Origin of the sequence: Mesorhizobium sp. M6A.T.Cr.TU.014.01.1.1, assembly GCF_004022765.1 — a bacterium.
Taxonomy (GTDB): Bacteria; Pseudomonadota; Alphaproteobacteria; order Rhizobiales; family Rhizobiaceae; genus Mesorhizobium; species Mesorhizobium mediterraneum.
Genome location: NZ_RZPG01000011.1, coordinates 56,849 through 114,519 on the forward strand (window position 1 = coordinate 56,849; position 57,671 = coordinate 114,519).

52 protein-coding genes (2 of these 52 running past the window's edge) are annotated in these 57,671 nt (G+C 63.2%); 29 read left to right on the top strand and 23 right to left on the bottom strand.

The genetic code is table 11. From position 1 onward, the window contains the following. The 3 genes from xdhA to xdhC form a co-directional block, all read left to right on the top strand. Positions 1-311, top strand: partial view of a xanthine dehydrogenase small subunit gene (gene xdhA, locus EN885_RS14490; protein ID WP_128242305.1) — the 3' portion only. It extends 1,171 nt beyond the left edge of the window; the window shows 311 of its 1,482 coding nt (coding positions 1,172-1,482); the start codon falls outside the window, past its left edge; the stop codon is at positions 309-311. Next, positions 311-2,659 carry a xanthine dehydrogenase molybdopterin binding subunit gene (gene xdhB, locus EN885_RS14495; RefSeq protein WP_128242306.1) on the top strand — a complete coding sequence of 783 codons (2,349 nt, stop codon included), beginning with the start codon at positions 311-313 and terminating at the stop codon, positions 2,657-2,659. The genes xdhA and xdhB overlap by 1 nt, the downstream gene beginning before the upstream one ends. 74 nt (positions 2,660-2,733) lie before the next feature. Continuing rightward, positions 2,734-3,729, top strand: coding sequence for a xanthine dehydrogenase accessory protein XdhC (gene xdhC, locus EN885_RS14500; protein ID WP_128335192.1), 996 nt, complete (start codon positions 2,734-2,736; stop codon positions 3,727-3,729). Between the two features lie 57 nt (positions 3,730-3,786). Here xdhC and EN885_RS14505 read toward each other — a convergent pair whose 3' ends face one another. The 3 genes from EN885_RS14505 to EN885_RS14515 all read right to left on the bottom strand — a co-directional run bounded on the left by EN885_RS14505 (position 3,787) and on the right by EN885_RS14515 (position 7,074). Then, on the bottom strand, positions 3,787-5,058 hold the full coding sequence (locus EN885_RS14505) for an LLM class flavin-dependent oxidoreductase (RefSeq protein ID WP_128242307.1): 1,272 nt from the start codon (positions 5,056-5,058) through the stop codon (positions 3,787-3,789). Then, on the bottom strand, positions 5,055-6,077 hold the full coding sequence (locus EN885_RS14510) for an LLM class flavin-dependent oxidoreductase (protein WP_128242308.1): 1,023 nt from the start codon (positions 6,075-6,077) through the stop codon (positions 5,055-5,057). The genes EN885_RS14505 and EN885_RS14510 overlap by 4 nt, the downstream gene beginning before the upstream one ends. A 76-nt stretch (positions 6,078-6,153) precedes the next feature. Further along, the gene (locus tag EN885_RS14515) at positions 6,154-7,074 is read right to left on the bottom strand and encodes a LysR family transcriptional regulator (protein ID WP_095484394.1); all 921 of its coding nucleotides are present in this window, start codon (positions 7,072-7,074) and stop codon (positions 6,154-6,156) included. 140 nt (positions 7,075-7,214) lie between these two features. Here EN885_RS14515 and EN885_RS14520 point away from each other — a divergent pair, with 140 nt between their 5' ends. The 4 genes from EN885_RS14520 (at position 7,215) to EN885_RS14535 (ending at position 11,589) form a co-directional block, all read left to right on the top strand. Further along, on the top strand, positions 7,215-8,432 hold the full coding sequence (locus tag EN885_RS14520) for a urate hydroxylase PuuD (RefSeq protein WP_128242309.1): 1,218 nt from the start codon (positions 7,215-7,217) through the stop codon (positions 8,430-8,432). Positions 8,433-8,434: 2 nt separating this feature from the next. Then, positions 8,435-9,748, top strand: a complete 1,314-nt coding sequence (gene guaD / locus EN885_RS14525; RefSeq protein ID WP_128242310.1) for a guanine deaminase — start codon at positions 8,435-8,437, stop codon at positions 9,746-9,748. A gap of 75 nt (positions 9,749-9,823) precedes the next feature. Further along, positions 9,824-10,327, top strand: a complete 504-nt coding sequence (locus EN885_RS14530) for a heme-degrading domain-containing protein (protein WP_127289915.1) — start codon at positions 9,824-9,826, stop codon at positions 10,325-10,327. After that, positions 10,324-11,589 (top strand): glycerate kinase, encoded by a 1,266-nt coding sequence (locus EN885_RS14535; RefSeq protein ID WP_128242311.1) that lies wholly within the window; start codon positions 10,324-10,326, stop codon positions 11,587-11,589. Before EN885_RS14530 ends, EN885_RS14535 begins: the two co-directional genes overlap by 4 nt. Before the next feature lie 2 nt (positions 11,590-11,591). Here the strand turns inward: EN885_RS14535 and EN885_RS14540 are convergent, their stop codons facing one another. From EN885_RS14540 to EN885_RS14550, 3 genes are all read right to left on the bottom strand, one after another. Then, positions 11,592-12,317 carry a UdgX family uracil-DNA binding protein gene (locus EN885_RS14540; RefSeq protein WP_281035140.1) on the bottom strand — a complete coding sequence of 242 codons (726 nt, stop codon included), beginning with the start codon at positions 12,315-12,317 and terminating at the stop codon, positions 11,592-11,594. Positions 12,318-12,405: 88 nt separating this feature from the next. Then, positions 12,406-13,827 (bottom strand): glutamine synthetase family protein, encoded by a 1,422-nt coding sequence (locus EN885_RS14545; protein WP_128242313.1) that lies wholly within the window; start codon positions 13,825-13,827, stop codon positions 12,406-12,408. Positions 13,828-13,840: 13 nt separating this feature from the next. After that, positions 13,841-15,223, bottom strand: a complete 1,383-nt coding sequence (locus EN885_RS14550; RefSeq protein WP_128242314.1) for an aspartate aminotransferase family protein — start codon at positions 15,221-15,223, stop codon at positions 13,841-13,843. A gap of 168 nt (positions 15,224-15,391) precedes the next feature. Between EN885_RS14550 and EN885_RS14555 the strand changes: the two genes are divergently transcribed. Further along, positions 15,392-15,844 (top strand): hypothetical protein, encoded by a 453-nt coding sequence (locus tag EN885_RS14555; RefSeq protein ID WP_128242315.1) that lies wholly within the window; start codon positions 15,392-15,394, stop codon positions 15,842-15,844. Between the two features lie 13 nt (positions 15,845-15,857). Here EN885_RS14555 and EN885_RS14560 read toward each other — a convergent pair whose 3' ends face one another. Together EN885_RS14560 and EN885_RS14565 are read right to left on the bottom strand one after the other, a co-directional pair. Further along, positions 15,858-16,832: a WD40 repeat domain-containing protein gene (locus EN885_RS14560; RefSeq protein WP_128242316.1), complete on the bottom strand. Its 975-nt coding sequence runs from the start codon at positions 16,830-16,832 to the stop codon at positions 15,858-15,860. A 261-nt stretch (positions 16,833-17,093) separates the two neighbouring features. Continuing rightward, a complete protein-coding gene (locus EN885_RS14565) occupies positions 17,094-18,152 on the bottom strand; it encodes a GTP-binding protein (RefSeq protein ID WP_095484385.1) in 1,059 nt (352 codons plus the stop codon). A gap of 197 nt (positions 18,153-18,349) precedes the next feature. Here EN885_RS14565 and EN885_RS14570 point away from each other — a divergent pair, with 197 nt between their 5' ends. Together EN885_RS14570 and EN885_RS14575 are read left to right on the top strand one after the other, a co-directional pair. After that, a complete protein-coding gene (locus tag EN885_RS14570; RefSeq protein WP_128242317.1) occupies positions 18,350-19,075 on the top strand; it encodes an intradiol ring-cleavage dioxygenase in 726 nt (241 codons plus the stop codon). Between the two features lie 220 nt (positions 19,076-19,295). Next, positions 19,296-19,766 carry a MarR family winged helix-turn-helix transcriptional regulator gene (locus tag EN885_RS14575; protein ID WP_095484383.1) on the top strand — a complete coding sequence of 157 codons (471 nt, stop codon included), beginning with the start codon at positions 19,296-19,298 and terminating at the stop codon, positions 19,764-19,766. Positions 19,767-19,782: 16 nt separating this feature from the next. On the opposite strand, the gene EN885_RS14580 is transcribed toward EN885_RS14575, so the two are convergent. After that, a complete protein-coding gene (locus tag EN885_RS14580; protein ID WP_127204991.1) occupies positions 19,783-20,661 on the bottom strand; it encodes an AraC family transcriptional regulator in 879 nt (292 codons plus the stop codon). 32 nt (positions 20,662-20,693) lie between these two features. On the opposite strand from EN885_RS14580, the gene EN885_RS14585 reads away from it, so the two are divergent. From EN885_RS14585 to EN885_RS14610, 6 genes are all read left to right on the top strand, one after another. Next, positions 20,694-21,101: a DUF2000 family protein gene (locus EN885_RS14585; RefSeq protein ID WP_128242318.1), complete on the top strand. Its 408-nt coding sequence runs from the start codon at positions 20,694-20,696 to the stop codon at positions 21,099-21,101. A gap of 156 nt (positions 21,102-21,257) precedes the next feature. Beyond that, the gene (locus EN885_RS14590) at positions 21,258-22,142 is read left to right on the top strand and encodes a DMT family transporter (protein WP_164897848.1); all 885 of its coding nucleotides are present in this window, start codon (positions 21,258-21,260) and stop codon (positions 22,140-22,142) included. A gap of 69 nt (positions 22,143-22,211) precedes the next feature. Then, positions 22,212-23,234 carry a LacI family DNA-binding transcriptional regulator gene (locus EN885_RS14595; RefSeq protein ID WP_095484379.1) on the top strand — a complete coding sequence of 341 codons (1,023 nt, stop codon included), beginning with the start codon at positions 22,212-22,214 and terminating at the stop codon, positions 23,232-23,234. Further along, positions 23,231-24,211, top strand: coding sequence for a 2-hydroxyacid dehydrogenase (locus EN885_RS14600; RefSeq protein ID WP_128242320.1), 981 nt, complete (start codon positions 23,231-23,233; stop codon positions 24,209-24,211). Before EN885_RS14595 ends, EN885_RS14600 begins: the two co-directional genes overlap by 4 nt. Positions 24,212-24,295: 84 nt before the next feature. Continuing rightward, entirely contained in the window at positions 24,296-24,682 is a 387-nt protein-coding gene (locus EN885_RS14605; protein WP_095484377.1) for a hypothetical protein, read from the top strand. A 346-nt stretch (positions 24,683-25,028) separates the two neighbouring features. Further along, the gene (locus EN885_RS14610) at positions 25,029-25,703 is read left to right on the top strand and encodes an outer membrane protein (RefSeq protein WP_164897454.1); all 675 of its coding nucleotides are present in this window, start codon (positions 25,029-25,031) and stop codon (positions 25,701-25,703) included. 48 nt (positions 25,704-25,751) lie between these two features. Here the strand turns inward: EN885_RS14610 and EN885_RS14615 are convergent, their stop codons facing one another. Next, positions 25,752-26,525, bottom strand: coding sequence for a gamma-glutamyl-gamma-aminobutyrate hydrolase family protein (locus EN885_RS14615; protein WP_095484375.1), 774 nt, complete (start codon positions 26,523-26,525; stop codon positions 25,752-25,754). 286 nt (positions 26,526-26,811) lie between these two features. On the opposite strand from EN885_RS14615, the gene EN885_RS14620 reads away from it, so the two are divergent. Beyond that, the gene (locus EN885_RS14620; protein WP_126103926.1) at positions 26,812-27,921 is read left to right on the top strand and encodes a TRAP transporter substrate-binding protein; all 1,110 of its coding nucleotides are present in this window, start codon (positions 26,812-26,814) and stop codon (positions 27,919-27,921) included. Positions 27,922-27,982: 61 nt separating this feature from the next. Here EN885_RS14620 and EN885_RS14625 read toward each other — a convergent pair whose 3' ends face one another. The 4 genes from EN885_RS14625 to EN885_RS14640 all read right to left on the bottom strand — a co-directional run bounded on the left by EN885_RS14625 (position 27,983) and on the right by EN885_RS14640 (position 32,532). Continuing rightward, positions 27,983-29,005, bottom strand: a complete 1,023-nt coding sequence (locus EN885_RS14625; protein WP_128242322.1) for a zinc-dependent alcohol dehydrogenase family protein — start codon at positions 29,003-29,005, stop codon at positions 27,983-27,985. A 19-nt stretch (positions 29,006-29,024) separates the two neighbouring features. Next, positions 29,025-30,788 carry a TRAP transporter large permease subunit gene (locus EN885_RS14630; RefSeq protein ID WP_128242371.1) on the bottom strand — a complete coding sequence of 588 codons (1,764 nt, stop codon included), beginning with the start codon at positions 30,786-30,788 and terminating at the stop codon, positions 29,025-29,027. Further along, on the bottom strand, positions 30,788-31,372 hold the full coding sequence (locus tag EN885_RS14635; RefSeq protein WP_065006078.1) for a TRAP transporter small permease subunit: 585 nt from the start codon (positions 31,370-31,372) through the stop codon (positions 30,788-30,790). The genes EN885_RS14630 and EN885_RS14635 overlap by 1 nt, the downstream gene beginning before the upstream one ends. Before the next feature lie 254 nt (positions 31,373-31,626). Then, positions 31,627-32,532, bottom strand: coding sequence for a branched-chain amino acid ABC transporter permease (locus EN885_RS14640; RefSeq protein WP_095484372.1), 906 nt, complete (start codon positions 32,530-32,532; stop codon positions 31,627-31,629). Positions 32,533-32,633: 101 nt separating this feature from the next. Between EN885_RS14640 and EN885_RS14645 the strand changes: the two genes are divergently transcribed. The 11 genes from EN885_RS14645 (at position 32,634) to EN885_RS14695 (ending at position 46,402) form a co-directional block, all read left to right on the top strand. Beyond that, positions 32,634-33,245, top strand: coding sequence for a CGNR zinc finger domain-containing protein (locus EN885_RS14645; protein WP_095485049.1), 612 nt, complete (start codon positions 32,634-32,636; stop codon positions 33,243-33,245). Beyond that, a complete protein-coding gene (locus EN885_RS14650) occupies positions 33,238-33,771 on the top strand; it encodes a hypothetical protein (protein ID WP_128242323.1) in 534 nt (177 codons plus the stop codon). Before EN885_RS14645 ends, EN885_RS14650 begins: the two co-directional genes overlap by 8 nt. Positions 33,772-33,986: 215 nt before the next feature. Then, entirely contained in the window at positions 33,987-37,466 is a 3,480-nt protein-coding gene (locus EN885_RS14655; RefSeq protein ID WP_128242324.1) for an indolepyruvate ferredoxin oxidoreductase family protein, read from the top strand. 135 nt (positions 37,467-37,601) lie between these two features. Continuing rightward, positions 37,602-39,914: an EAL domain-containing protein gene (locus EN885_RS14660; protein ID WP_127204981.1), complete on the top strand. Its 2,313-nt coding sequence runs from the start codon at positions 37,602-37,604 to the stop codon at positions 39,912-39,914. A 148-nt stretch (positions 39,915-40,062) separates the two neighbouring features. Continuing rightward, entirely contained in the window at positions 40,063-40,833 is a 771-nt protein-coding gene (locus EN885_RS14665; RefSeq protein ID WP_128242325.1) for an acyl-homoserine-lactone synthase, read from the top strand. Between the two features lie 127 nt (positions 40,834-40,960). Further along, positions 40,961-41,110 carry a DUF3096 domain-containing protein gene (locus tag EN885_RS14670; protein ID WP_065006071.1) on the top strand — a complete coding sequence of 50 codons (150 nt, stop codon included), beginning with the start codon at positions 40,961-40,963 and terminating at the stop codon, positions 41,108-41,110. A 193-nt stretch (positions 41,111-41,303) separates the two neighbouring features. After that, complete coding sequence (locus tag EN885_RS14675) at positions 41,304-41,528, top strand: aa3-type cytochrome c oxidase subunit IV (RefSeq protein WP_095484367.1); 225 nt, start codon at positions 41,304-41,306, stop codon at positions 41,526-41,528. A gap of 100 nt (positions 41,529-41,628) precedes the next feature. Beyond that, positions 41,629-42,912, top strand: coding sequence for a Re/Si-specific NAD(P)(+) transhydrogenase subunit alpha (locus EN885_RS14680; RefSeq protein WP_128242326.1), 1,284 nt, complete (start codon positions 41,629-41,631; stop codon positions 42,910-42,912). Further along, entirely contained in the window at positions 42,909-43,337 is a 429-nt protein-coding gene (locus tag EN885_RS14685; RefSeq protein WP_174654382.1) for a proton-translocating transhydrogenase family protein, read from the top strand. Before EN885_RS14680 ends, EN885_RS14685 begins: the two co-directional genes overlap by 4 nt. Before the next feature lie 6 nt (positions 43,338-43,343). Next, complete coding sequence (locus tag EN885_RS14690) at positions 43,344-44,741, top strand: NAD(P)(+) transhydrogenase (Re/Si-specific) subunit beta (protein WP_127289955.1); 1,398 nt, start codon at positions 43,344-43,346, stop codon at positions 44,739-44,741. 161 nt (positions 44,742-44,902) lie between these two features. Continuing rightward, positions 44,903-46,402 (top strand): hypothetical protein, encoded by a 1,500-nt coding sequence (locus EN885_RS14695; protein ID WP_127289957.1) that lies wholly within the window; start codon positions 44,903-44,905, stop codon positions 46,400-46,402. A 110-nt stretch (positions 46,403-46,512) separates the two neighbouring features. Here the strand turns inward: EN885_RS14695 and EN885_RS14700 are convergent, their stop codons facing one another. Together EN885_RS14700 and gyrB are read right to left on the bottom strand one after the other, a co-directional pair. Next, positions 46,513-47,430, bottom strand: a complete 918-nt coding sequence (locus tag EN885_RS14700; protein WP_095484363.1) for a hypothetical protein — start codon at positions 47,428-47,430, stop codon at positions 46,513-46,515. Between the two features lie 255 nt (positions 47,431-47,685). Further along, a complete protein-coding gene (gyrB, locus tag EN885_RS14705) occupies positions 47,686-50,157 on the bottom strand; it encodes a DNA topoisomerase (ATP-hydrolyzing) subunit B (protein WP_127206009.1) in 2,472 nt (823 codons plus the stop codon). 345 nt (positions 50,158-50,502) lie between these two features. On the opposite strand from gyrB, the gene EN885_RS14710 reads away from it, so the two are divergent. Next, positions 50,503-51,873: a cytochrome P450 gene (locus tag EN885_RS14710; RefSeq protein ID WP_128242327.1), complete on the top strand. Its 1,371-nt coding sequence runs from the start codon at positions 50,503-50,505 to the stop codon at positions 51,871-51,873. Between the two features lie 16 nt (positions 51,874-51,889). On the opposite strand, the gene EN885_RS14715 is transcribed toward EN885_RS14710, so the two are convergent. From EN885_RS14715 to EN885_RS14745, 7 genes are all read right to left on the bottom strand, one after another. Further along, complete coding sequence (locus EN885_RS14715) at positions 51,890-52,864, bottom strand: complex I NDUFA9 subunit family protein (protein ID WP_127289959.1); 975 nt, start codon at positions 52,862-52,864, stop codon at positions 51,890-51,892. A gap of 134 nt (positions 52,865-52,998) precedes the next feature. Further along, the gene (locus EN885_RS14720) at positions 52,999-53,451 is read right to left on the bottom strand and encodes a DoxX family protein (RefSeq protein WP_127289961.1); all 453 of its coding nucleotides are present in this window, start codon (positions 53,449-53,451) and stop codon (positions 52,999-53,001) included. 340 nt (positions 53,452-53,791) lie between these two features. Beyond that, a complete protein-coding gene (locus EN885_RS14725) occupies positions 53,792-54,793 on the bottom strand; it encodes an Ldh family oxidoreductase (RefSeq protein WP_126103912.1) in 1,002 nt (333 codons plus the stop codon). Between the two features lie 94 nt (positions 54,794-54,887). Then, complete coding sequence (locus tag EN885_RS14730) at positions 54,888-55,697, bottom strand: ABC transporter permease (RefSeq protein WP_128242328.1); 810 nt, start codon at positions 55,695-55,697, stop codon at positions 54,888-54,890. Then, positions 55,697-56,362 carry an ABC transporter permease gene (locus EN885_RS14735; protein ID WP_095484354.1) on the bottom strand — a complete coding sequence of 222 codons (666 nt, stop codon included), beginning with the start codon at positions 56,360-56,362 and terminating at the stop codon, positions 55,697-55,699. Before EN885_RS14735 ends, EN885_RS14730 begins: the two co-directional genes overlap by 1 nt. Positions 56,363-56,574: 212 nt before the next feature. Then, a complete protein-coding gene (locus EN885_RS14740) occupies positions 56,575-57,369 on the bottom strand; it encodes a transporter substrate-binding domain-containing protein (RefSeq protein WP_095484352.1) in 795 nt (264 codons plus the stop codon). A 50-nt stretch (positions 57,370-57,419) separates the two neighbouring features. Beyond that, positions 57,420-57,671, bottom strand: partial view of an ABC transporter ATP-binding protein gene (locus tag EN885_RS14745; RefSeq protein WP_127206019.1) — the end only. It continues 561 nt past the right edge of the window; only the last 252 of its 813 coding nucleotides appear in the window; its start codon lies beyond the right edge, outside the window; the stop codon is at positions 57,420-57,422.

Sequence of the window (57,671 nt, forward strand, 5' to 3'; positions counted from 1 at the left end):
CACTTGGCGCGTTCCTGCTAACCCTGGCCAGGGACGGCACGGTCGCGGATATCCGCATCGCCTATGGCGGCATGGCCGCAACGCCCAAGCGGGCCTTCGGCGTGGAAAAGGCGTTGCTTGGCAGGCCTTGGACGGAGGCGACGGTCGAGGCGGCGATGGCCGAATACGCCAAAGATTTCACTCCGCTGACTGACATGCGAGCGAGCGCCGAATACCGGGCGTTGGCGGCACGGAACCTGCTGTTGCGCTTCTTCGCCGAGACCAGCGGCACCAAGGCGCCGATCCAGGTATCGCGGCACGAGGCGGCGTGATGACTACGCACGCTCCCAACCTCAAGGCACAAAAAATATCCGGCGGCGTTGCCACCGACCAGCGCCATGATTCCGCGCACAAGCACGTCCGCGGCACGGCCGTCTATATCGACGACATGCCGGAATCATCAGGCACGCTGCACGGCTGCCTTGGGCTTTCGACGGCCACGCACGCCACCATCACCAGCATGGACCTGTCGGCGGTGCGCGCAGCGCCCGGCGTCGTCGACGTGCTGACGGCCAGTGATGTGCCGGGCGAGAACGATATTTCGCCGACCGGTCGTCACGACGAACCGGTGCTGGCAGACGACAAGGTGCAATTCTTCGGTCAGCCGATCTTCTGCGTCATCGCCGAAACGCGCGAGCAGGCACGCCGCGCCACAAGGCTGGCCAAGGTCGAATACAAGGAATTGCCTTTCGTCACCGACATCGGCGTGCTCGATCCCAGAAAGGACAAGCTTGTTACGCCGCCGCTGACCTTGAAGCGTGGCGATGCAGCGGTTGCAATCAAAGCGGCGCCGCGCCGGCTGAAGGGAAAAATGCGCATCGGCGGCCAGGACCATTTCTATCTCGAAGGCCAGATCGCCATGGCCATTCCCGGCGAGGATCAGGATGTGACCATCTATTCCTCGACCCAGCATCCGAGCGAAGTCCAGCACATGGTCAGCCATGCGCTCGGCGTGCCGAGCCATGCCGTCACGGTCGAGATCCGCCGCATGGGCGGCGGCTTCGGCGGCAAGGAAACGCAAGGCAACCAGTTTGCAGTATTGGCCGCTATCGCCGCGAAGAAACATCATCGCGCCGTGAAAATCCGACCTGACCGTGACGACGACATGATCGCCACCGGCAAGCGTCATGACTTTCTGGTCGACTACGAGGTTGGCTTCGACGACGAGGGCAATATCCTCGGCGTCGACTTCATGTTCGCGGCGCGCTGCGGCTTCTCGGCGGACCTCTCAGGCCCGGTTACTGACCGCGCGCTGTTCCATTGCGACAACACCTATTTCTGGCCGGCGGTGCACGCACAATCGGCGCCGCTCTACACCAACACCGTGTCGAACACAGCCTTCCGCGGCTTCGGCGGCCCGCAAGGCATGGTAGGCGCCGAGCGTGTCATCGAAGAGGTCGCCTTTGCCGTCGGCAAGGACCCGCTTGAGATTCGCAAGAAGAACTTTTATGGCACCAGCGACCGCAACGTCACGCCCTATCACCAGACGGTCGAGGACAACATCATCCACCGCATCGTCGCCGAACTGGAGGCGAGTTGCGACTATGCGAGGCGCCGCCGCACCATCGAAGCCTTCAACGCCAACAGTCGCTTCATCAAGCGGGGATTGGCGCTGACGCCGGTCAAGTTCGGTATCTCGTTCACCGCCACCCACTACAATCAGGCCGGCGCGCTGGTGCATGTCTACACCGACGGATCGGTGCATCTGAACCACGGCGGCACCGAGATGGGGCAAGGCCTCTACGTCAAGGTGGCGCAGGTGGTGGCGGAAGAATTCCAGATCGACCTCGACCAGGTCAAGATCACTGCAACGACGACCGGCAAGGTGCCGAACACCTCGGCGACCGCCGCCTCCTCCGGTTCCGATCTCAACGGTATGGCGGCGCAAAACGCAGCCCGGCAGATCAAGGATCGGCTGACCAATTTCGCCGTTGAAAAATACCAGGTGCCGCGTGACCAGGTGCTGTTCCTGCCCAACCGGGTGCGCATCGGCAATCAGGAGATCGCCTTCGCCGATCTCGTCAGGCAGGCCTACATGGCGCGCATCCAGCTTTCGGCGGCGGGCTTCTACAAGACGCCGAAAATCCACTGGGACCGCGACAAGGGCGAGGGCCGTCCCTTCTATTATTTCGCCTATGGCGCCGCGTGCTCGGAAGTTTCGGTCGACACGCTGACCGGCGAATATGTAGTCGAACGCACCGACATCCTGCACGAGACCGGCCGCTCACTGAACCGCGCCATCGACCTCGGCCAGGTCGAGGGCGGCTTCATCCAGGGCATGGGCTGGCTGACGACCGAGGAATTGTGGTGGGACAACAAGGGGCGGCTGCGCACCCATGCACCGTCGACTTACAAGATCCCGCTCGCTTCGGACCGGCCGAAGATCTTCAACGTGACGCTGGCCGACTGGCCAGAGGCGAGCGAGCCGACGGTGCACCGCTCCAAGGCGGTCGGCGAGCCGCCGCTCCCGCTTGGCATGTCGGTGCTGCATGCGCTGTCGGATGCGGTGGCGAGCGTTGCCGACCACCGGATCTGTCCGCGCCTTGACCCACCGGCGACACCGGAGCGGGTGCTGATGGCGATCGAACGGCTGAAGGGTGAGGCCAAGGCCGGCACGTGAACCCAGCCTCGGAATCCCAGAAAGCGTGCAATTCAGGCCGAAAACTCTATATTTCCCGATAGGGAATGCGAATGATGAACGCGAAGGTGCAAAGCTTGAAAGCCTTTCTTGCGCGCGCCGGCCGGGTGGCCCTGGTCGAGGTGGCCGGAACAAAAGGCTCGACGCCACGCGAGAAGGGCGCCTTCATGCTCGTCTCGAGCGCGGCGATTTTTGGCACGATCGGCGGCGGCCAACTCGAATATATGGCGATCGACAAGGCGCGGCAGATGCTTTTCTCCCCCCTTGAGGGGGAGATGGCCGCGGAGCGGCCAGAGGGGGTCGGTAGAGGGAGCGCGCGACCTAAAAAAATGTCGAGCACTGCCGCGGCGACCCCACCCGGCGGCTTCGCCGCCACCCTCCCCTCAAGGGGGAGGGATATCCGAGCTACCCTCGACATCCCGCTCGGACCGGAAATCGGCCAGTGCTGCGGCGGCAGGGTCGAGGTGCTGATTCGGCTGGTCGATGCTGCGCTGGCGCAAGAGCTGGTTGCGGCGGCGGAAGCCGCGGAGGCTCAACTGCCGCATGTCTACATATTCGGCGGTGGTCATGTCGGCCAGGCGTTGGCATCGGCGGTGGCCTTGCTGCCGGTGCGTGTCGCCGTTGTCGAGACGAGGGCCGAGGCGCTGGATGGCATGCCGGACACGATCGAAACCAGCCTGACGCCTATGCCGGAGGCGATGGTGCGCGAGGCTCCGGCCGGGAGCGCCTTCGTCATTCTTACCCACGACCACGCGCTGGATTTCCTGATCGCCACTGAGGCGCTGAAGCGCCGGGATGCCGCCTATGTCGGCATGATCGGCTCGAAGACCAAAAAGGCGACATTCAGGAGCTGGTTCCTGAAGTCGGCGGACGGCAGCGAGACGGAATTTGCTCGCCTCGTCTCGCCGATCGGCGGCGAAACGGTCAAGGACAAGCGACCGCAAGTGATTGCGGCCTTGGCGGCGGCCGAGATCATGACGGCGCTGGCCGCTCACGCCGTCGCACCAGCGGCTCCGCACCCCGCCTCTCGTGGCAAGGCAATGGCCGGCTGACGGCTGATATACCGCCGAGCTGCACTTTCGTGCAGGCGCGCTTCCATAGCGTGCTGCTCAGATCGGCCGCTTCAGGCCCAGATGGTCGCGCAAGGTGCGGCCTTCGTACTCCGTGCGGAACAGGCCGCGCCGCTGCAATTCCGGCACGACGAGCGCGGCAAAGGCATCGAGTTCACCGGGAAACCAGGACGGCATGACGTTGAAGCCGTCAGCGGCGCCGCCCTCGAAGCGTGCCTCGAGTTCGTCGGCGATTTGAGCCGGCGTGCCGACGACGCGCCAGTGGCCGCGCGCGCCGGCGAAGTGGCGCGCAAGCTGCCGGATGGAGAGCTTGTCCCTGCGCGACTGATCGACGACGAGAGCTTGCCGGCTCTGCATGCCTTCGCTTGCCGGCAGCTCCGGCAATGGTCCATCGATGGGATAGCGCCACAGATCGGAAATGCTGAGATAGCTGGAAAGCAGCGCGATGCCGATATCGTCGGGGATCAACTCCTGCAATTCCTCGTATTTTTCCTGCGCTTCAGCCTCGGTTGCCGCCACGATCGGTGCGACGCCCGGCATGATCTTGATATCATCAGGCTCGCGCCCATAGGTCGCCAGGCGACCCTTGAGATCCTCGTAGAAGGATTTCGCCTCCTCGAATGTCTGCGCCGCTGTGAACACGACGTCGGCGGTGCGGGCGGCAAGGTCCCGGCCAACGTCCGAGGCGCCGGCCTGAACCATCACTGGCGCGCCCTGGGGGGAGCGCGGCAGGTCGAGCGGGTCGCGAACAGAAAAGCTCTGGCCGTCGTGACCGGATCCGGAAGCCCCATCGAGCTTGCCGTGCCAAAGTCCGGTGACGACTTCGGCGAATTCACGCGCGCGCTCATAGCGATCGGCATGCGGGCGCAGGCCGGTCGAGCCGAAATTGGCGGCTTCGATGTGGCTGGCGGAGGTAACCAGGTTCCAGCCGGCTCGGCCGCCGCTCAGATGGTCGAGCGACAAGAAGGTCCGCGCCAGCCCGTAAGGCTCGTTGTAGCTCGTCGATGCCGTGGAGACGAGGCCGATGTGGCTGGTCTGGACTGCGAGAGCCGAAAGCAGGCTGATCGGCTCGAAGCCGATCGAGCGCGAGGTCTGGCTAGCGATATTGACATTGGCCTCGCGCACGCCGGCAGCGTCCTCGCAGAAGATCATGTCGAGCTTCGCCGCCTCCGCCGTCCGCGCCAGCTGGATGTAATGGTCGATATCTACACCCGCCGTCACATGCGCCTGCGGATGGCGCCAGGCCGCGATATGGTGGCCTGTTGCCCACAGAAAGGCGCCAAGCTTCATCTGACGTCGATGGGCGGTCATTGTTCATCTCTCCCAGCAAGTCCGAGATGGGAGCGAAGCGTCGCGCCGGGATAATCCGACCGGAGAAGGCCGCGGCGACGAAGCTCCGGCAGCACGTAATCGACGAAGTCGTCGAGCACAGACAGCACCGGCGGCATGAGTATGTTGAAACCATCGCAGCTTTTCGATCGGAAAGACTCTTCGAGCCTATCTGCGATCAGGTCCCGCCTGACGGCCATTTCAGCGCTCGGCGCAACGTTCATCAGCACCTTTATCGCGCCCGGACTGCGCCCGAACGCAAGCGCGCGGCGCTTCAGATCGTCAGCCTTCGCGCCCGCGACCGATGGCCCGTCCAACAGGATGACGTCGGCGACGCGGGCGGCGATCTCCATGTCGGGCTCCGATAGGCCTGACATGACGAGCACCGGCATATCCTGCGGCGACCGCGCAACATTCAGCGGGCCGCCCACAGAGAAAAACTCGCCCTTGTGGTCGAGCAGGTGCATCTTTTCGGGATCGAAGAAGCGGCCGCCGCTTTTGTCGAACAGCAGGGCATCCGTATCCCAGCCTTGCCACAAGCCCTGCACGATGCCGATCAATTCCTCCGCACGTCGGCGGAAGTCGTCGCCGGAAAACCCTTCCGGACGGCTGAAATTGGCTGCCTCGCGCGGATCGGGGAACATGCTCGCGTTCCAGCCGGCACGGCCATGGCTGATGACGTCGAGCGAGGCGAAACGGCGCGCCAGATTGTAGGGCTGGTGGGCAACCGTCGACGCGGCGGCGATCAGGCCGATCCTGCTTGTGACCGTCGCCAGCGCCGCCAGCAGGGTCGTCGCTTCGAAGGGCACTTGCCGGTTCGGCGCGTCGCCGCGTGCAGCGGGCGCGGAATCGGCAAGAACCACCATGTCCAAGCCGGCTGCTTCGGCCTTTTGCACGAACCGGGCCAGAAGGCTGAAATCCGGGCCGGCGTCGGACGGATGGGAAGGCGCGGCTTCCGGAACCAGTGAAACGGCAAGATGCATTGTGGCGCCGTCGGCCATCGGTCTTCCCTGGTGAGTGAGATTCCGCAGGAATTATCTTCACCAGCTGGACGGAAAGCAACCGGCCAGTCGGCGATCATTTGCCGGCCAGAATATCCTTGATCAGCCGCTGACAGCGCTCGGCCATGAAGTCGAGCAGCAGCCGCACCTTCGGGTCCTGCAGCTTCTTGTGCGGATAGACGGCGGCGAACTGCACCGGCGTCGGCGGCGTGTCGGACAGGATCACCTTCAGCCGCTGGTCGCGGATGAACGGCTCGACCTCGAATCGCGGCTTGTTGATGATGCCGCGGCCGGACAGCGCCCAGCCGGTCAGCACGTCGCCATCGTCCGTGTCATAGGGTCCGTGCACTTCGAATTTTCGCGGGCCGTCGGCCGTCTGCAGCGTCCAGACGTATTCGCGCGCGCCGGAATAGCGCAGCATCAGGCAGTCGTGCTTCTTGCCGATCAATTCCTGCGGCTCGGTCGGCTCGCCACGCGCCTCCAGATATTTCGGTGCCGCCACCAGCACCCGTTCGCACTCCATGATGCCGCGCATCCTGAGGCTGGAATCTTCGATGATGCCCAGCCGGAAGGCGACATCGATGCCTTCCTTCATAATGTCGACATTGTGGTCTGAAAGTCTCAACCGAACCTCGATATCAGGATATTTGTCGTGGAAATCGGGGATGCCCGACGCCACCAGCCGGCGGCCGAGGCCGAGCGGCGCTGTCACTTTTATGGTGCCGCGCGGCTGGCCGGATAAGGCGCTGACCGCAGCCTCCGCCTCGGTGACCGCCTCCAGCACCTGCTTGGCGCCGGAGTAGAACACGGTGCCGTGCTCGGTCGGCATCAGCTGCCGGGTCGTGCGGTTGAACAGCCTGACACCAAGATGCTTCTCGAGCTCCTTGATGCGGTTGGAGGCGACCGCCGGCGAGATGCGCATGTCGCGGCCCGCCGCCGACAAATTGCCAAGCTCGACGACGCGGACGAAGACGGCGATGTTGTCGAGGTAGGCCATGCGGGTTTCGTGGCTCTCATGCAGCTGCGTGTAACGAGCCTAGTATTTTCCAATTTTTTTTGAAAGTCATCGTGCAGCTCGGCCCTTTCCGTTTGCGCTCCAGCCCGTAAAGTCACCCAATCGGCAGGGACGACTTTTCAATGATGGATTTCGCGATTTTCTGGGACTGGCTGAGTTTCGCCGTGCGCTGGCTGCATGTCGTCACCGGCATCGCCTGGATCGGCTCGTCCTTCTATTTCGTCGCGCTCGATCTCGGCCTGCGCCAGCGTCCGGGAATGCCCGCCGGCGCCTTCGGCGAGGAATGGCAGGTGCATGGCGGCGGCTTCTATCACGTGCAGAAATATCTGGTGGCGCCGGCCGAAATGCCTGAGCACCTGACCTGGTTCAAATGGGAATCCTACACCACCTGGCTGTCGGGCTTTGCAATGCTGTGCGTCGTCTACTATGCCGGGGCGGACCTCTTTCTGATCGATCCCAATGTGCTGGCCATGTCGGTGCCTACAGGCATCCTGCTGTCGCTGGCGACGATCGGCGTCGGCTGGGTGGTCTATGATCTCTTGTGCCGCTCGCCGCTCGGCAAAAGCGACACCGGTCTGATGCTGGTGCTCTATGCCGTGCTGGTGTTCATCGCCTGGGGTCTCACCCATCTGTTCACCGGCCGCGCCGCCTTCCTGCATCTCGGCGCCATCACAGCGACGATCATGTCGGCCAATGTCTTCATGGTCATCATCCCGAACCAGAAGATCGTCGTCGCCGACCTGATCGCCGGTAGGAAGCCAGATCCGAAATACGGCAAGATCGCCAAGCAGCGCTCGTTGCACAACAATTACCTGACGCTGCCCGTTCTGTTCTTGATGCTGTCGAACCACTACCCGCTGGCGTTTTCTACCCAGTTCAACTGGGTGATCGCCTCGCTGGTTTTCATCATCGGCGTGCTGATCCGGCATTATTTCAACACCATGCATGCGCGCAAGGGCAACCCGACCTGGACCTGGCTGGCTGCGGCCGTCCTGTTCGTCGTCATCATCTGGCTGTCGACGGTGCCGAAAGTGCTGACCGGCGAAGTCAAGGCGTCCTCGGCGGCACAAATCTATGTCGCCTCGGCGCATTTTCCCGCCGTGCGCGACACCGTGCTTGGCCGTTGCTCGATGTGCCATGCGCAGGAGCCGTCCTACGAGGGCATCTATCACGCGCCGAAGGGGGTGATGCTCGACACGGACGCCGGTATCGCCGAGCAAGCCCGCGAGATCTACCTGCAGGCCGGTCGCAGCCACGCGATGCCGCCCGCCAACATTACCCATATCACCGACAAGGAGCGGGCGCTGCTGGTGGCATGGTTCGAGGAGGCAGGGAAATAAGCATGACCAGCACGCTTCTGCGCGGCCGCACGCTGTCCTTCCTGCGTTGGCCTGAGACCGTCGACGACCATTCCGCCTGGCGCTACGAGGACGACGGCGGCCTGCTGCTCCGCGACGGCAGGATCGTTGCCGCGGGCGCCTATGCCGACGTCGAGAAAAAGGCTGATGAAGGCGCAAAAAAGATCGATCACCGCCCACATCTGCTGCTGCCGGGTTTCATAGACGCGCATGCGCATTTTCCGCAGATGCAGGTCATCGCCTCCCATGGCGCGGAACTGCTCGACTGGCTGAACACCTACACTTTTCCTGAGGAAACCAAATTCCAGAACGCCCAGCATGGCCGCCGCATTGCCAGGCTGTTTCTCGATGAGGTGGTGCGTAACGGCACGACGACAGTCGCCGCCTATTGCTCGGTCCACAAGGAGTCTGCCGAAGCGTTCTTCGCCGAGTCGCATGACCGCAACATGCTCAACATCGCCGGCAAGGTGATGATGGACCGTAACGCGCCGGAGGGTGTGCTCGATACAGCGCAGTCGGCTTATGACGATAGCAAGGCGCTGATCGCCGATTGGCACGGCAAGGGACGCCAGCATTATGCCATCACGCCGCGCTTCGCCATCACCTCGTCGCCGGAACAGTTGGAAATGGCAGACGCGCTCTGCCGTGAACATCCTGATCTGCACATGCAGACGCATCTGTCGGAAAACCACGCCGAGATCGCCTTTACCCTGCAACTCCATCCAAAGGCGCGCGACTATACCGATGTCTACGAGCATTACGGGCTGCTCGGGCGCAAAAGTCTGTTCGGCCACTGCATCCATCTGTCGGAACGCGAGGCGGATGCGCTTTCGGATTCAGGCTCGGTGGCGGTATTCTGCCCTACCTCGAACCTGTTCCTCGGCTCGGGCCTGTTCGATTATCAGCGCTACCGCACGCGTGACAAAGCTCTCCGGATCGCGGCCGCAACCGATGTCGGCGGCGGCACTAACTATTCGATGCTGCGCACCATGGACGAGGGCTACAAGGTGATCGCCCTGAACGGCGAAAAGCTCAACCCGTTCCAGTCGTTCTGGCAGCTCACCCGCGGCAATGCCGAGGCGCTGTCGGTCGTGGAAAAAATCGGCACGCTGGACCAAGGCAGCGACGCCGACATCGTCGTGCTCGACGCACGCGCCACGCCGGCGATGCGGCTGCGGATTGAGACGGCGGGCACGCTGGCGGAGGAATTATTTCTGCTGCAGACGCTGGGCGACGACCGCGCCGTGCGCGAAGTCTATGTTGCTGGGCGGGCGGCGAAGAGCGATATGGCGGTTTAGCTATCCCGCACGTTCCGTCTTGACCGGGCGGCAGCCATCGGTCAAAGCCTGCAGCGAAGTTGACAGGGGAACGACATGGCCGTTGCGGACGACATCGCTCTGATCAAGAAACAGGAAGCCACGCTTGTCTTTCCCGTCTTCGACGAGGCTGTTGCCTTCAAGATCGGCTCGGCGATCCGCGACCGAGCGCTAGCCGAAGACCTGCCGATCATCGTCGACATCAGGACCTTCGACCGGCCGCTGTTCTATGCAGCGATGCCAGGCTCGAACGCCTCCAATCCGGACTGGGCGCGGCGCAAGATCAACGTCGTGCGCCGGTTTTTGAGAAGCACCTACCGCCTGGTGCTGGAGCAACAGCGCCCCGACCGCAGCTTCAAGCCCGGCGAGGGCCTCGACATATCAGACTATGTGCTTGCCGGTGGCGGCTTTCCCGTAACGGTCAAAGGTGCCGGCGTGATCGGTGTGATCGCAGTCTCGGGCTTGCCGGAGCGCGAGGATCACGGCGTCGTCGTCGACGCGTTGTGCAGCCATCTCGGTGTCGACGGGCGCCAATTGGCACTGCCGCCGGAAGCAAAATGACTGAGATCGATCCCAAGACCTTCCTCACCGCCATTTTCAACGCCGCCGTCGCCGCTGCCGATCCCCAGAGAACCATCAGGGATCGTCTGCCGGCAATGCCGAAAGGGCGCACCATCGTCATCGGCGCCGGAAAAGGCTCAGCGCAGATGGCGGCGGCATTCGAAAAAGTATGGGACGGGCCGATCGAAGGGCTGGTCGTCACCCGCTACGGCTATGGCGCGACCTGCCAGCGCATCGAGATCATCGAGGCGGCGCATCCGGTGCCGGACGCAGCCGGTCTCGAAGCCTCGCGCCGGTTGCTCGAAAAGGTGCAGGGGCTGACCGCGGACGATCTGGTCGTGGCGCTCATCTCGGGCGGCGGCTCGGCGCTGCTGCCGTCGCCTGCTGGAGGTCTGACGCTGGCCGACGAAATCGCCGTCAACGAGGCGCTGCTCGCCTCCGGCGCACCGATCGCCGCCATGAACGCCATCCGCAAGCATGTTTCCACGATCAAGGGCGGCAGGCTGGCGGCAGCCGCCTATCCCGCCAAGGTGGTGTCGCTGGTCGTCTCCGACATTCCGGGCGACAATCCGGCGCTGGTCGCTTCCGGCCCGACGGTTCCCGATTCCGGCAGCCGCGAAGACGCATTGGCGTCGATCGCCGCCTATGGCATGAAGCTGCCGGCTTCGGTGATGGCACATATCAGTTCGCCGACCGCAGATGCGCCGCGCGCCGACGATCCGCGTTTTTCGCGCAACGAAGTGCATCTGATCGCCTCGGCCGGCGTGTCGCTGGAGGCGGCTGCGGCCGAAGCCAGGCGCCAAGGTATCGAGGCGGTCATCCTCTCCGATTCCATCGAGGGCGAGGCGCGCGAGGTCGGCGGTGTCCACGCCGCGATCGCGCGCGAGGTCGCGACGCGCAGCCGGCCTTTCCCAAAGCCGGTGCTGATCCTGTCGGGCGGCGAGACGACAGTGACCGTGCGCACAAAAGGCAAGGGCGGTCGCAACAGCGAGCTTCTGCTCGCCTTCGCCATCGGCATCAGCGGCATGGCGGGCGTCCACGCGCTGGCCGCCGACACCGACGGCATCGACGGCTCTGAGGACAATGCCGGCGCCTTTGCCGACGGTTCGACGGTTTCGCGAATGCGGGCGGCAGGCGTCGATGCCAAGGCGATGCTTGCGGGCAACAATGCCTGGACGGCATTCAATGCCGTCGGCGATCTTTTCGTGCCCGGCCCGACCGGGACGAACGTCAATGATCTCCGGGCGATATTGATCAGATAGGTTCAGGCGGCCATCAGCGTCTTCACCGCTTTCATATCCTTCAGGAACCGCTCGCGTTCGGCCTGTTTGTCCGCCGGCTCGCGGATGCGCAGGATGAAGGACGGATGGATCGTGACGAACACACGCAGGCCATCCTCGCGCTCCACGACCGCGCCCCGCATTTTCATGATCGGCACGACTTTGCCGAGCAGTGACTGCGCCGCCGTTGCGCCGAGCGCCACAGCCAGATTGGGCTTTATCAGATCGAGCTCCTTGTCGAGCCACCAGCGGCAGGCCTGCACCTCGCCGGCATTCGGCTTGGAGTGGATGCGCCGCTTGCCGCGCGGCTCGAACTTGAAGTGCTTGACCGCGTTGGTGACATAGACTTTCAGCCGGTCGACGCCGGCATCGTCCAGGATGGCGTCGAAGACCTTGCCCGCCGGCCCGACAAAAGGTTTTCCGGCCAGATCCTCCTGGTCACCAGGCTGTTCACCGACGAAGATCACCTTGGCCTTGTCAGGTCCTTCGCCGAACACGGTCTGTGTCGCATTGCGCCATAGCGGGCAGCGGCGGCAGGCTTTCGCCACCTCACTGAGTTCGGGAATGGTGCTTGCGCCATTCTCTTCCGCCGTCTCGGGCAATTCACGCTTGGGCCAGCGTCTTGCCTGCACCTTGGCGTGGTGTGGCACGGGATTTGTCTGCATCCTGGCGATCATGGCTGATGCGGCCTTGTCCGCTGCTGCGATCAGATGCGGAATGAGCGAAGCCCCGGAAAGGTTCCTTCAAAATAGCCCGGACCCGGCTTTCGCCGGGAGAATGACCGGCGATGCGACCGCCTCACACCTCGTGCAGATAGAGATGATAATCCAGTTCGCTGACCGTGCGCGCCACGCGCAGATATTCGGATTGCTTGATCGCCACAAATGTACGGTGCAGGTCTTCGCCCAGCGCTCCTTTGAGGAACGTCGACGCGCGCGCGGCCTCGATCGCGGCGCGCCAGTCCACTGGCATGGTCGTGCGCGTGATTGCCGATTCGTAGCCATTGCCGGTCGTTTCGGGGCCGGGGTCGAGGCCTTCGTCGAGACCCCTGGTGATGCCAGCCAGCACGGTTGCCGCGACCAGATAGGGGTTGGCATCGACGCCTGACGGCCGGTGCTCGATGCGCCGGTTTTTCGCATCGCCTGCCGGCACGCGCAACGCCACTGAGCGGTTATTGACGCCCCAGGTCGGCGCCACTGGGGCATAGGATTGCGAGACGAAGCGACGCCATGAATTGGCGTGCGGTGCGAACACCAGCATCGATTCGGCCATGGTCTGGATGAGGCCGCCCAGTCCGCGCAGCAGCGGCAAAGACCAGGTCTCGCCGCTGGCTTCAGCGAAGACGTTCTTGCCGGCCTTGTCCTGCAGCGAGACATGGAAATGCATGCCGGAGCCGGCATATTTTTCGATCGGCTTGGCCATGAAGCAAGCGGTGACGCCGTGGCGGCGCGCCTGTGCCCGCACCAGCCGCTTCAGCATGATGAGATCGTCGGCCGCCCGCATCACATCGTTGCGATAATTCAGCGTCAGCTCGTACTGGCCGGGCGCATATTCGGAAATGACCGTCTCGGCCGGGATGCCTTGCACCTTGGCCGCGGCATAGATGTCGGAAAACAGCGGTTCCATGCCGTGCAGATGGTCGACGGAATAGACCTCGGTCTTGGCCGAGCGTCGGCCGTCGAGTACCGCGTTCGCCGGTCGCACCTTACCGTCGGCGTCGCGCTCGTTGGCGAGCAGGAAGAATTCGAGCTCGAAGGCGCCGGCAGGATGCAGGCCCTTGGCCGCCAGTATCTCCACCTGCCGGGCCAGCGCCAGCCGCGGATCGGAGGACATGGGCTGACCGTCGAGATGATACATCGCCATCAGCACCTGGCCGCGCGGCGGCTGTGTACCGAACAGCGGCACCAGCGTGCCGGGGATCGGCCACGCCCGCAGGTCGCCGTCGCCGGTCGTCCAGATCAGTCCGGTCTCGTGAACGTCCTCGCCGGTGATATCGAGGCCGAGGATGGATATCGGCATGTGCCGGCCGCCCTCGAAGATGCTCATCAACTCGTGCCGGCGCACGATCTTGCCGCGGCCGACACCATTGGCGTCAGTCAGCACGATGTCGAACGCTTCGATCTCCGGGTGGGCGTCGAGAAAGGTTTGCGCCTCGGCGGGCGTCGAGCCCGAAGGGGAGGCGATGATGGCGTTCAAAGTTTGCTTGTGCGCTTCTCTCATGCGCTAGCTTGTCTCATGCCGCGAGCCTTGCCGCAACCGCGCCGAAGGCGGTGATCAGGCGGTTGACCTGGGTGGCGCTGGTCGCCGGCGAGATCAGCATCATGTTGTGGAACGGCGCGATCAGCACGCCGCGATTGACCAGCGCGACATGGATCGCCGCTTCGAGCTCCGGCGCGTGCGCTGTTTCCGCCTCGCCGCCATTCCTCAACGGGCCGGGTGCGCAGATGAACTCGACGCGCGCGCCGACTCGAGCGACATGCCAGGGCAGGCGGTAGCGGTCGATGACAGCGGTCAACCCGGCGTCGAGCCGCCGCGCCAGGTGGTCCATATGGCTGTAGCTCTCGTCGGTCATCACTTCTTCGAGCGTGGCGCGCATTGCGGCGAATTGCAGCGGATTGGCCGAGAGCGTCGTGCCCATGCCGGAATAGCCTGGTTGTTTCTGGCTATTATAGGCAGCATAGCGCGTGGCGACGTCGTCGCTCATGCCCCACACGCTGGCCGGAACGCCGCCGGCGATCGGCTTGCCGAGCACGAACAGGTCAGGCTCCAAGCCGTGTTTCTCGGTGTAGCCGCCCGGACCGGTCGAGATCGTGTGCGTCTCGTCGATCAGAAGCAGGGTGCCGGCCGCGTGGGTGAGACGTCGCAGCGCGTCGTGGAAGCCATGATCTGGCAGCACCATGCAGGAGTTGGTCAGCACCGGCTCGGCGATGACGCAGGCGATATCCCCGTCCCGGAGCGCGGCCTCAAGCGCCGGCACATCGTTGAACTCGATGACATCGGTTGTCCGGGTCAGGTCGCGAAATTCGCCGGCCAGTCCCGGCCGGTTGCCCGGTCTGCCGTCGACCAGCCGCACCATCGTCTCGTCGACCGAGCCGTGATAGCAGCCGTTGAAGACTAGGATCTTTTCCCGTCCGGTGATGGCGCGGGCAACGCGCAGCGCAAAGCGGTTGGCATCGGTCGCCGTCGTCGCGATCTGCCAGAACGGCAGGCCGAAGCGCTGTTGCAGCAGTGGGCCGATGGCGAGTGCATCCTCCGAAGGCAGCATGTAGGTGAGGCCGCGTCCAGCCTGCCGGCGGATGGCGCGGGCGACCGGCGGCGGCGAATGGCCGAACATCGAGCCGGTATCGCCGAGGCAGAAATCGTCGAGCCTGTTGCCGTCGATATCGGTGATGGTGGCGCCCTTTGCGCTGCCGACCAGGATCGGGAATGGCGTCGGCCAGTCGTTCATCCAGTGCATCGGCACGCCGCCGAAGAAGCCCGGCAGACCATTGCCGGCCTTCGCTGCCGATTTTGGCCGTGCCTTGCGGAAGGCTTCGGCCTCGGTCTCGCGCAGATCGGCGATGCGGGCAGTGCTGATGCCGCCGACGGATGTCTTTGAATGGTCGATTGTATGCATGAAGGCCCCTCTCGTACGTCACTCTAGCCAATCGGCATCCGGAACCGCAATTGGCCGCGCGGCCGCCCTGCATTGGTTCAGCGGCCACGATAGAAGAGCACTGGCGCTTGACCTCGGGGCATCCTCCAGCATCAATGCAGGTGGGTTTTGTGGCTTGGGGGAGAAAAGATGCGGACGATCTTCTGTGTAACAACGCTGCTGCTGTCGGCCGGCACGGCCTTCGCCACCGGCGGCATCTGGTGCTCCGCCGAGGATGCCGCGGTGAAATTCGAGGTCGAAGCCGGCGTCACCAGAGGCATGGGCGGGCCGACCTTCAATTTTCGCGGCGACCTCGAAATTCTTGGCAGGCCCGTTGGCGACGGTCTGCGCAAGAGCGTGTTCGAGGATTCCAACCTCACGCAATACTGGCTCGACGGCAAGGAACTGCGGCTGCTCGTCTATCGCGAGCACGAGGTCGCAAACACCTATAGCTCAGTCGAACTGACGATCTTGACCAAGGCCAGCGAAGAAGGCGTTTATGACGGGCGCTATTCGCTCGCGATCTATGACGGCACGGCTGCCGCGGACAAAGACGACAAGCCTGTCGAATTGACCGGCAAGGTCTCCTGCGGGGCCGAGTAGAACTCCCGGCTAGTTATGCCGAAATATCGATAACGCCGCAGTCGCCGGCCGCACTGCCGAAGGCGACGCGCCGCTCTTGCCTGTCCCACATCATCGAGGTGATGGCGCCCTTGCCCGGCCGGCGCAGCAGCACTTCCTTGGCGTCGGTGAAGCGCACGGCCATCACCATGCCGTCATCATAGCCGACGGCGACGACATCCTGGCTCGGATGGCAGGCCACTGAGGTCACCATGGCGTTGCCGCGCGTGCCGAGCTCCAGCGGCGCTTTGCCCATCGGCCCGTCCTTGCCCGAAAACGGCCAAACGATCGCTGCCGGCGCGCCGGAACTCGCCAGCCATTTTCCCTTGGCGCTCCACGACAGGCTTTTGACCTTGCCGGGATAGCCGCTCATGCGCATGTGCTTGCCGTCGGCCAGCTTCCAGCCATGCAGTGCGTTCTCCTGCATGGTGGTGACGAGGAAGGCGCCGTCCGGCGAGAAGGTGATGCCGGTGTGGGCGCCGGCCCATTCGAGCTCGACAGGCTTGCCGTCGGCCGCCGGGAAATGCAGCGTCGCGCCATTGTAGCGGGCGACGCCAAAGCGCATCCCCTTGGGCGAGAACGCCAGCCCCTCGACCGAACGCGGATGCGCAAATTCCCTGGCCTTGCCGTCGGCGAAACGCACGAAGGCGATCTTGCCCGAGGCGTAGGCAATGGCGCCTTGCGGCCCGGCAGCGACGCTGGTGATCCATTTTTTGCCGGCGCTTGCCAGTTCCGCCGCATTGCCGCCGGCGGTGACGGCAAAGACCTTGCCGTCCTCGCCGCCGGTGATCAACCGGTCGTTGGCCGCGTCGTGGAAGGCCGCGAGCAAGCCGTCATTGGCCTGCACAGTCTTGTGGCCATGGTCGAGCCGATGGATGGTGCCGTCGGCCAGAGCAAAGTGCGGCACGTCGTCAAGGAAGACGGCGGCGATGCAATGGCCATCGAGATCAAGCGGGGCGACTGTGGGCATGCGAGCTGTTCCATTAGAGATCGTTGTGGTCGCCTTGCCGCCGCAGAGGAATCGTTAGCGTGGCTAGGTGCGACGCGACCTTCTCCCCTTGTGGGAGAAGGTGGATTGGCGCGCAGCGCCAAGACGGTTGAGGGGTGCTGGACGAAACGCCGTCAGTGCCAAGCTGAAACACCCCTCATCCGACCGAGCTTCGCTCGGCCACCTTCTCCCGCAAGGGGAGAAGGAAAGAAGGTGCAGCGCTAGCGTTATAAGACTTGGAAATCAAGCGGCCTGGCAGGCGTCAAAACTCTTCTTCAGCCGCTCGGCATCGAGCTCGCGGCCAATGAACACCAGCCGGCTCTCGTGCTTCTCGCCGTCCTTCCAGGCGCGCTGGTGGTCGCCCTCGATGATCATGTGCACGCCCTGGATGACATAGCGCTCATCATCGCCCTTGAGCGCGATGATGCCTTTTAGCCGCAGGATGTTCGGGCCTTCCATCTGGGTGATCTTCTCGATCCACGGGAAGAATTTCTTCGGGTCCATCTCGCCGCCGCGCAACGACACCGATTGCACCGTCACGTCATGAATATCGGACGGGTGCGCGTGATGATGGTGGTCATGCCCGTCATGATCATGGTGATGATGGCCGTCATGGTCATGATGGTCGTGGTCATGGTCGTCATGCGCCTCGAGGAAATGCGGGTCGTTCTCCAGCGCCCGCGAGAGATCGAAGGCGCCGCGGTCGAGCACTTCCGACAACGCTAGGCCGGCGCGTGTGGTGCGATGGATCCTGGCCGCCGGGTTGATCGCGCGGATCGTCGCCTCGACCTTGCTCAGTTCCTCCGGCGTGACGAGATCGGTCTTGTTGAGCACGACGACATCGGCAAAGGCGATCTGGTCCTCGGCTTCGCGGGAATCCTTCAGCCGCAACGGCAGGTGCTTGGCGTCGACCAGCGCCACCACTGCGTCGAGCCTGGTCTTGGAGCGCACATCGTCGTCCATGAAGAAGGTCTGCGCCACCGGCACCGGATCGGCGAGGCCAGTCGTCTCGATCACGATGGCGTCGAAACGGCCCGGCCGGCGCATCAGGCCTTCGACGACGCGGATCAGGTCGCCGCGCACCGTGCAGCAGACGCAGCCATTGTTCATCTCGTAGATTTCCTCGTCGGATTCCACGATCAGCTCGTTGTCGATGCCGATCTCGCCGAATTCATTGACGATGACGGCGTAGCGCTTGCCGTGGTTTTCCGAAAGGATGCGGTTGAGCAGTGTCGTCTTGCCGGCGCCGAGATAGCCGGTGAGAACGGTTACGGGGATCTGCGTCGTCTGTGCATCGCTCATGTTGGGCCTCGAAAAGGATTGTTGGCTCCATATAGGATGTGCGCCTTGCTTTTGCACGCAGCAAACCGATGGGCCAAACAGGTCGCCAACATTGCCGAACTTTGCCAACATTACCGGACGTTCATTGGCGCTGGCCGGCCTCACTGCCTAGATTAAGAACAAGGCAGGTTGCTCGAAAGAACCAAAAGAGGCGCCGGATGTCCGACAAACCGTTTCCATTGAACCGGCGTCAGGCGCTCGGCCTCATTACTGTCAGCGCGGGCGGCGGCGTCTTTCTGCCAGGCATCGCGCTGGCTCAGCAGGCCTCACCCTATGCCGGGCTTGCCCTGTTCGATAGCGGCGCCGGCGTCTGCGCGATCACGCCGGAGGCGACCGAGGGACCGTTCTATTTCGACCCGAAGCTCCGGCGCGCCGATATCACCGAAGGCAAAGCGGGCATTGCCCTCAATGTACGGCTGCAGGTGGTCGACGCGGGCTGCCGGCCGCTTCCCGGCGCGCGCGTCGACATCTGGCATTGCGATGCGCAAGGGCATTATTCGGGCTATCCTGGACAAGGTGACGGCCAGGATGTCGACACGTCAGGCCAGAGTTTTCTGCGCGGCTGGCAAAAGACGGGCGACACCGGCATCGTATCCTTCGCCACCATTTATCCCGGCTGGTATCGCGGCCGCACCACCCACATCCACTTCAAGGTCTTCCCCAACGACAATTCGGTGATGACCGGCCAGCTGTTTTTCCCCGACAGCCTGAGCGAGCAGATATTCACCACTGTCTCGCCCTACACGGATCGGTCCGGCAGGCGGGATACGTCGAACGCCAGGGACGGTATCGCGCGGCGCGCCGGGCCGCTGTCGCAGGCGGCGCTGCGCGAGGTGGCGGACGCCTACCAGGCGTTGATGATCGTCGCGGTAAAGGCTGATTGAGTCTCGTTTCGTGTGTGCGGCGCTCCTGCTGAAAGCGTCCACCTGCACTGAAAAGTCGTTTGTCATCTAACTGAAATAAACATCTGGCATTAGCCACGGCGGACATCGCATTGCTTGCCGGCAAAGCTGTTTTGCAAAGCCGGATCTTTTTGATCGTCGATTGCCAACCGGGCGGCGGCCTCTATGCTGTCCGCACCGGTTCGGCCGAAGAGGGATGACCATGGCCAAGGCGGACAAGACTGCGACAATGAGCCGGCTGCATTCGGCGGCGCGGCTGGCACGTACTGCGCTGGCGGCGCGGCTCCTAGGGCACGGCTTTTATGCCGGCCAGGACCAGATCATGCTGGCGCTCGATCGCGAGGATGGGCAGACGCCCGGCAATCTTGCCGGGCGCCTCGGTGTTCGCCCACCGACCATCACCAAGACCATCAATCGGCTGCAGGCGCAGGGCTTCCTGGAAAAGCGCGCCTCGGCCGCCGATGCCCGCCAGGCCCATATCTTCCTGACCGACACCGGCCGCGAAATCATTCACGCCATCGAGAAATCGGTGAAGAAGACCGAGAAGCAGGCGCTGAAAGGTCTCGACAAAAAGGACCAGAAGGCGCTGTTCAAGCTGCTCGCCCGCGTCGAGGCGAACCTCTCGAATGGAGAGATGGTTCTCGTCGATGATGAGATCGACGCCGACGAATGATCCGCGGCTGACGGCATCAGGCAGCTGCTGCCGACGACCCATGGACCAATGCCGACCAGCGGCCCGGCGTGACACCGAACGCCTTCTTGAAGTGCCTGTTGAAATGACTTTGGTCGCTGAAACCGGCCGCTATTGCGATCTGCGCCAATGGCTCGCTCGCCTCGATCATGCGGCGTGCTCGTTGAAGTCGGCGCATCAAGAGAAAGCGATGCGGGCTGGTGGAGAAGGCCGCACGGAAATGCCGCGATAGGGCGTAGCGATCCAGCCCGGTGATCGCCTCCAGCTCCTCGGAACGGACGATACGGAAAATATTTTCTTCCAGATAGTCGCGTGCCAGGCCGGCAGCCCGCCATGCTGTCCTTGGGATCGGCTTCGCCGGTAGGCCTGCATGCCGTGCCAGGCTTTGCATCAGCTGCGCAATGAAGTCGGCGACAAAGAGATCGTCCAGCTTCTGGTCCAAGGGCCCCAGCGCCGAAAGCAGCCTCGTGCGGAAGACAGGATCCGTCACCACGGCATCCTTGACGAAAGGCAGCGGTGCGCCGACCGTATCGAGGCAGTCCAGCACGACGGACGGCTCCAGATAAAGCATCCTGTAACGCAGGCCGTCTTCGGTGCCGGCACCGCCGTCGTGCAATTCGTCGGGATGCAGCACGATAATCTGGCCGGGCAGGCTGTGATGCGTCGCGCCGCGATAGCGGAAGGTCTGCACGCCATGCAGCGTCACGCCGATCGCGTAGGTATCGTGACGATGGAGATCGAAGGCGCTGCCGTGGAACCGTGCCTCGATACGCTCCATGCCGACCGAATCGGGGGCCGAGATGACGCAGTTTTCAGCCACGTCAACGCACAAACGTCCAAGACCCTGAAAGGCCTCGCCCGCTAAATCGTGTGGCATCGCTTCATCCACGAACCAATGGCGAATGTCTCATGTTCGACACCAAGTTTGCAATCGTGCTGCAGGACGATCTTCCCGTCTGGCAAAAGCTCAATGTCACGGCCTTCCTGACCAGCGGCATCGTCGCGCAGTATACAGAAATCATCGGCGAACCCTATCGCGACCGCGCCGGCAATATTTATAACCCGCTCTCGATCCAGCCGGTCATCGTGCTTTCGGCCGACCGCCCGACGCTTAGTGCGATCCACCGGCGGGCGCTGGACCGCGGCGTGACAACTTCGCTCTACGTCGACGAAATGTTTTCGACTGGACACGATGCCGCCAACCGCGCCGTCTTTGCCGAATTCGCGCCCGGCGACGCCAAGATTGTCGGCATTGCGCTGCGCGCCGAAAAGAAGCTTGTCGACAAGATCACCAAAGGCGCCCGTATGCATCCCTAGTCTAGCGCATCGGCCCGAAAATCGTAGTCAGTCTTTTTTGGCTTGCCGGTAGGTGGCAATTCCCGCAAAGGTGGCTCTACCTCACTATCCGGCCTGAAATTGAGTGCTCCCCCAAGACAAGACGAAAGCGCGACGCCTCCAGCGGCGATCCTTTGCATGCTTTCCGTCTATGTGTTTTTTACCTTTCTGGACACCAGCAGCAAATATCTTGTCCTGGCCGGGGTCTCGGCGTTGATCGTCGCCTGGGCTCGCTTCGCCGTCCACGTCGTGCTTGTCGGTATCTTTCTCCGCGGATGGCGCGAGCCGGCGCGCTTTCGCGCCAACAATTTGCCAGCGCATATCCTGCGCGGCGCCTTCCTGTTCGGATCGACCATTTGCAACGTCATGGCGCTGCGGACCCTGCAACTGGCCGAAACCACCTCGATTTACTTTTTCGCACCGATGGTGATCACAGCACTCGCCGGTCCGCTGCTCGGCGAATGGGCCGGCTGGCGGCGCTGGCTGGCGATCCTGAGCGGCTTCATCGGTGTCCTCATCATCACCCGGCCGGGCATTGGCGTCTTTGGCCTTGGCCACCTCTTCGCGTTAGGCTCGATGCTGTCGAACTGTTTCTACGTCATCATGACGCGGCGCACGTCGGCCACGGAAACCTCGGAGAGCCTCATCCTCTTTTCGGCGCTGGCGCCCGCCGTGCTGCTCCTGCCGATGCTGCCGTTTTCGCTCTCCCTGCCGCAGGATGGCTGGCACTGGTTCATCTTGCTGATGCTTGGCGTCTTCGGCGCAATCGGCCACTGGCTCCTGGTTCAGGCCTATCGTCTCGCCACCACCACGGCACTGGCCCCCTATCCCTATTCGCAGATGATCTGGATGATCATTGCCGGCTGGATTGTCTTCAACCAGTTCCCCGATCGGTGGACGCTCGTCGGCGCGGCCGTCATCGTCGCCAGCGGCCTTTACATCGTCCATCGCGAGCACAGGCTCCGCGTGCGCAATCGCGCCGCCCTCGACGTCGAGATGGAAGCGCTGGCAAAAAAACTTTGATTTGCTCCCGATCGATGGCATAAGAGCCCGCCTTTAAACAGTTTAAAGAAGCTCGGGGAGCGAAGAGCGCTGGCACAGAAGATCAAGCTTTCGACGATCGCGGACGCGCTCAGCGTGTCCACGGCCACGGTTTCGCTAGCCCTGCGCGACAGCCCGCTGGTCGCCGGAACCACCCGTGACCGCATCAAAGAACATGCCCGCGCCATCGGCTATATCTACAATCGCCGCGCCGCCAGCCTGCGCACCTCGCGCTCGGGCATCGTCGGCGTTGTCGTTCACGACATCATGAATCCCTTCTTCGCCGAGATACTGCGCTCGATCGAAAGCGAGCTCGATCGCAGCCGGCAGACCTTCATCCTGTCGAACCATTACGACCAGCTCGAAAAGCAGCGCACCTTCATCGACACGCTTTTGCAACTCGGCGCCGACGGCGTCATCATGTCGCCGGCCATCGGCACGCCGCCCGAAGACATCCTGATGGCCGAGGAAAACGGCTTGCCGGCGGTGCTGATCGCGCGCACCGTCGAAGGCGCCGACGTGCCGGTGTTTCGCGGCGACGATGCCTACGGCACCGCGCTTGCCACCAACCATCTGATCTCGCTCGGGCACAAGCGCATCGCCATGGTCGGGGGCACCGACCAGACCTCGACCGGCCGCGACCGCTACCAAGGCTATGTCAATGCCATGGAGGCGGCCGGGCTGGAGGTCAGGCCGTCCTGGCGCATCGCCGGTCCGCGCACCAAGCAGGCCGGCTTCGAAGCCGCTGGGCAGTTCCTGGCGCTGAAGGACAAGCCTACCGCGGCCTGCTGCTGGAACGACCTCGTCGCCATCGGCCTGATGAACGGCATCGCGCGCGCCGGGCTGGTGCCGGGCATTGACATATCCGTCACCGGCTATGACGATCTCGAGGAGGCCGCGATCGCGACGCCGGCGCTGACCACCGTCTGGAACGGCCAGCGCGAGGTCGGTCGCCGCGCCGCCAGCGCGCTGCTCGACAAGCTCAATGGGCAGATGGTGCGGCCGTCGCAGGAACTGATCAAGCCGGAACTGCATGTGCGCCAGTCGACCGGCAAACCGGTGGAACGTGCATGACAGAAGCCGAACAGCAAACAGTCGCCATTCTGGTGCCGGGCCAATTCAACGACCACGCGGTCGGTCGCATCGACCGGACGTTTAGCCGCGTGGGGATCGAACGGCCCGATGCGTCACTGGTCACCGATGAGCTGCGCCGCTCGGTGCGCGGCATTGCCGCCTTTGGCGGCATAAATGCCGCACTGATGGATGCGTTGCCGAACCTCGAGATCATCGCCAATTTCGGTGTCGGCTATGATTCGGTCGATGTCCGTCACGCCGCGCAGCGAGGCATCATGGTGACCAACACGCCTGACGTGCTGACCGAGGAGGTCGCCGACACGGCGCTCGGGCTGCTGATCAACACCGTCCGCGATCTGCCACGCGCCGAGACCTGGCTGCGCGACGGCAGTTGGAAGCGCAAAGGCAACTATCCGCTAAGCCGGCTGACCTTGCGCGGCCGCGGCGTTGGCATCTTCGGCATGGGCCGCATCGGTCTCGCCATTGCCCGGCGGCTGGAGGCCTTTGGCCTGCCGATCGCCTACCACAACCGGCGCCAAGTCGAAGGCCTGCCCTACGACTATCACCAGACCCTGAAAGGCCTTGCCGAGGCGGTCGACACGCTGATCTCGGTAGCGCCCGGCGGCGCCTCGACCGAAAAAGCGGTCAACGCCGAGATCCTGTCGGCGTTGGGCGCTGACGGCGTCTTCGTCAACATCGGCCGTGGCAGCACGGTGGACGAGGCAGCCCTTGCCGCAGCCCTTGCCGACGGCACCATCGCCGCTGCTGGGCTCGACGTCTTCGCCGACGAGCCGAACGTGCCGCAGGCGCTGCTCGCCGCCCCCAACACCTCGCTTTTGCCGCATGTCGGCTCGGCCTCGGAACATACCCGCCGCGCCATGGCCGATCTGTGCGTCGACAATCTGGTTTCCTGGTTTTCCCGGGGAAAGGCGCTGACGCCGGTGCCGGAGACGGAAAAGGTAAAGGCGCAGAGCTAAGCGGTGACCTTTCATATTTATTAACGTCGGCTTAACGCTTTGAAATCATTCTGTATCTCTCGCCAAATAAGCAGAGAATACAGGATGAAAGCACTTGCCGCATTGATGGCGGCCGCCGCGCTGTTCGGTAGCGTTCAGCTGCTTCGCGGCGGTGGGGGCGAAGCAGCCAGTGAGCCAACGCCGCCGTCCGGCAGCTACAAGCTGGTGGCCAATGGCGACGAAGCGTCCTGCGCGGTCAAGCGCGGTGCCGAAATTTCCGATGGCCTGTCGCTGCTGACGGTCGCTGCGAACTGCCGCCGGATTTTACCCGGCATCGAGCGCGCGAAATTCTGGCGTGAGCAGGATGACGACACGATCGCCTTCAGCGCGAACGGCATCGACCCGATCGTCACTTTCGCCATCGCCGACGGCGACGGTTATGAATCCTACGCACCGGCCCTGCCGCTGATGTCGCTGGCGGCCAGCAACTGAACTATTCCGCGGCAGCGCGCCCGATTTTGCCATAGCTTGTTAGTGTACCACATCGCCGAAGGCGCGGAGTATCTTTGCCGAGACGCTCTCCGACTGTGACGATCGTGCCGTCGGTGGCGGCCGCCTCGATCTGCAGCTTCGGGCCAAGCTAGTCGACCGCCGGCTGCTGATCCCGATGGCGGAAACCGTGTAGGTGAGCATCAAAGGCCTAGCCGGAGAGCGGCATTCGGCAGAAAAGCGTGGCCTTTCTGCAACGCCAGGTTAGAAAGAAGCTTCAGGACACGTAAGCGCTTGCATTGCAACCGAAGCGCGATCGTTATGCCCCATTCAATTAGGGGGCACTTACGTGAAATCGATCCTACTCGCATCGACTATTCTCTTGGCCGTTTCGGGCAGCGCTTTTGCTGCTGACTCGATTGCCGCGGCTCCGGTGGGCTACGAATGGAGCGGCTTCTATGTGGGTGCACAACTGGGGTACGGCTGGGGCGACGTCGATAGTCACGACGTGGATATCTTGGACCCCAGTTTTTCCGACTGGGCTGACTCCTGGAAAACTGACGGAGTGATAGGCGGTATTCACATCGGCTATAATCAGGCCTTCAATTCGATCGTTCTCGGTGTTGAAGCCGATATCGAAGCCTCGGGAGCGAGTGGCTCCGTTGATTCGACCTTTGCCGGCAATATCAAAACCGATATCGACGTTCAGGGTTCGCTGCGGGCGCGTCTCGGCTACGCGATGGGACCGGCCCTCCTGTACGCCACGGGCGGTCTCGCGGTTGCTCACTTCGACACCAAATATGACGATGGCACAACGACTGACAGTTCTTCCCATACGAAGGCAGGGTGGACGCTGGGCGCCGGTGTCGAATATGCCTTCGCGCAAAACTGGACGACGCGCGTCGAGTACCGCTACAGCGATTTCGGCACGTTCACTGACAATCCGGCGACCGACAGTGAATTCCTTTACCCGACCGAAGTGACCACTCAATCTGTTCGCTTCGGCGTCAGCTACAAATTCTGATATGGGTTGATCGCGGGTTCTGCGCCAAGGGCCGGACCCCGCGATCGTCTATTCCGCGGCGGCGCGCGCGCCGGATTTCGCCGCGGCGTGCAGGCGCACGGCGTCGCCGAAGGCACGGAATATCCTTGCCGAGACGCTGTCCGACTTGACCCAGTATTCGGGATGCCACTGGACGCCGACGGCGAAGGCGCGGGCGTCCCGCACCGAAACCGCCTCGACCGTGCCGTCGCTGGCGACCGCCTCTATCTGCAGCTTCGGGCCGAGCCGGTCGACGGCCTGGCGATGCACCGAGTTGACCATTATGTCGCCCGCCCCGAACACACCGGCGAGGCAGCTTCCGGGCTTGATCGAAATGGCTTGGCGGATGGCGAAACGTTCGTCCTGATTGTCGCTCGCCGGCGCGCGATGGTCCAGCGAACCCTCGCGCTCCTGGATTTCGGTCGCCAGCGTGCCGCCCAGCGCCACATTCATCTCCTGGATGCCACGGCAGATGGCGAGCAGCGGCACGCCGCGCTCAACTGCCTTGCGGATCAACGGCAGCGTCGTGGCGTCGCGGGCAGGATCGTAGGGACCATTGGCCTCGCTGGCATCGCCGCCGTAGAGCGACGGATGCACATTGGACTTCGAGCCGGTGACCATGACGCCGTCGACCGATGACAGGAGTTCATCGAAATCGAGCCGGTCGCCGAAGGACGGCACAAGCAACGGGAACACGCCGGCGGCCGAAAGCGCCGCCTCCAGATATTGCTGCGGAGCGGCATGCCAGGTGTAGTTGTCGAACTGGCGGACGTCGGTCGATATGGCGACGAGCGGCTGCTGCATTTTATCCGGGTCCATTCAGTGCAGGGACATATTCTGCCTTTAAAATAGGCGATCCGAACGCGCTTTGCCATGACAAGTTTCGGCATGTCGCATGGGCCACGGAGCGGTCGTTAGACTATAGTTGCAGGAGGCGCGCTCACCTCGCGAATTTCGTGGAAACGCCGCCGGCAAAACCGGCTGCCAAGCTGGACTCGACTTCTTGCCCGTGTATTGTTTGCCGCGAAGCCGATCCGGGGAACAGAGCATTTTCCGTACGTCGGTCTGTTGATCCAATAGGGAGGACTTCATGGATCGTCGATCATTCATCCGCAAGGCCGGCGCGACCGGTGTGGGCGCCGCTGCGGCTACAGCAGCGCTTGCCGCGCCGGCCATCGCTCAATCCAATCCGAAAGTGACATGGCGCCTGGCGTCGTCCTTCCCGAAATCCCTGGACACGATCTATGGCGGCGCCGAGGTCTTTTCCAAGATGCTTTCGGAGGCGACCGACGGCAATTTCCAGGTCCAGGTCTTTGCCGCCGGTGAACTCGTGCCCGGCCTGCAGGTTGCGGACGCCACCACCGCCGGCACCGTCGAGGCCTGCCATACGGTGGCATATTATTATTGGGGCAAGGATCCGACATGGGCACTGGGCGCCGCGGTTCCGTTCTCGCTCAACGCACGCGGCATCAATGCCTGGCATTACCACGGCGGCGGCATCGACCTGTTCAACGAGTTTCTGGCCACGCAGGGTCTTTTTGGCTTGCCGGGCGGCAATACCGGCGTGCAGATGGGCGGCTGGTTCCGCAAGGAGATCAACACGGTCGCCGACCTTTCGGGCCTCAAGATGCGCATCGGTGGCTTTGCCGGCAAAGTGGTGCAAAGGCTCGGCGTCGTGCCGCAGCAGATCGCCGGCGGCGATATCTATCCAGCGCTGGAAAAAGGCACCATCGATGCCGCCGAATGGGTCGGCCCCTATGACGATGAGAAACTCGGCTTCTACAAGGTCGCGCCCAACTATTATTATCCCGGCTGGTGGGAAGGCGGACCGACCGTCCATTTGATGTTCAACAAGGCGAAATACGAAGAGCTTTCGCCGGCTTACAGGGCGCTGGTGCACACCGCCGCGCAGGCCGCCGACGCCAACATGCTGCAGAAATACGACTATCTGAATCCGGCGGCCGTGAGGCGGCTGGTGTCCGGGGGCGCCAAATTGCGCCCGTTCAGCCCGGAAATCTTGGCAGCCTGCTTCGAAAAGGCGAACGAGGTCTATGCCGAGATGGAAGCCTCGAACGCGCCGTTCAAGAAGATCTGGGACTCGATCAAAGCCTTCCGCAAGGAGCACTATCTCTGGGCGCAGGTGGCCGAATACAATTACGACACCTTCATGATGGTCCAGCAGCGCACCGGCAAGCTCTGACAACAGTCACGGCGCCACACGTTCTTCGGACGCGTGGCGCCGTAACATTTCGATTTGCCGATCAGCGCGGCACCACCACCACCTTGACTTCACCTGGCGCAGGCGGGTTGGCGATCACCGCGGCCGCCTCCTCAAGCGTTACCTGCCGTGAGATGAGCTTGTCGATCTCGATCGCACCCGAGGCGATGAGATCGGCGGCCCGGCGATGCGTAAACGGATTGAGGAACGAGCCCAGAACCTTCAATTCCCGGAACAGCAGGTCGAAGGGTTCGAATTCTGCCTTCATGCCTTGAGGCATCACGCCGACGACGACGATTGTGCCGCCGGCCCTGGCGAGCCGCATCGATTGCTCGACCGTCTCTCTTACGCCAGCACATTCGAACACCACATCGACGCCGCCCGGCAGCAGACCCGACGGGCCGCCGACCGTATCGACAATATCGCAAGCGCTGGGGTCGACCGTCGCTGTTGCGCCCAATTCTTCGGCGAGGGCACGCCGCGAGGCCTGGCGCGTCGACAGGATGATTGTGGTCGCGCCGGCAAGCCTCGCCAGTTGCACGGTGAGCAGGCCGATCACGCCGCCGCCAAGCACGGCGACCGAGGAGCCGGGCTTTATCTGGGCCAGGTCCACGCCATGCAGGCAGCAGCCAAGCGGCTCGCAGAACGCGCCATGCGTCGGCTTCAGGTCTTTCGGAAGGAGGAAGGCCTGCTTCTGAGGCAGCACGACATATTCGGCGAAACCGCCGTCGCGGCGGATGCCGATGGCAACCAGATTATGGCAGAGATTGACCCGGCCGGCATGGCATTGCGGGCAGCGCCCGCAGGCGATGTTGGGGTCGCCGGTGACGCGATCGCCGACCGAAAAGCCGGACACTGCAGTTCCAATCGCTTCGACGATCCCAGAGAATTCATGTCCGGGCGTCACCGGCGGCGTACAGGGGAATTCGCCGTGGTAAAGATGCCGGTCGGTGCCGCAGACACCACACGCCTCGATCCGCACCAGGAGGTCGTCCGGCCCGGCGGAAGATTTGCCGACCTCGCGCAGGGCAATGCTGCCCACGCCCTCCAGCCGCACCGCTCTCATGTCTGTTGGGCCTCCGGCATCAATTGAAACTCGGTGGTTGGGACAGATCGGGTGCCGGCGCTGCTGGCTTGGCAGGCGGCGGTTCACCGAAACTCGGCGGCTGCGACAGATCCGGTGCAGTCGGCGCCGTGCCGCCATCCGCCGGCGGTGCGCCGAGCGGCGACAGGCTTGGCGTTTCCGGCACCTGGTAATCGATCGTGCCCGGATCGACTGGCGTGCCCTTGTAGTGCATCACCATCTGCGGGAAGGCGATGGTCAACCCGATCATGATGACCTGGATGCAAACGAAGGGAACCGCCCCCCAATAGATCTGGCCGGTTGTCACCGGCGCGATCTGCTTGCCGGTGAGGCGGTCGAGATAGGGCACGCGGGCGGCGACCGAACGTAGGTAGAACAGCGCGAAGCCGAAGGGTGGATGCATGAAGCTGGTCTGCATGTTGACCCCGAGCAGCACGCCGAACCAGATCAGGTCGATGCCGAGCTTGTCGGCGGCCGGCGCCAAAAGCGGCACGATGATGAAGGCGAGCTCGAAGAAATCGAGGAAGAAGGCGAGCAAGAAGACGAGGATGTTCACCCCGATCAGGAAGCCGACTTCGCCACCCGGCAGCGAGGTCAGGAGGTGCTCGACCCAGATATGGCCGTTGACGCCGTAGAAGGTCAGCGAGAACACCCGCGCGCCGATCAGGATGAACAGCACGAAGGACGACAGCCGCGTCGTGGACGCCAGCGCCTGCTTGATCACATCCAGCGACAGCCGCCCCTTCATTGCCGCCATGATCAGCGCGCCGACAGCGCCCATGGCGCCGCCCTCGGTCGGTGTCGCAATGCCCAGAAAGATGGTGCCCAACACCAGGAAGATCAGCGCCAGCGGCGGGATCAGCACGATGATCACCTGCTGCGCCAGCCGCGACATCATGTTGATCTTCAGGCGCTGGTCGGCGATCGCCACCACATAGATGAAGATCACGCCGATGGTGGCGCCGAGAATGTCGGCGTTTTGGCCTTGCGAGGGCGCAAGATAGCGATACGCCGCGTAGGAAACCACGACTGCCGCCACCACCGCGAACAGCAGCGACAGGACACCGTGGCCGAGCGTGCGGGCCTCCAGCGGCAGGGCCGGCATCGATTTCGGCCGGACGATCGACATGATCACGATATACATCGTGTAAAGGCCGGTCAGAACCAGCCCCGGAATCAGCGCGCCCGCATACATGTCGCCAACCGAGCGGCCGAGCTGGTCGGCCAGAACGATCAGCACCAGCGAGGGCGGAATGATCTGGGCGAGCGTGCCCGATGCGGCAATGACGCCGGACGCTACACGGCGATCATAGCCGTAGCGCAGCATGATCGGCAGCGAGATCAGGCCCATCGCGATGACGGAAGCAGCCACCACACCCGTGGTTGCGGCAAGCAGCGCGCCGACGAAGATCACGGCATAGGCGAGGCCGCCGCGGATCGGTCCGAACAATTGGCCGATCGTATCGAGGAGGTCCTCGGCCATGCCCGATCGTTCGAGCACGATGCCCATGAAGGTGAAGAACGGGATGGCCAGCAGCGTGTCGTTCGACATCACCCGGCTGCCGTAGAAATTGTCCGGCAGTGCGTGCAGCAGCGGCCAGGCGAGATTGATCGAGCCGCCCGAATAGGGCGACAGGAGGACGCCGATAAAGAAGAACAGCAGGCCGTTGGCGGCGAGCGAAAACGCGACCGGATAGCCGATCAGCATGAAGATGATCAGCGAGGCGAACATGATCGGCGCCATGTTCTGCGCGATGAACTCGATCACGAGCGCACCTCTTCGGCGAGCGCCTTCGCCTCAAGTTCGGCCTGCTCATGCACCGATATGAACGGGGTGGGATCGTCCATGTCGCCGCGCATGATGGCGATCTTCTTGATGATCTCGGAGATGCCCTGGAGCGCGAGCAGGAAAAAGCCTACCAGCAGGATCGCCTTCGCCGGCCAGATGATCAGCCCGCCTGAATTGTTAGACATTTCGCCGCTGCGAAACGACAGCGAAACATAGGGGACGAAATAGATCACCATCAGCGTCACGAACGGCATCAGGAAAAAGAGGTGACCGAGAAGGTCGATCCAATGCTGCACGCGGCGCGAGAACATGCCGTAGACGATGTCGATGCGGATATGGTCGTTCTGCTTCAGCGTATAGGCGGCGGCCAGCATGAAGGCGGCGCCGAACAAATACCACTGCAGTTCCAGCCAGGCGTTCGACGACATGTCGAACGTCTTGCGGATGACGGCATTGGCGGCGCTGACTAGAATTGCCAGCAGGATCAGCCACGACACCCATCTGCCGATGAATTCGTTCACACGGTCAATGGTTCTGGATAGAGCGAGAAGCCCTGCCATGCATTCCTCCCTTTACGCATCGGCCCGAAAATCGGTGTCGATTTTCGGAAAGCACGATGCGTGACTCAAAGTGTCAGCGGCGGCCGATTCCCGCTTGTTTTTCGTCGCGCCGCTGTGGCCCAACGGTATGCCGTGCGTGGCCCGGCGGGTCAACACGGCGCAAGCCGAGTAAACAATCTTGTGAGGTGAGCAAGGGCGAAACAGCCGCCTGACCGAGCGTCATGCAACCAAAGTCTACCAAAACCCGAGGCGGTTCAGGCAATCTTGCTCTGGTCGCGGCCGGCGCCGACCAGCATCAGCATGGCGACGAGGAACAGATACATCCAGGCGTCGCGCCACTCGACCGGGAAATAGCCGGCCCATAGCGATTCGGCCATGCCGAAGGCGGCAGCGCCAAGTGCTGCCCGCAACGGCGAGAGATAGCCGCCCACCGCCGTCACGAAAAGGATTTTCAGCCCGTAGACCAGGCCGGAGCCGAAGCTGATGTTGCCATAGTAAAGGCCGGCAAGGACGCCGGCCAGCGCCGCGCAAAGGCCGCCGGCGAGCACTGCGTGCCGAAACACCGCGCGCACATCGACGCCGCACATGGCCGCGGCTTTGGGGTCGTCGGACACGGCGCGCCAGCGCCGGCCGAAGCTAGAGCGGGCGAACATCCAGGCGGCGAGCCCTATGGTTGCCGCGACGACTGCGCAGTCGAGCAACTGGATGAGCGTCAGCGTGGCATTGAAATTGGCTCCCCGCGCAAAAATGATGGGCTGGGCCAGCATTGGCGGCAGCCACAGGTCGTGGGTGTTGGCGGCGATGCGGCTTACCTCTGACAGGAGCAGCAATATGCCCAGCGTCGTCACCACAATCGCGTTGGGCGTGCGGTCGACCAGCGGCTCGAAGATGCTACGCGACAGGACATGGCTGATCAGCGCCGCATACAGGAACGCAGCGACAATGCCGAGCGCGACGGCCGCGAACAGGGTCAGCCACAGGGCCTGATAGCCGAAGGCTGCGGTGAGGATCATCGTCTGTCCGCAAAAGGCGAACAGCGCGCCGTAGGCGAGGTTCGTCCGGTGCAGAATGCCGTTGGTCAGCACATAGCCGAAGGCGAGCAGCGCATAGAGCGCGCCGGAATGCAGTCCGTTCAGGACCTGCTGGAAGAAATAGAGCATGCGAACGTCCTTGGATCGCGGAAAACCGCGTCCATGCGAAGCAGATTTGCATCGGGTAATCTAACTTGTCAAACGCGATTTATCGGTTAGAAATGGCGCTCATGACGGTTTCCTGGACTCCGCACCGCTTCACTGGTGGCCTTCTTGCACTCGATACGGCGAACACCGTCGTGCTGCGTGGCGATCCCCAGAAAACCTTCGACCGGCTCAAAGATCCGGCAGAGATCGCCCGTTTCGCCGACGCGGCAAGCGTCTTTCGCGCCGCCGAGCTTGGCGGCAGGCGGCTCGAAGCGCCGTTGCCGGGTAAGATCGCGCCGGTCGTGCTGGCGATCCGCGAGACGACCGACCGGCTGTTTCGTGGTGCGGCGTCGAAAGGCGCGGTCGCCACGGGCGATCTGCCTGGCTTCCTGGAGGCCTGCGCCGAGGGTCTCGCGCACAGCCGCACCGAAATTCGTGCGCCGGGACGGCCGTTCGGCGATCCGGCGACGCCTATCGCCTTCGAGGCGGCACTGGCGGTTTCGGCACTGTCGCTGCTACAGGGCGACACCGTCGCTAGGTTGAGGGTCTGCCCCAACTGCACTTGGCTGTTCCTCGACCGAAGCCGCAATTCCAGCCGTCTTTGGTGCGACATGGCGGTGTGCGGCAACCGCCAGAAGGCGAGCCGCCATTATCGTCGCCGCCGAACGGCAGCCGGAGGGACAGCCAATGTCTAGGAAAATCTTGCGTCTGGTCGGTGCCGCGCTCGTGGCAGCGACGATGCTCAGCGCCTGCCGCGATACCGGCAAGGACGGCGAAGGCAGATTGTTCGAGATCTCCGGCAAGCTGTTCGTCTTCAACTACCGCCTCGCAAGGGCGACCTATGTCGTCACGCTGAGACCGTTGCAGCCTATGCAGGAAGGGCAGGTCGCGGTCACCAGCTTCCAGAATCCGGCCGGCGGCGAGCCGTTGGTCGTCGAGCAGAAAGTCTGGCCGAAGCTCGGCAAGGTATCGCTGGAGAGCCCGGCGCTTTTCTGCATCGTCAAGGACAAGCCCTATGCGATCTCGATCAGCATCAAGGATGCCGACGGTGCGGTTCTCCAGAAGATCGACACCACGCTGATGTCGACGCAGGACCAATCGGTCCTGCCCGACCGGCCGCTGGTCATCGACCAGCTTTATACGCCCAATCCCGAGCTTGCCGGCCATCCTGACGGCAAGCTACCGGGCGCCCCTAAGCCCGACTGTTCGAAGGCCGGCTGACGCGTCGCCGCCGGTATCGGCTGCGGCCGGAATTTTCATGCGCTGGCGAGCAACCGATGTGCGGTTTCTTACACCATCGGGCGCGGACCGGATCGTTTGTTGCGCTTCGCCTTGGTATCTTCGATTTTGTTTGACCTGCCCGGCAAGGGAAGAAACACTGTAGCATCCGCTCCCGACGTTGGCTGTGCTTGCGGCCTCCGCAGAGGAAATGCCTAATGACGCTGCATGATGTCGCGCTCGACGACAAGTTCGACTTGGGAAAGGAGCGCATCTTCCTTTCCGGCGCGCAGGCGGTCATCCGTATGCTTCTGATGCAGCGCGAGCGCGACCGGCGGGCTGGCCTGAACACCGCCGGCTTCGTCTCCGGCTATCGCGGCTCGCCGCTCGGCGGGCTCGACATGCAGCTTTGGAAGGCCAGGAAGCAGCTCGCCCTGTCGGACATCGTCTTTCAGCCCGGTCTCAACGAGGAACTGGCAGCCACCGCCTGCTGGGGATCGCAGCAGGCCGAATTGCTCGGCGAGGGCACGCATGACGGCGTCTTTTCGGTCTGGTACGGCAAGGGACCGGGCGTCGACCGCTCCGGCGACGTGTTCCGCCATGCCAACCTCGCCGGCTCGTCCAGATATGGCGGCGTGCTTGCCCTGATGGGCGACGACCACATGGCCGAATCCTCGACCAACGCGCACGCCACCGAATTCCTGTTCGTCGACACCATGGTGCCGATTCTCAATCCGGCCGGGGTTCAGGAGATCATCGACTACGGGCTCTACGGCTTTGCCATGTCGCGTTTCGCCGGCACCTGGGCGGCGATCAAATGCGTCAAGGACAACATCGAATCGACGGCTTCGGTCGATGCCGCGCTCGAACGGCTCGATATCGTCGTCCCGGACTTCGACATGCCGCCCGGCGGTCTCAATATCCGCAACGAGATCGACATGCTCGGCCAAGAGGAACGGCTGCATGAGTACAAGCGCGCCGCGGCTTCGGCCTTCATCCATGCCAACGGGCTGAACCGGATCGTCTATTCCGGTGGACGTGCCCCGAAGCTTGGCATCGTCACCATCGGCAAGAGCTATCTCGACGTTCGCCAGGCGCTGGAAGACATCGGCGTCGACGAGGTCGCCGCCAACCGCATCGGCATCAGGCTGTTCAAGGTCGGCTGCCCGTGGCCACTTGACCTGCAGCACATCGCCGACTTCGCTCGCGGCCTCGACACCGTCGTCGTCGTCGAGGAGAAACGCTCGCTGATCGAGGTGCAACTGCGCGAGAACCTTTACGGCACCGCCACGCAGCCGGTCATCGTCGGCAAGAAGGACGAGCGCGGCGACGGGCTGTTCCCGGCCAAGGGCGCCCTCGATCCCAACGACATCGCCATAGCGCTCGGCGAGAGGATCTTGCGAACGATCGGTCCGTCGGACGAGATTGCCGCACGGGTGGCGAAACTTCGCCAGTTCCAGGCGATGCTCGCCGACACGTCAGACATCGCCTCGCGCACGCCCTTCTTCTGCTCCGGCTGCCCGCACAATTCCTCGACCAAGGTGCCGGACGGCTCGCTCGCCGCCGCCGGCATCGGCTGCCATTTCATGGCGCTTTGGATGGACCGCAACACCGTTGGTTTCACCGCCATGGGTGGCGAGGGCGCGCAATGGGTCGGCCAAGCGCCGTTCTCGAAGCGCGACCACATCTTCCAGAATCTCGGCGACGGCACCTACAACCACTCCGGCGCGCTGGCGATCCGCTTTGCGCTGTCGACCGACGCCAACATCACCTACAAGATCCTCTACAACGACGCCGTCGCCATGACCGGCGGCCAGCCGCACGAGGGCGGCCTGACGGTGGACATGATCGCCAGGCAGGTGCGCGCCGAGGGCGTCGAGCGCATCGCGATCGTCACCGACGAGCCGGACAAATATGCCGGCAAGGTCGAATTCCCCGCCGGCGCCACCATCCATCATCGCGACGACCTCGACCTCGTCCAGCGCGAATTGCGCGCGGTCAGGGGCACATCCGTGCTGATCTACGACCAGACCTGCGCCGCCGAAAAGCGCCGCCGCCGCAAGCGCGGCACCTTCCCCGATCCCGACAAGCGCGTCTTCATCAACGAGTTGGTCTGCGAAGGCTGCGGCGATTGCGGGGTGCAGTCGAATTGCGTGTCGATCCAGCCGGTCGAGACCGAATTCGGCCGCAAGCGCAGGATCGACCAGTCGAGCTGCAACAAGGATTTCTCCTGCATCAACGGGTTCTGCCCGTCCTTCGTCACCGTGCATGGCGCCAAGATCAGGAAGGCCGAGGGTATGGCCGGCACGACCGATCCGCTCGACGGCGTGCCCGCGCCCGCCGAATTTCCGCTCGGCGAACAAGGCTGGGCGGCGATCATCGACGGCGTCGGCGGCACTGGCGTCGTCACCATCGGCGCGGTGCTCGGCATGGCGGCCCATCTCGAAGACAAGGGCTGCGGCATGATCGACATGGCCGGCCTTGCCCAGAAGGGCGGCTCGGTGTTCACCCATGTCCGCATCGCGCAGAGCCCAGACGATATCCATGCCATCCGTGTTTCGGCCGGGAAGGCCGACCTCGTGCTAGGCTGCGACCTCGTCGTGTCGGGGGCCCAGAAGGTGCTCGCCGCGGTGCGCGAAGGCCACACGATCTTCCTCGCCAACACCGCCGAGATCATGCCCGGCGAGTTTACCCGTTCGGCGGATTTCTCGCTGCCTGTCGAGCGGCTGAAAAAGGCGATCCGCACTGCCGCCGGCGAGGATAAGGCGCATTTCTTCGATGCCACCCGCACCGCCACCGCGCTGTTCGGCAGCTCGCTCGGCGCCAACATGTTCATGCTCGGCTTCGCCTTCCAGCATGGCGGCTTGCCGCTGTCAGCCGAGGCAGTCGAAAAGGCGATCGAGCTCAACGGCCAGGCCGTGGCGATGAACGTCTCAGCCTTCCGCTGGGGCCGCCGTGCCGCCCACCAGCCGGATTTCGTGCGCGGCCTCGTTGCCCAGCCGGGCAAGACTGCACAGACGGCCGCTGTCGCCAAAACGCTGGACGACATCATAGCCCGCCGCGTCGCCTTCCTCACCGCCTATCAAAACGCCGCCTATGGCAAGCGCTATGCCGACAGACTGGCCGCGCTGCGCAAGGCTGAAGCCAAGGCGGTGCCCGGTTCGACTGATGTGACCGAGGCCGCCGCGAGGAACCTGTTCAAGCTGATGGCGGTCAAGGACGAATACGAGGTGGCGAGGCTCTATACCGACGGCTCCTTCGCCGCCGAGCTGGGCAAGCAGTTCCAGAGCTACGACAGCCTCGAATTTCATCTCGCGCCGCCAATCATGGGCAGGCGCGGCAAGGATGGCAAGCCGAGGAAATCGAGCTTCGGTCCCTGGATGATGAAGGGGTTTCGCCTGCTGGCAGCGATGAAAGGATTGCGCGGCACGGTCTTCGATGTGTTCGGCTACAGCACCGAGAGGCGTATGGAACGGCAGCTTCTTGTGCAGTACGAGGCTGACCTGGAGCTTGTCGCCGCAGCACTCGCGCCGGGCAAGGTCGAGGCCGCCGCAGCGCTTGCCTCGGTGCCGGCGCTCATTCGTGGCTATGGTCACGTCAGGCAGGCCAGTGCCGAAAAGGCCGCTGGCGAGCGCCAGAGGCTGCTCGATCGGTTGGCAAAGACGCCGGTACGGCGGGAACTCCAGGCCGCCGAGTGATCGATATGCCCTATTTACCTGAAACCTGCCTCACGTTGGGTCAACGGGGTTGGTGGCGGAGCCCGAAACGGCCTCTCTAAACCTTTCTTAAGGCGAATGTGACACAGCTTGGCTCCCCAGGGTTGGGATTCAAGCGTGAATCTAAGAAGAAAGAACGAGATCCCGGTCGACGTCTACATTCCGTTCGTGGAAACTCTGTTTCGCGACGGTTTCACGCTGTCGATTGGTCTCGTCGCGCAGACGCTCCTCGTCATTCTGGTCTACTGGAAGACCATGGACGTGACGTATCTTCTGGTCGCCGCTGGGCTGATCATCGTAGGCACGCTGCGCCTTCGCAATATCAAAAAGTATTTGCGGCGTCCTTCCCCGACGACTTGGGAAGAAGCGCGCGCCCGCGAAAACGACTATATCATTTATGGTTCGATGCACGGCTTCATGCTTGGTGCTTTCTGTTTCGTCGGCATCTATCTGGCACACGACAGCTATGCCGAAATAGCCGCTGTCTGCGTTACGCTGGCATCGGTCACGTCGATCGCCGGCCGCAACTATGGCTCGCCGCGGATGGTCATGATCTTCATCATGACCACCACATGGCCGATATCACTGGGTTTCATCCTGCGTGGCGATGTCTACCATGTCATACTTGGTCTGATGTCGGCTCCCTTCCTGTTCGCTATCAAACGGTTTGCCGATATCGTCCGCGAAGTCCTGTTTACCGCTCTGTCCGAGGAGAAGAAGGCGAATCGCATCGCCCAACGCTTCAATCGGGCGTTGAACACCATGTCGCATGGCCTTGTCATGCTCGGCCCCGACGGCCGAGTGGCGGTGGCCAATGCCGAAGCCGCGCATCTGATGTCGCTCAAGTCCCCCGACGCGCTGCTCGGGCGGTCGATCCACGGTCTGCTGATGCGCGGCGTTGCCGGCGGCATGCTGGCGCCGAAAGACTGCCGCTACATCGAAGCCCAGCTTACGCGCGCCCTGCGCGAAGGGCGCGACCGCAAGGTTCTCGTCTCGCTCGCGAACGGTCAGCATTACGAGTTCTCGGCGCGCGAGGGTAGCCAGGAACTGGGCGTCATCACCTTCGAGGACGTGACGGCCCGCGTTGAGGCGGAAGACAAGATCCGCTTCATGGCGCGTTACGACAGCCTCACCGGCCTGCCCAATCGCGCTTATTTCCACGAGCTGATCGGAGAGGCGATGGCGTCCGGCGACCTTGAGCGCCTTTGCGGGCTCGCCGTGCTTGATCTCGACGACTTCAAAAACGTCAACGACACCCTTGGTCACCCGGTCGGCGACGGATTGATCTACGCCGTCGCGGAGCGGCTGGCGGCGGTCGCCGGCCCAGGCATCACCATCAGCCGTTTCGGCGGCGACGAGTTCATGATCTTCTTCGACCGTGTCGAGGACGAAAGTCATCTGATCGGCCAACTCGACGGGATTTTCGTCGACTTGCAGGGCGAGGTCGACGTAGCCGGCCATGGACTGCGCATCCAGGCCAGCGGTGGCGCCGTGCTGTCGCGGGTCAAGGATACCGATGTCGACGCCATGATCGTCAAGGCGGATCTCGCGCTCTACAAGGCCAAGGAACTCGGCAAGAACACTTGGCGATTGTTCGAAGCGTCGATGGACGCCGCTTTCCGGAACCGCCAGCTGATGAAGGCGGATCTGCGCACCGCAGTGGAAAGCAAGGGGTTGCGGGTGGTCTACCAGCCGATCGTGGCGATGAGCACGATGCGCATCGTCAGTTGCGAGGCGCTGTGCCGTTGGGACCACCCCGAGCTCGGACCGATTTCGCCCAGCATCTTCATTCCGCTGGCGGAAGAAATGGGCATCATTTCCGAGATCAGCACCTTCGTCCTGCATGCCGCGTGCACTGAATGCGCCAAATGGCCCGCGCAGACCAGTGTCTCGGTCAATCTCTCGGCCAAGGACTTCCGCAACCGCGACGTTATCCAGAAGGTTCGCGATGCGCTCGCCAGTTCCGGTCTCGCCGCCGGCCGCCTGGAGATCGAAGTCACCGAGACGGCATTGCTCGACGACAAGTCGCTGACGCGTCAGTACATCGAGGAATTGAAACGGCTTGGCGTGCGCATCGCGCTCGATGATTTCGGCACCGGCTATTCGAGCCTGAGCTATCTCCACAAACTGCCGCTCGACAAGATCAAGATCGACCGTTCGTTCCTTATAGACGTCACCCAGAACAGCCGTTCGCTCGAATTGCTCAAGGGCATCGTCAATCTGTCACGGCCGCTGGGGCTTTCGGTGACCGTCGAGGGCGTCGAAACCTTCGAACAGCTCAAGATACTCTCGTTGCAGGTCAAGCCGGACCTGGTCCAGGGATTCCTGTTCGGCTCAGCGCTCAGCGCATCCGGCATCGAGACCATGTCGAGCACGGTCTGGCCCTTTGCTAAGGACATCAAGACGGGCAGGAAGGCGACACGCCGCTAATTCCTGACGAAAAATCTCGTACTTTAGTATAATTTTACCTATTATTAAGGTTAATGACTGGTAAATGACCCCTATCCAGTTTTCATCTTTACATCGTACGACCCCGCCGTAGTGTTGCTCGCGGGGGCAGTTTGCGGGGTTTGAGTTCATGGTTGTTGAGTTGACTTCGCCTCGCCAGGCGGCGGGCGCTGAACATGAGAATATGTCTACTTTCGCGCGTCACGTTTATGCGCTCCTCGACCGGACGGAATACCGCCGCTGTGAAACCGGCGAGGATTTCGAAAGTATCTACAGGTTGCGCTACAACGCCTATCGGATGAACGCGCTGGTACCCGAGAATGCTTCCCGCGAGGTCCATGACGAGTTCGACGAGCTGCCGAACTGCCATACGTTCGGCATCTACATAGACGGGCGGCTGGTCAGTACGATGCGCCTGCACGATGTGTCCGCCGACAACCCAGCGTCGCCGGCTCTAAGCGTCTACAAGGACCTGTTGACGCCGCGTCTGGCGGCTGGCGAGCTCTTTATCGACCCAAGCCGTTTTGCCGTAGACGCCGAGTGGTCGCGGGTTTATCCGCAGATCCCTTACGTCACGCTGCGCTTGGCCGGCATGGCGTGCTTCCACTTCCACGCGCCTTATTGCATATCCATGATCCGCGAAGATCATGCCGCCTTTTACAAACGTATCTATCGGGCACGGCCGATCGGCGACGCGCGTCCTTATGCTGGCGTAATCAACTGTTTTGCGCAGCTCTATCAAGCCGATGTCCTGGCGATCAAGAACGAGACCTATGCCCGGTTCCCATTTTTCCGGTCGACGCCGATGGAACAGCGCCTGATGTTCGGCAAGCCGCCGGCCGGAGAACTCGCGCCGCTGACCATCCTGCCGACAGCCAAATACTATCGCGAAGCCGCCTGACATCTGGCAAATTTAGAGCGCGGCTGGAGCTTTCCGGCCGCTTCGGCGTTCTGGGAGGCGCGCGGGTGGCGCGTGGACGACGTCAATCTGCATCGCTCCGGCGGCAATTCTATCGAAAGGAACCGACATGACCATTTCCACGCTCGCACTCACTCCACTGATCTCGCTGATTGCCGGCGTGCTGATCCTGGTGATGCCGCGGCTCCTCAACTACATCGTCGCGCTCTATCTGATCGTCGTCGGCCTGCTCGGGTTGTTTCCACAGCTCGCCGGCTGAAAATGGCGGCTGGCGCGGCGAGCGTTAGCCGGCAAGCAAGCGCAAGGCGGCTGCAACGGTTGCCTCCGGAACATCCTTGGCGGCTTCAACTTTCCTTTGAGGCTGTTGTCTCCGGCGATGCGGCAATAGCGCCATTGCCCTCGGCCCGGCTTTTCGCTATGTGCCTCAAAGATGTCTTCGAAGGGGTATTCCTATGGCTGATCACACGCCGACCGGTCCTGTCGAACTGGGCGCGAAGATGGACTATGCCGAGCACGACCGCACCTATGCCGGCTTTGTCATGCTCGCCAAATACGGATCGCTCTTTTGCGCCGCCGTGCTCTTGGCAATGGCTTTCGGCTTCTTTGCGGGCGGCTTCTTCTCCGGGTTTATCCTGTTCGTTCTGATCCTCGCCGTCGGCGCCTTCATTCTCCGGTAAATTCTTCAAAACTCCTTGCCCTTCAAACCCTTGCCCGCGACATCGCCGGAAGTCCGGCCGGCGTCCTGCGCAGACAGGTTCCAGCCGAAAGGATCATGCGGTGGGACAGACGGTTTTCATCCCTCGTGAGCTCGATGCGAACGAGCCGCGCGTTGCCGCCTCGCCGGACACGGTGAAGCGGCTGGCGGGGCTGGGGTTCGACGTGATCGTCGAAAGCGGCGCCGGCACGGCATCGCGCATTCCCGACGAGGAGTTTGCCAAGGCGGGCGCTGCGATCGGCAAGGCCGGCGATGTCGCCAAGGCCGATGTGGTGCTGAAGGTGCGCCGGCCTAGTGAAGCGGAGCTGAAGGCCTATCGCCGGGGCACAGCGGTCATCGCCATCATGGATCCCTACGGCAACGATGCTGCCGTCGATGCTCTGGCAAGGGCCAGCGTCACCGCCTTCTCGATGGAGTTCATGCCGCGCATCACCCGCGCCCAGTCCATGGATGTCCTGTCCAGCCAAGCGAACCTCGCCGGCTATCAGGCGGTGATCGACGCGGCTGCCGAATATGACCGGGCGCTGCCGATGATGATGACGGCGGCCGGCACTGTGCCGGCGGCGAAGGTCTTCATCATGGGCGTCGGTGTCGCCGGCCTGCAGGCCATTGCGACGGCAAGACGGCTTGGCGCCGTCGTCACCGCCACCGACGTGCGCCCCGCCGCCAAGGAGCAGGTCGCCTCGCTGGGAGCAAAGTTCCTGGCGGTCGAGGACGAGGAGTTCAGGGCCGCCGAGACCGCTGGCGGCTACGCCAAGGAAATGTCCAGGGAATACCAGGCCAAGCAAGCGGCACTGACCGCCGAGCACATCGCCAAGCAGGACATCGTCATCACCACGGCGCTGATTCCCGGCCGTCCGGCGCCGAAGCTCGTTTCGGCCGCGATGGTCGCCTCGATGAAGCCGGGCTCGGTGATCGTCGACCTCGCGGTCGAGCGCGGCGGCAATGTCGAAGGCGCCGTGCCCGGGCAGGTGGTGACCACGGCCAACGGGGTAAAGATCGTCGGCCATCTCAACGTGCCGGGCCGCGTCGCGGCATCCGCCTCGCTGCTCTACGCCAGGAACCTCTTTGCCTTCCTCGAGACGCTGGTCGACAAGACCACGAAGACGCTTGCCATCAACCGCGACGACGATCTGGTCAAGGCGACGATGCTGACCGATGGCGGCCAGGTCGTGCATCCGGCTTTCGTCAGGGTTGAGCAAGCGCCGTGTGTCGAACCGCCGGCGATCCCGGCCAAAACGATGGTCGCCGACGCTTCCGCGAAACCGGCTGCTGCAAAGAAGGCCGCGCCCAAGAAACCGGTCGCACCCATGTCGCCCCCATCGAAGTCGAAAGGGACCGCGTGATGGACCAGACCTTGCAGAAAGCCCTCGACCAGCTCGACCAGGCGACCGCTGCCGTCCGGCTCGCGGTGCAGGATCTGGCCACCGCTCCAGGCGGCACCGATGCGGCAGCCGACGCTGCGCACGCGCTGTCCGGCGGGGCGATCGATCCGTTCGTCTTCCGTTTCGCCATTTTCGTCCTGGCGATCTTCGTCGGCTATTACGTCGTCTGGTCGGTGACGCCGGCGCTGCACACGCCGCTGATGGCAGTGACCAACGCCATCTCCTCGGTCATCGTCGTCGGCGCGCTGCTTGCCGTCGGCATCTCGGCGTCCGGCATCGCCACCGGTTTCGGTTTCGTCGCGCTGATGCTGGTCTCGGTCAACATCTTCGGCGGCTTCCTCGTCACCCAGCGCATGCTGGCCATGTACAAGAAGAAGGACAAGTAGAGCGAGATGAACGCCAACTTCGCCTCCTTCCTCTATCTGGTCTCCGGAATCCTGTTCATCCTGGCATTGCGTGGCCTGTCACACCCGACCACCAGCCGCCAGGGCAACATGTACGGCATGATCGGCATGGCCATTGCCATCGCCACCACGCTGGCGCTGGCGACCCCTTCGGCGGGCGGCTTCGGCCTCATCGTGCTTGGTCTTTTGATCGGCGGCTCGGTCGGCGCGGTCACCGCACGGCGCATCGCCATGACCTCGATGCCACAGCTGGTCGCCGCCTTCCACTCGCTCGTCGGCCTCGCCGCGGTCATGGTGGCGGCTGCCGCCATCTATGCACCGGAAAGTTTTGGCATCGGCACAGTCGCCGATATCCATGCTCAGGCGCTGATCGAGATGAGCCTCGGCGTCGCCATCGGCGCCATCACCTTCACCGGCTCGGTCATCGCCTTCCTCAAGCTCGACGGCCGCATGTCGGGCAAGCCGATCATGATCGGCGGCCGCCACGTCATCAACGCGGCGCTTGGCATCGCGCTGATCGTGCTGATCGTGCTGCTGGTCACCTCCGAGTCCAAGCTGGTGTTCTGGCTGATCGTCGCGGCATCGCTTGTCCTTGGCGTCCTGCTCATCATCCCGATCGGCGGCGCCGACATGCCGGTGGTCGTCTCGATGCTGAATTCCTATTCGGGCTGGGCTGCGGCAGCACTCGGCTTCACGCTCGGCAATCTGGCGCTGATCATCACCGGCGCGCTGGTCGGCTCGTCCGGTGCGATCCTGTCCTACATCATGTGCAAGGGCATGAACCGGTCTTTCATCTCGGTCATCCTCGGCGGCTTCGGCGGCGAGACTTCCGCCGCAGCGGACGACGGCATCGAGCGCACGGTCAAGCAGGGTTCGGCCGACGATGCCGCCTATCTGATGATGAACGCACAGAAGGTCATCATCGTGCCGGGCTACGGTATGGCGGTCGCCCAGGCGCAGCATGCGCTGCGCGAGATGGCGGACAAGCTCAAGGCAGCCGGTGTCGACGTGAAATACGCCATTCATCCGGTCGCCGGCCGCATGCCGGGCCACATGAACGTGCTGTTGGCCGAAGCCAACGTGCCTTACGACGAAGTATTCGAGCTGGAGGACATCAACTCCGAATTCGCGCAGGCCGACGTCGCCTATGTCATCGGCGCCAACGACGTCACCAACCCTTCGGCTCGTGACGACAAGTCGTCGCCGATCTACGGCATGCCGATCCTCGATGTCGACAAGGCGCGCACCTGCCTGTTCGTCAAGCGCTCGCTCGGCTCCGGCTACGCCGGCATCGACAACACGCTGTTCTACAAGGACGGCACCATGATGCTGCTCGGCGACGCCAAGAAGATGACCGAAGAGATCGTCAAGGCGATGGATCACTGACCGGCTTCGCGGCGCCGATACACCGCCGGTTGCTCGAATTAAGCCCGGCTCCCCGCCGGGTTTTTTCTTGACCCTGAGCATCCGACGTCTTTGCTTCCATGCCGGTTTCAGAGCTACGATGGGCGAATTCTGTTCCGGGATTTTCACCAACGGAGGCACTGGTGTCCGACCTTCATCCTGCTGCGTCGCCGGTCACGGGCAGTACGCCGGCCCCGGGTAAAACGCCGCGCAAGCTCAGTCAGGCTGTGGTCATCGTGCATGGCATGGGCGAACAGCAGCCCATGAGCACGCTGAGGGAATTTGTTCAGGCTGTTTGGAGTCACGATCCCGCTCGCGTGCCGTTTTATGCCCGTGTCTCCGATCCGGGCCGGCCCGCCGGCGAGAAGATCAACCGGAGCTGGATCACGCCCGACAGCCGGACGAATTCGCATGAGCTTCGCCGGATCACCACCCCTTACGACGTCGCTGGCCGCCGCACCGATTTCTACGAGCTCTATTGGGCCGACATCACGCAAGGCACGACACGGGGCCGGCTTGCAGCCTGGGTGACGAGCCTGCTCTGGCGCAAGCCCGCCGACATTCCGCGCGATGCCCGTGGGCTTTATGTCGTCACGCTTCTGGCCGTCATAACGGTCCTGTGTGCGGCGCTCGTGCTCGCGACATCGGCCTCGCAAGGGTATCTTTCCTGGACCACGGGCACGCTCGTCACGATCCTGGCCTCGTTCGTCATCTGGTTGGTGGACCGATTTGGCCTGCCTTATTTCGGCGATGTGGCCGCCTATGTGCGTGCTGAAGCGGCAACGGTCGAGAAGCGCGCGCTTGTCCGCGACCGTGGCCTGACGCTGCTGAGGCGTCTCATGATGGACGATGGCTACGACCGGATCGTGCTGGTCTCGCACAGCCTGGGATCAATCATCGCCTATGATCTGCTGCAGATATTGTGGGCCGATTTCAGGCCCCGAAAGCTGGAAGCTGCCCGCGACAAGGCGAGGCTGAAGGCAATCCACGCCGTCGACAAGGCCACGCTCAAGTCAGATGGTGCTGCGTGGCCCAGCTTGGATGATTTTTCCGGATTCCGGCGCGCCCAATGGGAGCTCTATCGGCAGCTTCGCGTCAGGGACGCCGATCATCCATTACCATGGAAGATCAGCGATTTCGTCACGCTTGGCAGTCCGCTGACTCACAGCGAATTTCTGGTGACCTACAATCTCGCCGAATTCAGGCGCGGCATCGCTGAGCGGCTGTTCTCGGCATGCCCGCCGATTGCCGAGACGGCGGCCGGTGGAACCGTCCTTTACCAGGAAGGGCGCAGCCGTTCGGGCAAGCCACAGCGGGCGGTGCATCATGGTGCGGTGTTTGCCGCGACCCGTTGGACCAATATCTTCGACCGGGGCAATGGCTGGCTGACGGGCGACCCGATTTCCGGGCCGATGGCAGAAAATTTCGGCCCCGGCGTGGAGGACATTCAGGTCAAGTTGCGCAGTTCGCGTGGTCGCATCTTCACCCACACGCTCTACTGGTCACTGAAGGCTACCGGTATCGAGATCGCCCCAGCCGCCGGCACGCCGCGTTCGCATATTGACGTGCTGCGCGACGCAGTCGACCTCGGCCGCAAATTCGAGCCAAGTCAGGCAGTGCCGACGATCGCTGCTGGAAAATAGGAGCCCGCTCGTCTCGGCGAATCAGCGCGCGCAATCCATGGCGATCGCCATTAAAACAACAGGCCCATGCCGGCTCACAGTCCGGCATGGAGGGCACCGTCAAGCACCGATCAACGGTTGGTCAGGAAGACCGCCTCCTCGTCGTCGCGTTGCCTGCCGCCAAGGGCGGCCGCCGCGCTCGCGATGAAGGCGCCGACGACCAGGGACAGCGCGCCAACCAGCGCAAAACTGGCACCGGCCTTCCTGGCGGTATCGGCGGCCTGCTGGGCCTGGACCTTTGTTTCCTGTGCCCTGGCAATCACCGCATCCACACGGGCCTTGGCATCCGGTTCCGACAGCCCCGTGCGGGCAGCCACCAACTGCGACAGATAGGTCTTGTCGTCTGCCGAAACTTCGCCTGCAGCTGCGCTCGCGATCAAAATGCGTGAAGCCTGCGCCGTGGCCGCCGCATCGCTCTCCGGATTGGCGGCAGCAAGCCTGGCCGCATCGGCCGGGCGGAACAACGTATCGACGAAGTACGACGTTGCGTTGTCGGTCGAGCCGCTTCCGACGTTCGCACTAGCACCTGCCGAAGCGCCCATTGCCGCGCCAGACGCGACAGTCGAAGCGGCCTGGACACCAGTTCCGATAGCCGCGGAGAGCGCCGAACCGAGCACCGCGGCAACGAGCAAGGTCGCAAGCGCCCAAGCGAGGAAGCCGTGAGCGGTATCGCGGAAAAAGACTTCATCGGTGTGGACGCCGACCCATTTGGTGCGCAGCCGCCCGGCAAGATAGCCGCCGAGAGCCGACGACAGCCACTGCACGATGATCAGCCACGCCGCGGTGGAGGCCGCGAAAGTTGTGACCGAGGTGCTCAAGCCGGACCACGGCGAAACCATGGTCAGCCCGAGCCCGGAGCCGAGCAGCATCAGGATCAAGGTCAGCGTCGAGGCAGCGAACGCGCCGGCAATGATCGGCCCCCAGCTGACAGCGGTGGAGGAGGATTCCGTCGGCGTGGAAACGTCGACAGCCGTTAGGGTTGACTGCATGTCAGCCCCCTACCGTGCGAAAAGCATGATGAGAATAATGATCGGAATCGGGACTCCGAGAAGCCAGAGCAAAATGCCACGTCCCATGAGTGCCTCCTGCGGCTATTGTGATCGTTGATCGATTACAATGCCTTGGAAGCCGTTCCGTTCCGGCCGGCCCTCAGTGATCTTTGTTGGGGGCGGTAGACATGTTTGGTAAGCTTAAGCCTACCAATTATGTCTCAAACATCCGAAATTGAGCACCCGGCTTGGGCTTCAGATATCCAGATTAGCGACCGACAGCGCGTTTTCCTGGATGAACTCGCGCCTGGGTTCGACCTCGTCCCCCATCAGTCGCGAAAACAGCGAGTCGGCGTCCGTCGCGTCATTGACCTTGACCTGCAGCAGCGAGCGCACATTCGGGTCGAGCGTGGTTTCCCAGAGCTGCTCGGCGTTCATCTCGCCGAGGCCCTTGTAGCGCTGCATGGTCAGGCCCTTGCGTCCGGTGGCAAACACGGCGTTGAGCAGTGCCAGCGGTCCCGAGATGGTTTCGGCCACATCCTTGCGGCGCAGCACCGGCGGCTCGCCATAGACCTCTGCCAGGCGCGGCGCATAGCGGTCGAGCTGGCGGGCATCGGCCGAATTGATCAGCGCGAGATCGAGATGCGCGAACTCCTTGACGCTGCGCACCGTGCGCTCGAACACATAGCCGCCGATGCCTTCGTTCGAGGTCGACATGCGGCCGGTCCAGCCGCGTTCGGTGTCCTCGGCGATGATGTCGAGACGCCGGGCGACACGCTCGGCCATGGCGTTGGCCCGGCCGAGATCGGCGAAAACCTCCGGGTTGAGCCCGCCCGCGATCGCCGCCTGCTCGACCACGCCTCTGTTATAGCGTGTGTGCAGCCCATTGATGAGCTGGCGCACCGCCAGCGCATCGTCGATGGCGCTGCGCAGGTCCTGTCCGGCCCGCACCTCGCCGGTGCTGAGCGCAAGCGACGCCTCTTCCAGCCCCGAGCCGATCAGGAATTCCTCGAAGGCGCTTTCATCCTTGATGTATTGCGAGCTCTTTCCGCGCGTCACCTTGTAGAGCGGCGGCTGCGCGATATAGAGATGGCCGCGCTCGATCAGCTCCGGCATCTGCCGGAAGAAGAACGTCAGCAGCAAGGTGCGGATGTGGGCGCCGTCGACGTCGGCGTCGGTCATCAGGATGATCTTGTGGTAACGCAGCTTGTCGGCGTTGAACTCGTCCTTGCCGATCGAGGTGCCGAGCGCGGTGATCAGCGTGCCGATCATGTCGGAGCCGAGCATGCGGTCGAAGCGGGCCCGCTCGACATTGAGGATCTTGCCGCGCAGCGGAAGAATGGCCTGGTTCTGCCGCGAACGGCCACCTTTGGCCGAGCCACCGGCGCTGTCGCCCTCGACGATGAAGATTTCGGATTTCGCCGGGTCGCGTTCCTGGCAGTCGGCCAGCTTGCCGGGCAGCGAGGTGACGCCGAGCGAGCTCTTGCGGGTGATGTCGCGCGCCTTGCGCGCGGCTTCGCGCGCCGCAGCCGCCTGGATGACCTTGTCGATGACAACCTTGCCCTCGGCCGGATGCTCCTCGAGCCAGGTGCCGAGCGCCTCGTTGACGAGCCCTTCAACCACCGGGCGGACTTCGGATGAGACCAGCTTGTCCTTGGTCTGTGACGAGAATTTCGGGTCGGGAACCTTGACCGACAACACCGCCGTCAGCCCTTCGCGGCAATCGTCGCCGATCAGCGCCACCTTCTCCTTCTTGGTGAGGCCCGAGGAGTCGCCATAGCCGGTTATCTGGCGCGTCAGCGCGCCACGGAATCCGGCAAGGTGCGTGCCGCCGTCGCGCTGCGGAATGTTGTTGGTGAAGGCCAGCACGTTCTCGTGGTAGCTGTCGTTCCACCACATGGCGACTTCGACGGTGATGCCGTCGCGCTCGGCTTTGATCGCAATCGGCTTGTCGATCAGCGGTTTCTTGACGCGGTCGAGATATTTGACGAACTCCTCCAGCCCGCCATCATAGTGCAGCTCATGGCGCACGACGTCGGCATGGCGGGCATCGGTCAGAACGATTCGCACGCCGGAATTCAGGAAGGCGAGTTCGCGCAGCCGATGCTCCAGCGTGCCGAAGTCGAACTCGACCATGGTAAAGGTTTCGGACGACGGGAAAAAGGTGATTTCGCTGCCGCTCCGCCCCTCATAGGTGCCGGCAACCTTGCGCTGCTCGTAGGTGCCGGTGACCCTCAGTGGCGCGTCGGCGTTGCCGTGCGTGAAGCTCATCTCGTAAATCTGGCCGTTGCGGCGGATCTTCAGCTTCAGCCAGGCCGACAGCGCGTTGACCACCGAGACGCCGACGCCGTGCAGGCCGCCGGACACTTTGTAGGAGTTCTGGTCGAACTTGCCGCCGGCATGCAGCTGCGTCATGATCACTTCGGCCGCCGAAATGCCTTCCCCGGTATGGATATCGGTCGGAATGCCGCGGCCATTGTCGATGACCGTCACCGAACCGTCGGGGTTGAGCGTCACCGTGACGAGGTCGGCATGGCCGGCCAGCGCCTCGTCGATGGCGTTGTCGACCACCTCGTAGACCATGTGATGCAGGCCCGAGCCGTCGTCGGTATCGCCGATATACATGCCCGGCCGTTTGCGGACGGCATCCAACCCCTTCAAAACCTTGATGGAATCGGCGCCGTACTCGGCCTCAGCGCCGCTGGCGTTGTCGATCTGATCGCTCATGAAAACCTGTCTGATTGATGCCGCATATCCAGCGCTAAAAATCGGCTCCGAATCGCGCGTCCTTGATGCCCTAGATATAGGCGCAAAAGGCGGTTTTTCCAAGGTTTGCAAGCATTTCCGAATGGAGGAAGAGCACGCCTGGCCGGTTGGGGCATCGGACCCGAGAAGTCGAGCCGGTGTTGGGGACAGAGCGGCGGCAACAGGAGCAGGCCGGCCTGTTCCGGCAAGCAGGCACTTGGCGGTGCTCCGGTCACATCCGGGAGCGGGATGCTTCGCCTTTGCCGTTCGGCCACATGGACGGTTGCCTTGCCAGCCCCTACATTGAGTTCACCAGCGGAGCACGCCATGGACAGTCAGCCCGCCCCCTTCGTCCCGCCGGCGCCGAAACCGCGCACGTCGCCGCCTTCGACGCTGGAGATGATCCGTATCGTCTATCGCAACCCGCTCGAACTGTGGGGCGAGCCGACCTATAACCAACCCTGGATATCGGTGATCGGCATCGGGGGGCCGCTGGTCATCGCCAACGACCCCGGCCTGATCCGCCACGTGCTGGTCGACAACGCCAAAAACTACAAGATGGCGACGGTGCGCCAGATGATCCTGCGGCCGATCCTGCGCGACGGCCTGCTGACCGCCGAAGGCGAGGTATGGAGGCGTTCACGCAAGGCGATGGCGCCGGTGTTCACGCCGCGCCACATCTTCGGTTTTGCCGAGCCGATGCTGAGGCGCACGCGGGAGTTCGTAACGCGCTACGAGAGCGGCGGCACGTCGGACATCGCCCATGACATGACGCTGCTTACCTTCGACATCCTGGCCGAGACGCTGTTTTCCGGCGAAATATCAGGCGAACCGGGCAGCTTCGCCAAGGAGATCGACCGGTTGTTCGAGACCATGGGTCGGGTTGATCCGCTCGACCTGTTGCGGGCGCCCGAATGGCTGCCGCGCCTGACCCGCATCCGCGGCCGCAAGACCATGGCCTATTTCCGCAAGATCGTCACCGACACCGTCAAGATGCGCGAAGAGCGGGTCAAGCGCGATCCGGACAAGGTGCCACAGGATTTTCTTACGCTTTTGCTCAAGGCGGAGGGTCCGGATGGGCTGACGCGCGCCGAGGTCGAGGACAACATCATCACCTTCATCGGCGCCGGCCACGAAACCACGGCGCGAGCACTTGGCTGGACGCTCTATTGCCTGGCCGAAGCGCCTTGGGAGCGCGAAAAGATCGAGCGCGAGATCGACGCCGTGCTGGCCCGCGAGCCCGACCCGACAAAGTGGCTCGACGCCATGCCGTTCACCCGCGCCGCGTTCGACGAAGCGCTCAGGCTCTATCCGCCGGCGCCATCGATCAATCGCGAGCCGATCGAGCCCGAAACCTGGAACGGCCTCTATATACCGCGCCGCGCCGCGGTGCTGGTCATGCCCTGGGTCGTTCACCGTCATCGCAAGCTGTGGGACAGGCCTGACGCCTTCATGCCCGAACGCTTTCATCCGGGAAATCGCGAGAAGATCGACCGCTTCCAATATTTGCCGTTCGGCGCCGGCCCTCGCGTCTGCATCGGCGCCAGCTTTGCCATGCAGGAGGCGATCATCGCGCTGGCCATCATGCTGTCGCGGTTTCGCTTCGACACCACCGCCGAGACCAAGCCATGGCCGGTGCAGAAACTGACGACGCAACCGCAGGGCGGCCTGCCGATGCAGGTCACACGGCGCTTTTAGTGGAGCGCCTGATTGGCTAAGCCGCTGTCTTGCGCTGGAACTGGCCGGCGGCGCGGTAGCGCCAGAGATAGCTCGGCAGGATACTGCCGATCGACTGCGGCTGGATGCCGAGGCCGGCGAGCGTCCTGTCTTCCCTGGTGGCCGCGTCCGACACGATGTTGTGCTCGCGCAGCTGCAGGACCTGATCCTTGGTCAGCAGCGGATTGGGCAAAAGCCCGAGGATCGATGCCTGCATGTTCGCCACCCACCACGGCACCGACACCAGAAGCCGTTTGCGGTCGATCATGGCAAGCATTTCCTGCATGCATTCCTTGAAGGTCAGCACCTGCGGTCCGCCAAGCTCATAGACCCGGCCGCCCTGGACCTTGCCATCGACCGAGCGCGCCACCGCTTCGGCGACATCGCCGACATAGACCGGCTGGAATTTGGTCTGCCCGCCGCCGATCAGCGGCAGCACCGGCGAATAACGCGCCATGTTGGCGAAGCGGTTGAAGAAGCTGTCCTCCGGCCCGAAATTGATCGACGGCCGCAAGATGACGGCATCGCCGATGGTTTCCAGGACCGCTTTCTCACCGAGCGCCTTGGTGCGCGCATAGTCCGATTGCGCGTTCAGATCGGCGCCCAGCGCCGAGATATGGGTGAGGCCGGCGCCGACGGCGCGCGCCGCTTCGGCGACGGCGCGGGCGCCGAATTCGTGGACGGATGTGAATTTCTGCCGGCCGCTCTCATGCAGGATCGCCACCAGGTTGACGACATGGTCGGCGCCCTGCACGGCGCGGTCTACCGACCAGCGCACGCGAACATTGGCCTGCACCGGCTGGATCTGGCCGACATTGCCGAGCGGCTGCAGATGGCCGGCGAGATCGGGCCGGCGGCAGGCGACCCTGATGCGATAACCGCGCCTGGCCAGCGCCCGCACCACGTGGCGGCCGACAAAGCCGGAGCCGCCAAACACGACGACGAGCTTTGGGGTCTGCAGGATTTCGGTCATTGCTGGCTCCGGCGCAGTTTCCAGATTTACTGGGGCCCAGATCTACTGGGGCTTGGCTGAAGCCGTTTCATAATCGGTTTCGCATCAAAGGCAAAGGGCGATCAATTGTCGCCGATGCCTCTGCTTCGGCTGGTTCAGAACGCTCTGCCGATGCGCGCGTCGGTCGATTGGCGGTTGCCGCCGCGGATGACGAAGAAGAACAGGATCGCCGCCCACAGCAGCGATTTCTCGGCGCCGGAAAAACCCTGACCCATGGTGACCCAGTGGAACCACACCGTCACCAGAAGCACGAACATTCCGGCGAAAGCGGCCGGGCGGGTCAGTAGGCCGATGGCGATGAAAATGCCGCCGAAGAACTCGGTGCAGGCCAGCAGCAGAGACCAAAATGCGCCGGGATAGAAGCCGAGGCCTTCGACCATCTCGGCGGCGCCGAACGGATCGGTGATCTTGTGCGAGCCATGGATGGTGAGGAAGATGCCGGCCACGGCACGCAGGATGGTTTCGGAGGCGGTGTTCAGCGCCGCATAGAGGCTGCCAAGCGCTGGGAAGAAAAGGCTTCTGCTGGAATTGTCGGTGCTTGCGGACATTGGGGCTCCTCTTTTGCTGCTCGGCGCAAACACCCGACCACCTCGGTTAAAGTCAAATGAACAAAAGTTGACAAAACAGGCATGTTAACCGATCAGATCCGAGAGAACGCAGAAAACCCCGCCGAAGCGGGGTTTTCCGGGTGACTTCCATGGTCGGCGTCAAGGTCCGACGAGGCGGCCTGACCTGAGACGGTATCAGGACGACGTGAGACGCCCGCCTCAGCCTTGGACACATCGGGCCCGGATGTCACCGCCCGGGCAAACCCCACCCCGGACAGGCATTGGTCGCGGCACAGCGCAAAAAGGTTCAACGACGGCGAAAAAAACGCAGACAAACTTTCTACGAAGAATACCGGGCGGCGAATTCGGAGATGCGTTGGACCACGGCCTTGGGCGCCGTTATGCCCCGTGCCGCCGCCTTCTCCGCCGCTTCGGCTCGGGCGCGGCCGGGCACATGCACGCCGTAGCGGCGGCGCAACCGGTCGAGTTGGTCCTTCATGCGCTTCTCGAAATCCGGATCGAGCAGCTTGGGCTCGACGGCCAGCACGAAGAGGCCGGTTCCCGGGCTATCCGGTCCGTCGGTGAACCATGGTGCATCGAGCGACCAGTTGGCGCCCGATAGGCCCGCCGCCAGCACTTCGACCATCAGCGCGATGTTGGCGCCGCGCTGGCCACCGAAGGCAAGCATCGCGCCTTTCATGGCGGCAGCGGGATCGGTGGTCGGGTTGCCGCTGACGTCCAAGGCCCAGCCTTCGGGAATTTTCTTGCCGTCCTCGGCCGCCTTGCGGATGTTGACGAAAGCCGTGGCGCTCGACGATTGGTCGATGACCAGTGGCGCTCCGTCGGCGGCGGGCGCGGCGAAGGACATCGGGTTGGTACAGTAGACCGGCTTGACCGAGCCCGAGCCGGCAAGCACAGCCGGTCCGTTGGTCGCGGCGAAGGACACCAGCCCCTGCGCGGCCAGCCGCCCGGTGAAATAGCCGAGTGCGCCGCATGTATAGGCGTTCTTCTGCGAAAAGATGGCGACGCCGAACAGGCGCGCCGCCTTGGCGAGACCGTCGATCGTGCGGTCGAAGCCCGTATGCGCCAGACCGCCACGCGCGTCGGAGAGATAGATCGCCAAAGCCGGCCTGGTGATGACCGGCTCGGCCTTGCCGTCGATGCGGCCGGCCTCCAGCGCTTCGAGATAGTCGATGAAATGCGACAGCCCGACCGTCGACAGACCTTCCGCCTCGGCCGCTACGATGGAGGCTGCGAGCGACTGCGCCGCTTCTTCATTGGCGCCGGCGCCGAGCGCCGCCATCCGGCACAGCCCTGTCGCCTGGTCGAGACTGAGTTGCATTGTGAGTGCCTCTAGTGAGTAGTGAGTAGGGATTTAGTGAGTAGTGTGAGCGACTGCCTACGCACTACTCACTACCGACTACTCACTAAAAACCCTAGCCGATCTTGTTCGGGATCCGCGCCTCGATCTTGCCGAGGGCGAAGACCAGGATGCCGGTGATCGCCATATAGATCAACGCCAGGAGCAGCAAGGGTTCATAGGTGAGGAAGGTGCCCTGCCTCACCTTGGACGAGACGGCGAATATGTCGATCACGCTGATGGTCGCCACCAGCGGCGTCGATTTCAACTGCAGCACGGTTTCGCCGGTCAGCGTCGGCAGCGCCCGGTAAAAGGCTTGCGGCAGCCAGATCCGCCGGAGGATCTTCCAGCGGCTCATGCCGAACGCGCGGGCGGCCTCGAGCTGGCCCTTCGGCACCCCGGCAAAGGCGCCTCGCATCACCTCGCCCTCATAACCGGCGAAGGACAAGGTCAGCGCCAGGACGCCGTAGGGCCACGCTTGCCTGAGATACGGCCACATCCAGGATTCGCGAATCCATGGATACTGTGGAAACAGCGAGCCGAGCCCATAGTAGAGCAGCCAGAGCTGCAGCAGCAGCGGCGTTCCCCTGATGACGGTGCAGAAAGTCTTTGCGGGCGCCGCGAGCCAGAAGGGGCCGGCCGCCTGCGCCAGCCCGAGCGGCACTGCGAGCGTGAAGCCCAGTATGCAGGTGACGGCCAGGATCCAGAGCGTGCGCCAGATCCCGACAAGCGCCATTTCATAATATTGCGGCAGCCAGTCCCAGCGCATGAAGAAGGCGGCGGCCAGAACCAGAGCCAGCCCGATCAGGACCAGCACGATGCGGTGCGGCTGCAGCCACAGCGACGCGCGGGCGGCTACGTTGACGATGGTCGCTTCGACAGCCATCAACGCGCCTCCTTGACGGAAGGCATGCCGCGCCGAGCCCGGGCCTCGATGCGGCCGATGATCAGATTGGAGACCAGCGTCAACAGAAGATAGATCATGCCTGCGGCGAGGAAGAATGTGAGATAGGCTTTGGTTACGCCCGCCGCTTGCCGCGTGGCCAATGTCAGTTCGAAGAAGCCGACGACTGCGAGCAGGGCGGTGTCCTTGGTGGCGATCAGCCAGAGATTGGCAAGGCCTGGTATGGCGAAGGGCAGCATCGCCGGCAGCGTGATGCGTCGCAGCAGGAGGCCGGGAGACATGCCAAAGGCTCTTGCGGCCTCGATCTGGCCTTGTGGGATGGCAAGGATCGCGCCGCGCATCACCTCGGTCGAATAGGCGCCCTGGACGAAGCCGAGCACGGCAATGCCGGCCACCAGCCCGCTGATGTCGATGCGCTGATACCCCATCGCCGTCAGCAGCTGGTTGATCAAATCGGTGCCTGCATAATAGAGCAGCAGGATCAGCACCAGCTCCGGCACGGCGCGGACGATCGTCGTGTAGACCGCCAGCAGATCGCGCACCACGGGTCCGCCGTAGAGCTTGCCATACGCACCGCAAATGCCGATCACGAGGCCGAGGCCGAACGCACCGGCAGCGATCTCGACGGAGTGGAGAAGTCCGACCAGAAGTGTTCCGCCCCAGCCAGGCGGCGTCGGCGAAAGAAGTTCGATGATGCGGGCCGCAGAGGCCGGAAGAAATGCGTCGATCAGCGTCGCCCCCGAATTGCTGGCGCCAAAACCGCTGGCGATACCGTCAGCGGAAAGCTTGCATGGGTGGATTTCGACGAAGCCACACGGCGCGCTGTCCGCGCCGCGTGGTTATTCGCTCAGGGATGCCGTCAGTTCGACTGTGTGTCGGCGCCGTAAATGTCGAAATCGAAGTATTTCTTCGAAATCTCGTCATATTTGCCGTTGGCGCGGATCGCCTTGATGCCGGCGTTGATCTTCTCCTTCAGCTCGGTGTCTTCCTTGCGGACGCCAGCGCCGACACCGGGCCCGAGGATTGCCAGATCCGGCGCGACCGTGCCCTTCATATCGCAGCATTGCTTGCCCTGATCCGATTTCAGGAAGGCATCGAGCGCGATAGAATCGGCCTGCACCGCATCAACGCGACCGGCGGCAAGATCCTGATTGGCCTCGTCCTGGGTTTGATATTCCTTGATTTCCGCGGCTTCGGTGAAGTGCTTCTTGACGTAGTCGGCATGCACGGTCGAAACCTGGACGCCGATGATCTTGCCCTTGAGATCTTCCGGGGAAGCGCCGAACTTCTGGTCCTTCGGACCGATGATGGCCGTCGGCGTGTTGTAATACTTGTCGGAGAAGTCGATCGTCTTCTTGCGCTCGTCGGTGATCGACATGGAGCTGGCGATAACGTCGATCTTCTTGGTCGTCAGCGCCGGGATGATGCCGTCCCAGGCGACAGGCGTGATGACGCAGTCGAGCTTCTGCTCGGCGCAGACCGCGTCGATGAATTCGATCTCCCAGCCGACCCATTTGCCCGAGGCATCCGGCGAGGTGAACGGCGGATAAGGTTCGGCGGCGACACCGATCTTGACCGGATCGGCCTTGGCCACGCCCATCGCGGCAACGCCGAGCAACAGCGCTGCGGCAAATGTCTTCAGAACGGTCTTCATTTCAATAACTCCCAGTTTGTTGTTGTTCCCGTTTGTCCATCCGCCTCGGCTTAACCGATGTTGCGGATGAATTGCTTCAGCCTTTCGGATTTTGGAGCGCCGAAGATCTGCTCCGGCGGTCCCTCTTCCTCGACCAACCCGTTATAGAGATAGACGACATGCGTCGCGACCTCGCGGGCAAACTTCATCTCATGGGTGACCAGCACCATGGTGCGGCCCTCGCGCGCCAGATCGCCGATCACCTTCAGCACCTCGCCGATCAGTTCCGGGTCGAGCGCCGAGGTCGGCTCGTCGAACAGCAT

Bases quoted from the DNA above. Each gene is read 5' to 3' on its own strand.
- xdhB (WP_128242306.1), top strand. From the start codon at position 311: ATGACTACGCACGCTCCCAACCTCAAGGCACAAAAAATATCCGGCGGC.
- xdhC (WP_128335192.1), top strand. From the start codon at position 2,734: ATGAACGCGAAGGTGCAAAGCTTGAAAGCCTTTCTTGCGCGCGCCGGC.
- EN885_RS14505 (WP_128242307.1), bottom strand. From the start codon at position 5,058: ATGACCGCCCATCGACGTCAGATGAAGCTTGGCGCCTTTCTGTGGGCA.
- EN885_RS14510 (WP_128242308.1), bottom strand. From the start codon at position 6,077: ATGGCCGACGGCGCCACAATGCATCTTGCCGTTTCACTGGTTCCGGAA.
- EN885_RS14515 (WP_095484394.1), bottom strand. From the start codon at position 7,074: ATGGCCTACCTCGACAACATCGCCGTCTTCGTCCGCGTCGTCGAGCTT.
- EN885_RS14520 (WP_128242309.1), top strand. From the start codon at position 7,215: ATGATGGATTTCGCGATTTTCTGGGACTGGCTGAGTTTCGCCGTGCGC.
- guaD (WP_128242310.1), top strand. From the start codon at position 8,435: ATGACCAGCACGCTTCTGCGCGGCCGCACGCTGTCCTTCCTGCGTTGG.
- EN885_RS14530 (WP_127289915.1), top strand. From the start codon at position 9,824: ATGGCCGTTGCGGACGACATCGCTCTGATCAAGAAACAGGAAGCCACG.
- EN885_RS14535 (WP_128242311.1), top strand. From the start codon at position 10,324: ATGACTGAGATCGATCCCAAGACCTTCCTCACCGCCATTTTCAACGCC.
- EN885_RS14545 (WP_128242313.1), bottom strand. From the start codon at position 13,827: ATGAGAGAAGCGCACAAGCAAACTTTGAACGCCATCATCGCCTCCCCT.
- EN885_RS14550 (WP_128242314.1), bottom strand. From the start codon at position 15,223: ATGCATACAATCGACCATTCAAAGACATCCGTCGGCGGCATCAGCACT.
- EN885_RS14555 (WP_128242315.1), top strand. From the start codon at position 15,392: ATGCGGACGATCTTCTGTGTAACAACGCTGCTGCTGTCGGCCGGCACG.
- EN885_RS14560 (WP_128242316.1), bottom strand. From the start codon at position 16,832: ATGCCCACAGTCGCCCCGCTTGATCTCGATGGCCATTGCATCGCCGCC.
- EN885_RS14565 (WP_095484385.1), bottom strand. From the start codon at position 18,152: ATGAGCGATGCACAGACGACGCAGATCCCCGTAACCGTTCTCACCGGC.
- EN885_RS14570 (WP_128242317.1), top strand. From the start codon at position 18,350: ATGTCCGACAAACCGTTTCCATTGAACCGGCGTCAGGCGCTCGGCCTC.
- EN885_RS14575 (WP_095484383.1), top strand. From the start codon at position 19,296: ATGGCCAAGGCGGACAAGACTGCGACAATGAGCCGGCTGCATTCGGCG.
- EN885_RS14580 (WP_127204991.1), bottom strand. From the start codon at position 20,661: ATGCCACACGATTTAGCGGGCGAGGCCTTTCAGGGTCTTGGACGTTTG.
- EN885_RS14585 (WP_128242318.1), top strand. From the start codon at position 20,694: ATGTTCGACACCAAGTTTGCAATCGTGCTGCAGGACGATCTTCCCGTC.
- EN885_RS14590 (WP_164897848.1), top strand. From the start codon at position 21,258: ATGCTTTCCGTCTATGTGTTTTTTACCTTTCTGGACACCAGCAGCAAA.
- EN885_RS14600 (WP_128242320.1), top strand. From the start codon at position 23,231: ATGACAGAAGCCGAACAGCAAACAGTCGCCATTCTGGTGCCGGGCCAA.
- EN885_RS14605 (WP_095484377.1), top strand. From the start codon at position 24,296: ATGAAAGCACTTGCCGCATTGATGGCGGCCGCCGCGCTGTTCGGTAGC.
- EN885_RS14615 (WP_095484375.1), bottom strand. From the start codon at position 26,525: ATGCAGCAGCCGCTCGTCGCCATATCGACCGACGTCCGCCAGTTCGAC.
- EN885_RS14620 (WP_126103926.1), top strand. From the start codon at position 26,812: ATGGATCGTCGATCATTCATCCGCAAGGCCGGCGCGACCGGTGTGGGC.
- EN885_RS14625 (WP_128242322.1), bottom strand. From the start codon at position 29,005: ATGAGAGCGGTGCGGCTGGAGGGCGTGGGCAGCATTGCCCTGCGCGAG.
- EN885_RS14635 (WP_065006078.1), bottom strand. From the start codon at position 31,372: ATGGCAGGGCTTCTCGCTCTATCCAGAACCATTGACCGTGTGAACGAA.
- EN885_RS14640 (WP_095484372.1), bottom strand. From the start codon at position 32,532: ATGCTCTATTTCTTCCAGCAGGTCCTGAACGGACTGCATTCCGGCGCG.
- EN885_RS14645 (WP_095485049.1), top strand. From the start codon at position 32,634: ATGACGGTTTCCTGGACTCCGCACCGCTTCACTGGTGGCCTTCTTGCA.
- EN885_RS14650 (WP_128242323.1), top strand. From the start codon at position 33,238: ATGTCTAGGAAAATCTTGCGTCTGGTCGGTGCCGCGCTCGTGGCAGCG.
- EN885_RS14655 (WP_128242324.1), top strand. From the start codon at position 33,987: ATGACGCTGCATGATGTCGCGCTCGACGACAAGTTCGACTTGGGAAAG.
- EN885_RS14665 (WP_128242325.1), top strand. From the start codon at position 40,063: ATGGTTGTTGAGTTGACTTCGCCTCGCCAGGCGGCGGGCGCTGAACAT.
- EN885_RS14670 (WP_065006071.1), top strand. From the start codon at position 40,961: ATGACCATTTCCACGCTCGCACTCACTCCACTGATCTCGCTGATTGCC.
- EN885_RS14675 (WP_095484367.1), top strand. From the start codon at position 41,304: ATGGCTGATCACACGCCGACCGGTCCTGTCGAACTGGGCGCGAAGATG.
- EN885_RS14690 (WP_127289955.1), top strand. From the start codon at position 43,344: ATGAACGCCAACTTCGCCTCCTTCCTCTATCTGGTCTCCGGAATCCTG.
- EN885_RS14700 (WP_095484363.1), bottom strand. From the start codon at position 47,430: ATGCAGTCAACCCTAACGGCTGTCGACGTTTCCACGCCGACGGAATCC.
- gyrB (WP_127206009.1), bottom strand. From the start codon at position 50,157: ATGAGCGATCAGATCGACAACGCCAGCGGCGCTGAGGCCGAGTACGGC.
- EN885_RS14710 (WP_128242327.1), top strand. From the start codon at position 50,503: ATGGACAGTCAGCCCGCCCCCTTCGTCCCGCCGGCGCCGAAACCGCGC.
- EN885_RS14715 (WP_127289959.1), bottom strand. From the start codon at position 52,864: ATGACCGAAATCCTGCAGACCCCAAAGCTCGTCGTCGTGTTTGGCGGC.
- EN885_RS14720 (WP_127289961.1), bottom strand. From the start codon at position 53,451: ATGTCCGCAAGCACCGACAATTCCAGCAGAAGCCTTTTCTTCCCAGCG.
- EN885_RS14725 (WP_126103912.1), bottom strand. From the start codon at position 54,793: ATGCAACTCAGTCTCGACCAGGCGACAGGGCTGTGCCGGATGGCGGCG.
- EN885_RS14730 (WP_128242328.1), bottom strand. From the start codon at position 55,697: ATGGCTGTCGAAGCGACCATCGTCAACGTAGCCGCCCGCGCGTCGCTG.
- EN885_RS14740 (WP_095484352.1), bottom strand. From the start codon at position 57,369: ATGAAGACCGTTCTGAAGACATTTGCCGCAGCGCTGTTGCTCGGCGTT.